The sequence below is a fragment of the uncultured Caulobacter sp. genome (assembly GCF_947036865.1).
Classification (GTDB): Bacteria; Pseudomonadota; Alphaproteobacteria; order Caulobacterales; family Caulobacteraceae; genus Caulobacter.
In genome coordinates, this window is record NZ_CAMQSF010000017.1 from 1 (window position 1) to 54,563 (window position 54,563).

The 54,563-nt window shown below is 70.0% G+C and carries 55 protein-coding genes and 4 pseudogenes (1 of these 59 running past the window's edge); 22 read left to right on the plus strand and 37 right to left on the minus strand.

The features are described 5' to 3' along the window. From Q0V34_RS11155 to prmC, 6 genes and pseudogenes are all read right to left on the minus strand, one after another. Nucleotides 1-222: pseudogene (locus Q0V34_RS11155) on the minus strand (hypothetical protein); the annotation flags it as partial. Nucleotides 223-313: 91 nt separating this feature from the next. Then, complete coding sequence (locus Q0V34_RS11160; protein ID WP_297511850.1) at nt 314-655, minus strand: response regulator; 342 nt, start codon at nt 653-655, stop codon at nt 314-316. Nucleotides 656-665: 10 nt separating this feature from the next. Beyond that, a complete protein-coding gene (locus Q0V34_RS11165) occupies nt 666-1,715 on the minus strand; it encodes a sensor histidine kinase (protein WP_297511726.1) in 1,050 nt (349 codons plus the stop codon). 173 nt (nt 1,716-1,888) lie between these two features. Next, nucleotides 1,889-2,965 carry a DUF4167 domain-containing protein gene (locus Q0V34_RS11170; protein ID WP_297511727.1) on the minus strand — a complete coding sequence of 359 codons (1,077 nt, stop codon included), beginning with the start codon at nt 2,963-2,965 and terminating at the stop codon, nt 1,889-1,891. Then, nucleotides 2,962-3,184, minus strand: a pseudogene (locus tag Q0V34_RS11175) (hypothetical protein). Before Q0V34_RS11175 ends, Q0V34_RS11170 begins: the two are co-directional and overlap by 4 nt. 37 nt (nt 3,185-3,221) lie before the next feature. After that, a complete protein-coding gene (gene prmC / locus Q0V34_RS11180; protein ID WP_297511728.1) occupies nt 3,222-4,091 on the minus strand; it encodes a peptide chain release factor N(5)-glutamine methyltransferase in 870 nt (289 codons plus the stop codon). An 86-nt stretch (nt 4,092-4,177) separates the two neighbouring features. On the opposite strand from prmC, the gene Q0V34_RS11185 reads away from it, so the two are divergent. The 4 genes from Q0V34_RS11185 (at nt 4,178) to Q0V34_RS11200 (ending at nt 6,618) form a co-directional block, all read left to right on the plus strand. Further along, nucleotides 4,178-4,429, plus strand: coding sequence for a type II toxin-antitoxin system ParD family antitoxin (locus Q0V34_RS11185; protein ID WP_297511729.1), 252 nt, complete (start codon nt 4,178-4,180; stop codon nt 4,427-4,429). Further along, nucleotides 4,426-4,719, plus strand: coding sequence for a type II toxin-antitoxin system RelE/ParE family toxin (locus Q0V34_RS11190; protein WP_297511730.1), 294 nt, complete (start codon nt 4,426-4,428; stop codon nt 4,717-4,719). The genes Q0V34_RS11185 and Q0V34_RS11190 overlap by 4 nt, the downstream gene beginning before the upstream one ends. Before the next feature lie 70 nt (nt 4,720-4,789). Continuing rightward, complete coding sequence (locus Q0V34_RS11195) at nt 4,790-6,004, plus strand: YihY/virulence factor BrkB family protein (protein WP_297511731.1); 1,215 nt, start codon at nt 4,790-4,792, stop codon at nt 6,002-6,004. 86 nt (nt 6,005-6,090) lie between these two features. Then, nucleotides 6,091-6,618 carry a GNAT family N-acetyltransferase gene (locus tag Q0V34_RS11200; RefSeq protein ID WP_297511732.1) on the plus strand — a complete coding sequence of 176 codons (528 nt, stop codon included), beginning with the start codon at nt 6,091-6,093 and terminating at the stop codon, nt 6,616-6,618. A gap of 35 nt (nt 6,619-6,653) precedes the next feature. Here Q0V34_RS11200 and Q0V34_RS11205 read toward each other — a convergent pair whose 3' ends face one another. The 3 genes from Q0V34_RS11205 to Q0V34_RS11215 all read right to left on the minus strand — a co-directional run bounded on the left by Q0V34_RS11205 (nt 6,654) and on the right by Q0V34_RS11215 (nt 8,678). Beyond that, nucleotides 6,654-7,004: a type II toxin-antitoxin system PemK/MazF family toxin gene (locus Q0V34_RS11205; RefSeq protein ID WP_297511733.1), complete on the minus strand. Its 351-nt coding sequence runs from the start codon at nt 7,002-7,004 to the stop codon at nt 6,654-6,656. Further along, nucleotides 6,994-7,191, minus strand: a complete 198-nt coding sequence (locus Q0V34_RS11210) for a hypothetical protein (protein WP_297511734.1) — start codon at nt 7,189-7,191, stop codon at nt 6,994-6,996. Before Q0V34_RS11210 ends, Q0V34_RS11205 begins: the two co-directional genes overlap by 11 nt. A 104-nt stretch (nt 7,192-7,295) precedes the next feature. Then, a complete protein-coding gene (locus Q0V34_RS11215; RefSeq protein ID WP_297511735.1) occupies nt 7,296-8,678 on the minus strand; it encodes a PLP-dependent aminotransferase family protein in 1,383 nt (460 codons plus the stop codon). Between the two features lie 96 nt (nt 8,679-8,774). Here Q0V34_RS11215 and Q0V34_RS11220 point away from each other — a divergent pair, with 96 nt between their 5' ends. Continuing rightward, complete coding sequence (locus Q0V34_RS11220) at nt 8,775-9,440, plus strand: LysE family translocator (protein WP_297511736.1); 666 nt, start codon at nt 8,775-8,777, stop codon at nt 9,438-9,440. Between the two features lie 59 nt (nt 9,441-9,499). After that, on the plus strand, nt 9,500-10,345 hold the full coding sequence (locus Q0V34_RS11225; RefSeq protein WP_297511738.1) for an alpha/beta hydrolase: 846 nt from the start codon (nt 9,500-9,502) through the stop codon (nt 10,343-10,345). Here Q0V34_RS11225 and Q0V34_RS11230 read toward each other — a convergent pair. Next, nucleotides 10,332-10,871 (minus strand): DUF1993 family protein, encoded by a 540-nt coding sequence (locus Q0V34_RS11230; protein ID WP_297511740.1) that lies wholly within the window; start codon nt 10,869-10,871, stop codon nt 10,332-10,334. The two genes, Q0V34_RS11225 and Q0V34_RS11230, sit on opposite strands and share 14 nt — an antisense overlap. 123 nt (nt 10,872-10,994) lie before the next feature. Continuing rightward, on the minus strand, nt 10,995-13,202 hold the full coding sequence (locus Q0V34_RS11235) for an EAL domain-containing protein (RefSeq protein WP_297511742.1): 2,208 nt from the start codon (nt 13,200-13,202) through the stop codon (nt 10,995-10,997). A 211-nt stretch (nt 13,203-13,413) separates the two neighbouring features. On the opposite strand from Q0V34_RS11235, the gene prfA reads away from it, so the two are divergent. Both prfA and Q0V34_RS11245 read left to right on the plus strand, forming a co-directional pair. Further along, the gene (gene prfA, locus Q0V34_RS11240) at nt 13,414-14,484 is read left to right on the plus strand and encodes a peptide chain release factor 1 (protein WP_297511744.1); all 1,071 of its coding nucleotides are present in this window, start codon (nt 13,414-13,416) and stop codon (nt 14,482-14,484) included. Between the two features lie 3 nt (nt 14,485-14,487). Further along, entirely contained in the window at nt 14,488-15,255 is a 768-nt protein-coding gene (locus Q0V34_RS11245; protein ID WP_297511746.1) for a pseudouridine synthase, read from the plus strand. On the opposite strand, the gene Q0V34_RS11250 is transcribed toward Q0V34_RS11245, so the two are convergent. The 7 genes from Q0V34_RS11250 to Q0V34_RS11280 all read right to left on the minus strand — a co-directional run bounded on the left by Q0V34_RS11250 (nt 15,252) and on the right by Q0V34_RS11280 (nt 22,055). Continuing rightward, a complete protein-coding gene (locus Q0V34_RS11250) occupies nt 15,252-15,416 on the minus strand; it encodes a hypothetical protein (RefSeq protein ID WP_297511748.1) in 165 nt (54 codons plus the stop codon). The two genes, Q0V34_RS11245 and Q0V34_RS11250, sit on opposite strands and share 4 nt — an antisense overlap. A gap of 203 nt (nt 15,417-15,619) precedes the next feature. Next, nucleotides 15,620-16,027, minus strand: coding sequence for a hypothetical protein (locus tag Q0V34_RS11255; protein ID WP_297511750.1), 408 nt, complete (start codon nt 16,025-16,027; stop codon nt 15,620-15,622). A gap of 13 nt (nt 16,028-16,040) precedes the next feature. Continuing rightward, nucleotides 16,041-17,180 carry a flavodoxin-dependent (E)-4-hydroxy-3-methylbut-2-enyl-diphosphate synthase gene (gene ispG / locus Q0V34_RS11260; protein WP_297511753.1) on the minus strand — a complete coding sequence of 380 codons (1,140 nt, stop codon included), beginning with the start codon at nt 17,178-17,180 and terminating at the stop codon, nt 16,041-16,043. A 90-nt stretch (nt 17,181-17,270) separates the two neighbouring features. After that, nucleotides 17,271-18,326 (minus strand): helix-turn-helix domain-containing protein, encoded by a 1,056-nt coding sequence (locus tag Q0V34_RS11265; RefSeq protein WP_297511755.1) that lies wholly within the window; start codon nt 18,324-18,326, stop codon nt 17,271-17,273. A gap of 159 nt (nt 18,327-18,485) precedes the next feature. Continuing rightward, complete coding sequence (gene ptsP, locus Q0V34_RS11270; RefSeq protein WP_297511757.1) at nt 18,486-20,750, minus strand: phosphoenolpyruvate--protein phosphotransferase; 2,265 nt, start codon at nt 20,748-20,750, stop codon at nt 18,486-18,488. 225 nt (nt 20,751-20,975) lie between these two features. Beyond that, a complete protein-coding gene (locus Q0V34_RS11275; RefSeq protein WP_297511759.1) occupies nt 20,976-21,395 on the minus strand; it encodes a hypothetical protein in 420 nt (139 codons plus the stop codon). A gap of 69 nt (nt 21,396-21,464) precedes the next feature. Then, nucleotides 21,465-22,055 (minus strand): TetR/AcrR family transcriptional regulator, encoded by a 591-nt coding sequence (locus Q0V34_RS11280; RefSeq protein WP_297511761.1) that lies wholly within the window; start codon nt 22,053-22,055, stop codon nt 21,465-21,467. Between the two features lie 143 nt (nt 22,056-22,198). Between Q0V34_RS11280 and Q0V34_RS11285 the strand changes: the two genes are divergently transcribed. Then, complete coding sequence (locus tag Q0V34_RS11285; protein WP_297511763.1) at nt 22,199-22,552, plus strand: darcynin family protein; 354 nt, start codon at nt 22,199-22,201, stop codon at nt 22,550-22,552. Between the two features lie 3 nt (nt 22,553-22,555). Here the strand turns inward: Q0V34_RS11285 and Q0V34_RS11290 are convergent, their stop codons facing one another. The 4 genes from Q0V34_RS11290 to Q0V34_RS11305 form a co-directional block, all read right to left on the minus strand. Beyond that, entirely contained in the window at nt 22,556-23,479 is a 924-nt protein-coding gene (locus tag Q0V34_RS11290) for a DMT family transporter (RefSeq protein ID WP_297511766.1), read from the minus strand. Nucleotides 23,480-23,526: 47 nt separating this feature from the next. Further along, nucleotides 23,527-23,991: a hypothetical protein gene (locus Q0V34_RS11295; protein WP_297511768.1), complete on the minus strand. Its 465-nt coding sequence runs from the start codon at nt 23,989-23,991 to the stop codon at nt 23,527-23,529. A 173-nt stretch (nt 23,992-24,164) separates the two neighbouring features. Next, on the minus strand, nt 24,165-25,412 hold the full coding sequence (locus Q0V34_RS11300) for an aspartate kinase (protein ID WP_297511770.1): 1,248 nt from the start codon (nt 25,410-25,412) through the stop codon (nt 24,165-24,167). Between the two features lie 116 nt (nt 25,413-25,528). Further along, a complete protein-coding gene (locus Q0V34_RS11305; RefSeq protein ID WP_297511772.1) occupies nt 25,529-26,353 on the minus strand; it encodes a hypothetical protein in 825 nt (274 codons plus the stop codon). 193 nt (nt 26,354-26,546) lie between these two features. Between Q0V34_RS11305 and Q0V34_RS11310 the strand changes: the two are divergent. The 4 genes and pseudogenes from Q0V34_RS11310 to Q0V34_RS11325 all read left to right on the plus strand — a co-directional run. Continuing rightward, nucleotides 26,547-26,671 (plus strand): annotated as a pseudogene (locus Q0V34_RS11310) (hypothetical protein); the annotation flags it as partial. Nucleotides 26,672-26,795: 124 nt separating this feature from the next. Continuing rightward, entirely contained in the window at nt 26,796-27,548 is a 753-nt protein-coding gene (gene ubiG, locus Q0V34_RS11315) for a bifunctional 2-polyprenyl-6-hydroxyphenol methylase/3-demethylubiquinol 3-O-methyltransferase UbiG (protein ID WP_297511774.1), read from the plus strand. A 128-nt stretch (nt 27,549-27,676) separates the two neighbouring features. After that, on the plus strand, nt 27,677-28,696 hold the full coding sequence (locus Q0V34_RS11320) for a glycine zipper domain-containing protein (RefSeq protein WP_297511776.1): 1,020 nt from the start codon (nt 27,677-27,679) through the stop codon (nt 28,694-28,696). Between the two features lie 114 nt (nt 28,697-28,810). Beyond that, the gene (locus Q0V34_RS11325) at nt 28,811-29,110 is read left to right on the plus strand and encodes a glycine zipper 2TM domain-containing protein (RefSeq protein ID WP_297511778.1); all 300 of its coding nucleotides are present in this window, start codon (nt 28,811-28,813) and stop codon (nt 29,108-29,110) included. A 209-nt stretch (nt 29,111-29,319) separates the two neighbouring features. Here the strand turns inward: Q0V34_RS11325 and Q0V34_RS11330 are convergent, their stop codons facing one another. Next, a complete protein-coding gene (locus Q0V34_RS11330; RefSeq protein WP_297511780.1) occupies nt 29,320-30,804 on the minus strand; it encodes a globin-coupled sensor protein in 1,485 nt (494 codons plus the stop codon). 192 nt (nt 30,805-30,996) lie between these two features. Here Q0V34_RS11330 and Q0V34_RS11335 point away from each other — a divergent pair, with 192 nt between their 5' ends. Then, entirely contained in the window at nt 30,997-31,386 is a 390-nt protein-coding gene (locus tag Q0V34_RS11335) for a PAS domain-containing protein (protein WP_297511782.1), read from the plus strand. Nucleotides 31,387-31,393: 7 nt separating this feature from the next. On the opposite strand, the gene Q0V34_RS11340 is transcribed toward Q0V34_RS11335, so the two are convergent. Genes Q0V34_RS11340 through Q0V34_RS11355 form a run of 4 tightly spaced genes read right to left on the minus strand, consistent with a single transcriptional unit; the run spans nt 31,394 to nt 33,756 of the window. After that, the gene (locus Q0V34_RS11340) at nt 31,394-31,828 is read right to left on the minus strand and encodes a DUF1178 family protein (protein WP_297511784.1); all 435 of its coding nucleotides are present in this window, start codon (nt 31,826-31,828) and stop codon (nt 31,394-31,396) included. A 12-nt stretch (nt 31,829-31,840) separates the two neighbouring features. Then, nucleotides 31,841-32,695 (minus strand): carbon-nitrogen hydrolase family protein, encoded by an 855-nt coding sequence (locus Q0V34_RS11345; protein WP_297511786.1) that lies wholly within the window; start codon nt 32,693-32,695, stop codon nt 31,841-31,843. Next, nucleotides 32,692-32,946 carry a glutaredoxin 3 gene (grxC, locus tag Q0V34_RS11350; RefSeq protein WP_297511788.1) on the minus strand — a complete coding sequence of 85 codons (255 nt, stop codon included), beginning with the start codon at nt 32,944-32,946 and terminating at the stop codon, nt 32,692-32,694. The genes Q0V34_RS11345 and grxC overlap by 4 nt, the downstream gene beginning before the upstream one ends. Before the next feature lie 27 nt (nt 32,947-32,973). After that, complete coding sequence (locus Q0V34_RS11355) at nt 32,974-33,756, minus strand: ComF family protein (protein WP_297511790.1); 783 nt, start codon at nt 33,754-33,756, stop codon at nt 32,974-32,976. On the opposite strand from Q0V34_RS11355, the gene Q0V34_RS11360 reads away from it, so the two are divergent. Further along, nucleotides 33,755-34,666 carry a methyltransferase domain-containing protein gene (locus Q0V34_RS11360; RefSeq protein ID WP_297511791.1) on the plus strand — a complete coding sequence of 304 codons (912 nt, stop codon included), beginning with the start codon at nt 33,755-33,757 and terminating at the stop codon, nt 34,664-34,666. The two genes, Q0V34_RS11355 and Q0V34_RS11360, sit on opposite strands and share 2 nt — an antisense overlap. On the opposite strand, the gene Q0V34_RS11365 is transcribed toward Q0V34_RS11360, so the two are convergent. Further along, nucleotides 34,663-34,839, minus strand: coding sequence for a Flp family type IVb pilin (locus Q0V34_RS11365; protein WP_297511852.1), 177 nt, complete (start codon nt 34,837-34,839; stop codon nt 34,663-34,665). The two genes, Q0V34_RS11360 and Q0V34_RS11365, sit on opposite strands and share 4 nt — an antisense overlap. Continuing rightward, nucleotides 34,818-35,222, minus strand: a complete 405-nt coding sequence (mutT, locus tag Q0V34_RS11370) for an 8-oxo-dGTP diphosphatase MutT (protein WP_297511793.1) — start codon at nt 35,220-35,222, stop codon at nt 34,818-34,820. Before mutT ends, Q0V34_RS11365 begins: the two co-directional genes overlap by 22 nt. Nucleotides 35,223-35,646: 424 nt before the next feature. Here mutT and Q0V34_RS11375 point away from each other — a divergent pair, with 424 nt between their 5' ends. Further along, on the plus strand, nt 35,647-37,038 hold the full coding sequence (locus Q0V34_RS11375) for a DEAD/DEAH box helicase (RefSeq protein ID WP_297511795.1): 1,392 nt from the start codon (nt 35,647-35,649) through the stop codon (nt 37,036-37,038). A 151-nt stretch (nt 37,039-37,189) separates the two neighbouring features. Beyond that, nucleotides 37,190-39,454: a PAS domain-containing protein gene (locus Q0V34_RS11380; protein WP_297511797.1), complete on the plus strand. Its 2,265-nt coding sequence runs from the start codon at nt 37,190-37,192 to the stop codon at nt 39,452-39,454. Here the strand turns inward: Q0V34_RS11380 and Q0V34_RS11385 are convergent. Together Q0V34_RS11385 and Q0V34_RS11390 are read right to left on the minus strand one after the other, a co-directional pair. Beyond that, nucleotides 39,451-41,001, minus strand: a complete 1,551-nt coding sequence (locus Q0V34_RS11385; protein ID WP_297511799.1) for a hypothetical protein — start codon at nt 40,999-41,001, stop codon at nt 39,451-39,453. The genes Q0V34_RS11380 and Q0V34_RS11385 overlap by 4 nt on opposite strands. Further along, nucleotides 40,998-41,753 (minus strand): ABC transporter ATP-binding protein, encoded by a 756-nt coding sequence (locus Q0V34_RS11390; protein ID WP_297511801.1) that lies wholly within the window; start codon nt 41,751-41,753, stop codon nt 40,998-41,000. Before Q0V34_RS11390 ends, Q0V34_RS11385 begins: the two co-directional genes overlap by 4 nt. 247 nt (nt 41,754-42,000) lie before the next feature. Here Q0V34_RS11390 and Q0V34_RS11395 point away from each other — a divergent pair, with 247 nt between their 5' ends. From Q0V34_RS11395 to Q0V34_RS11405, 3 genes are all read left to right on the plus strand, one after another. Then, on the plus strand, nt 42,001-44,145 hold the full coding sequence (locus tag Q0V34_RS11395) for a methyl-accepting chemotaxis protein (RefSeq protein WP_297511803.1): 2,145 nt from the start codon (nt 42,001-42,003) through the stop codon (nt 44,143-44,145). 55 nt (nt 44,146-44,200) lie between these two features. After that, on the plus strand, nt 44,201-44,596 hold the full coding sequence (locus tag Q0V34_RS11400) for a glyoxalase superfamily protein (RefSeq protein WP_297511806.1): 396 nt from the start codon (nt 44,201-44,203) through the stop codon (nt 44,594-44,596). 141 nt (nt 44,597-44,737) lie between these two features. Further along, complete coding sequence (locus Q0V34_RS11405) at nt 44,738-45,781, plus strand: NAD(P)-dependent alcohol dehydrogenase (RefSeq protein ID WP_297511808.1); 1,044 nt, start codon at nt 44,738-44,740, stop codon at nt 45,779-45,781. Nucleotides 45,782-45,829: 48 nt separating this feature from the next. Here Q0V34_RS11405 and Q0V34_RS11410 read toward each other — a convergent pair. The 5 genes and pseudogenes from Q0V34_RS11410 to Q0V34_RS11430 all read right to left on the minus strand — a co-directional run. Then, a pseudogene (locus Q0V34_RS11410) lies at nt 45,830-45,905 on the minus strand (hypothetical protein); the annotation flags it as partial. A 37-nt stretch (nt 45,906-45,942) separates the two neighbouring features. Then, nucleotides 45,943-46,467, minus strand: coding sequence for a hypothetical protein (locus tag Q0V34_RS11415; RefSeq protein WP_297511810.1), 525 nt, complete (start codon nt 46,465-46,467; stop codon nt 45,943-45,945). 68 nt (nt 46,468-46,535) lie between these two features. Beyond that, nucleotides 46,536-47,051: a hypothetical protein gene (locus Q0V34_RS11420; protein WP_297511811.1), complete on the minus strand. Its 516-nt coding sequence runs from the start codon at nt 47,049-47,051 to the stop codon at nt 46,536-46,538. Nucleotides 47,052-47,185: 134 nt separating this feature from the next. After that, the gene (gene argJ, locus Q0V34_RS11425; protein WP_297511813.1) at nt 47,186-48,652 is read right to left on the minus strand and encodes a bifunctional glutamate N-acetyltransferase/amino-acid acetyltransferase ArgJ; all 1,467 of its coding nucleotides are present in this window, start codon (nt 48,650-48,652) and stop codon (nt 47,186-47,188) included. Between the two features lie 19 nt (nt 48,653-48,671). After that, on the minus strand, nt 48,672-49,682 hold the full coding sequence (locus tag Q0V34_RS11430) for a peptidyl-prolyl cis-trans isomerase (RefSeq protein ID WP_297511815.1): 1,011 nt from the start codon (nt 49,680-49,682) through the stop codon (nt 48,672-48,674). Nucleotides 49,683-49,883: 201 nt separating this feature from the next. Between Q0V34_RS11430 and secA the strand changes: the two genes are divergently transcribed. After that, nucleotides 49,884-52,655: a preprotein translocase subunit SecA gene (gene secA, locus Q0V34_RS11435; RefSeq protein WP_297511818.1), complete on the plus strand. Its 2,772-nt coding sequence runs from the start codon at nt 49,884-49,886 to the stop codon at nt 52,653-52,655. A gap of 148 nt (nt 52,656-52,803) precedes the next feature. Here secA and Q0V34_RS11440 read toward each other — a convergent pair whose 3' ends face one another. Further along, nucleotides 52,804-54,168: an MFS transporter gene (locus tag Q0V34_RS11440; protein ID WP_297511820.1), complete on the minus strand. Its 1,365-nt coding sequence runs from the start codon at nt 54,166-54,168 to the stop codon at nt 52,804-52,806. 83 nt (nt 54,169-54,251) lie between these two features. Between Q0V34_RS11440 and Q0V34_RS11445 the strand changes: the two genes are divergently transcribed. Next, nucleotides 54,252-54,563, plus strand: the 5' portion of a protein-coding gene (locus Q0V34_RS11445; RefSeq protein WP_297511822.1) for a helix-turn-helix transcriptional regulator. 393 nt of this gene lie beyond the right edge of the window; the window shows 312 of its 705 coding nt (coding positions 1-312); the start codon lies at nt 54,252-54,254; the stop codon falls past the right edge of the window.

Below are 54,563 nucleotides of genomic sequence, written 5' to 3' on the forward strand. Positions count from 1 at the left end.
GGCGCGTTCAGCCGGGGCGGCGCTCGGGGGCCTGGCGATCGCGGCCGGCGGCGGCCGGCGGCGCTCGGGATCGGGCGACGCCTCCGGGCGCTCCAGAGACACGATGATGGCCGGCGGCGGGGTCGGCGGGGGTCCCGGATCCAGGTCCAACACGAGCAGCACGACGAGCAGCGCGTGGACCGCCACCGAGCCCAGCACGACTCCCCAACGCGATCGCCGCACCGCCCGCCCCTCTAAACCCCCGGTCGCGGCACTAGCGCGGAGGTCGATGGCGGAAGTCGGACCGAAACGTGGCCTTTAGCGGCGCCGCGCGTCAGGCCTGGCCCAATTGCTTGATCACCCGGGCCAGCTGGCGCGGGTCGATCGGCTTGGACAGGATGGGCGCGTCTCGCAGGTCCGGCCGCACGCCCTGGTCGCCATAGCCGGTGACGAAAGCGAAGGGCACGCCGCGCGCGCGCAGGACCTCGGCGGTCTCGAACGAGGTCTCGCCGTCGCCGAGATTGACGTCCAACAGGGCGATATCGAACTGCTCGGCCTTGGCGGCGGCCAAGGCCTCGCCCGCCGACGCGGCCGGCCCGACGATCTCGCAGCCCATATCGAACAGCAGGTCCTCGACCAGCATGGCCACGAACAGCTCGTCCTCGACGACGAGGATCCGCCTTATTTCAGGCCGCGCCTCGGATGAACCGGTTCGACTCCCCGGTTCGTCCCAACTGCGCGTTGATCTCGCAGACGAGGCCGGAAGCCAGGTAGTCGAGCGTGACGGCGCCGCCAAGCTCTCGGGCCAGGCCTCCGGTAATGAGACGGCTGCCAAAGCCCTGGCGACTGGGGGGCGAAACAACAGGCCCATCGGTTTCTTCCCACTTCAGATGCAGCACCTCGCCCGTCTCGCCCTTGATCCGCCGCCAGGTGAGCAGCACCCGGCCGACCTCGTTGGAGAGCGCGCCATATTTCGCCGCGTTCGTCATCAATTCGTGCAGCGCCATCGACAAGGCCAGCGTCGCCTTCGGCGCCAGGCGCACCGCGGGACCGTCGAGCACGAAGCGCCCGGGCTCGCCGTGCGCCGAGACCACCGCGTCGACGATGTCGACAAGCTCCGCGCCGTCCCAGCTCTCGCGCGTCAGAATGTCGTGGCCTCGCGCCAGGGCCAGCAGGCGGATGGTCAGGTTCTCGCGCGCATCCTCCAGCCCTTCCGCGTTGCGGAGGGTCTGTCCGGCGACCGACTGGACCGTGGCCAGGGTGTTCTTCACCCGGTGATTCAGCTCGTTGATCATCAGGCGCTGCAACTCGTCGGCCCGCTTGCGCGCGGTGACGTCGCGCATCACGCCGGTGAAGAAGCGCTTGCCGTTCTCGCGCCACTCGGCGATCGAGAGCTCCAGCGGAAAGGTGGAGCCGTCGCTACGGCGGCCATTGACCTCGCGACCGATCCCGATGATCCGGCGCTCGCCCGTCTGGCGATAGCGCTCGAGATAGGCGTCATGCTCGCCGTGATAGGGCTCGGGCATCAGCCGGTTGACGTTTTGGCCGACCATCTCGGCGGCCGCATAGCCAAACAATCGCTCGGCGGCGGGGTTGAAGGCCGCGATACGGCCCGACTCGTCGATGACCACGATAGCGTCGACGGCGGTATCGACGATGGCCCTGTACCGGGCGTCCGACGCGGCCGACTTGGACGCGCCTCGCCCGCCTTCGGTCGTCTTACGCGCTCCCGCCATCAACGACTCCGGCCTTCCCTGACTCGGACCGTATCGCCGAACCCACGCGTTGGCCACTCATTCCGGCCCACTCCGCCTATCGGGAGTTGAGTCCGCTTCCCCACCTTGGGGACACAACGAAAAAGGGAGCCGCGAGCACGGCTCCCCTTCGCTGATCGACCGATGTCGGACGATCAGGCCTCTTCGGATTCCGAACCGGCCGGAGCGCCCTCGCCCGCCTCGAAGCTGCGCGGCGCGCGGCGGCGACGGGGCTTCTTGACCTCTTCGGCTTCCGGCGGGGCGGACGGCGCCTCGGCGGCCGGCGCGGCTTCGGCGGCGCGTTCGGTCTTGCGGCCCAGGAAGGCGGGGGCATGGCTGACGGCGCCGTCCTGGCCGCGCAGCATCGGCGAGCTCTCGGCCGGCGCCTCGGCGGTCAGGGGCGAGGCTTCCGGCTCGATCACGGCCAGCGGGTCGCGGTCGCCGCGCGGTTGCCAGTCACGGTCCCGGTCGCGGTTGCGGTCGCGATTGCGGCGGCGGCCCTCGCGGAACTCGCCGCCTTCGCCCTGGAAGCCGCCCTGCGGCTGATCGCCTTCGGCGGCCGGGCGGTCGTCGCGCGGACGCTCCTCGCGCGGACGATCGTCGCGGTCGCGGAAACGATCTTCGCGGGGCCGGTCGTCGCGCGGGCGATCGTCCCGGGGGCGATCGTCGCGATTGCGGTCGCGGTCGTCGCGGTCGCGCCAGCGGTCGCGGCGGCCTTCGCCGTCGCGGTTGTCGCGGTTGCGATCACGGTCGCGGTTCTCGAAGTTGCGGTCGCGATCGCGATCGCGGTTGCGGTCGCGGGTCTCGAAGCGGTCGCGGCGCGGTTCGCCGCCCTCGCCCTCGCCGCCCTCGCCCTGGCTCTCGGCCGGCGTCTCGGCGACTTCGGGCTCCTCCGGCGGCTCGGCCTCGAAGTCGATCTCGTAGGCCGCGTAGGCGTCCTTGCCGATGATGTCGGCCACCGGCCGATTCGGCTGGATGGCCCGCAGGACGCGGAAATAGTGCTCGGCGTGCTGCAGATAGTTCTCGGCCAGAACCCGGTCGCCCGACGAGGCGGCGTCGCGCGCCAGCTGCTGGTACTTCTCGTAGACGCTCTGGGCCGCGCCGCGAACCTTGACGCCCTCGGGGCCGTTCGAGTCGAACGCGCGGTTGGCGTTGTGCTGCTGAGGCTTGCCGCCATTGCCGCCGCGATTGTTGCGACCGCGCTGGCGCTTCATGCCTTTGAAATCTCTCATGTTCTCTTCTGAACCTGTCCGGAGGTCAGTCTTGCGCTGGCGCGTCCGGCCTTGCTGGTCTCTGGGCGGGTCCAACCCTGGGTGCGTTTCAGAGACACTGGTTTCCGTAGAGCCCCCGCCCTGCTCTTGCGGCGCGGCCATCGGCGAACCGAGCGCGCCTGCCAGGGGAGCCTCGCCAGCGCCCGACGCCTTCGCGTCAAAGCTGGCTTTTCCCGTCACCCGGCGATCTGGAAGGAGACAGGACTCGTCTAGCGGTTCACGCCCCGGTTTCCAAGGGATTTTTCACCCCGGTCACCACGCGGTCGTGCGTCGACAGGTCCTTGACCGTCCGAACCCCCTGCGCGCCCGCCTCGCGGAACAGCGCCTCGACGGCCTGGGACTGGTCGTAGCCGATCTCGACGGCGAACATGCCGCCGGCCTTCAGCACGCGCAGGATCTCCGGCGCCAGCAGCCTATAGGCGTCCAGCCCGTCGGGGCCGCCGTCCAGGGCGAAGCGCGGCTCGTGGTCGCGAACCTCGGGCTCCAGGGTATCGATCACCGCCGTCGGGATGTAGGGCGGGTTGGAGACCACCAGATCGAAGCTCGCGTCGGCCAGGCCCGCCGTCCAGTCGCCGTGCAGGAAGGCGGCGCGATTGTTCAGGTCGAGATTGGCGGCGTTGTCGCGCGCCACGGCCAGGGCCTCGGACGAGGCGTCGACGCCCAGCCCCTTGGCCGCCGGCCGCTCGGCCAGCACCGCCAGGAGGATCGTGCCCGAGCCGACGCCCAGGTCCAGCATCGAGAAGGCCATGTTTTCCGGATAGGCCTTCAGCACCTCGTCGACGATGACCTCGGTCTCGGGGCGCGGGGTCAGGACGTTCTTGTTCACCTGCAGCAGGATCTTCCAGAAGCCCTTGCGGCCGATGATGTGGCTGACCGGCTCGCGGCGCTCGCGGCGCGTCAGGAACTGGTCGAGCGTCGCCTCCTGCTCGGCGGTCAGGTCGCGATAGGGATCGGTGACGATCTCGGTGCGGGTGACATTGGCGGCCACCTCCAACAGCAGCCGGGCGTCGATCGAGGGCTGATCGATGCCGACGGCCTTCAGGCGATCCTTGGCGGCGGTCCAGGCTTTGACGAGGGTCAGGGTCATGGGCCGGCATTTAGCGCGTCGCGCGCCGGGAGGCGAGATTGAATGAGGTACCAGATTTTGGTAAATCGGATCATTCGGAGCGCGTCATGAGTAAGAACACCTCGATCGTGCTCAGCGAGCACTTTCAGGCCTTCATCGCCGAGCAGGTCGAGAAGGGCCGCTACGGCTCCGCGAGCGAGGTGGTTCGGGCGGGCTTGCGATTGCTGGAAGACCGCGAAGCGCGGCTGGCCCGGCTGCGCGCGGCGCTCATCGAGGGCGAACAAAGCGGTGTCGCCGAGGCCTTCGATATCGGCGCCTTTATTGCTGAACGCGCAAAGGAAGAAGGCATTGAGGAGTGAGCGCTTATCGGCTCAAGCCAAGGGCTAAGCGCGACCTCGATGAAATCTGGATCTACTCCAAGGCCAAGTGGGGGCCGCGACGCGCGCTCGCTTATCTGCGGGATATCGAAGCCACGATCATGATGATCGCAAGAAACCCGGACCTTGGCCCCATCAACGACGCTCTACCAGACGGTTACCGACAACGCAGCGCCGGGTCGCATCTTGTTTTCTATCGACGGCGGGACGGCTTCATAGAGGTCGTTCGGATACTGCATCGGAATGTGGACTTCGACAGCCACCTGCCCTGACGACCTTTGCGTCGAACGCTCCGGGAACGCCGCCCGCCTGACCGGGTTTCCTGGCCAGGAGGGCGTAACCATGGCCGACGCGAAGAGGCGTCCGATCCTGACTTGGCTGAAGTCCCGGCCCTATCACCTGGCGCCGTGGATCGTGCTGCTGGCGGCCGCGCCGCTGGTGCTGCCGCGCAAGAAGACGGCCGAGACCCGCATCGTCGATCCGCCGGGTCTTTCCGAGGACCGCCGCATGCCGCCGGCGGAATTCGACACCGCCGAGCCCCTGCGCGGCCGGGCGGCGCGTCATCCCGTGGCCATCCCGCCGCTGGGCTGGCGCGACATCGCCTGGCGCACGGCGCGGGAGATCAGCGTCGATCGCCTGCCCGCCGTCGCCGGGGGCGTCACCTTCTACACCCTGCTGGCCCTGATCCCGGCCATCGGCGCCTTCGTCTCGCTCTACGGTCTGGTCGCCGATGTCGGCGAGGTCGAAAAGCAGCTGCGTGGCATGGCGCTGGTCTTTCCGCCCAGCGTCATCCAGATCGTCGGCGAACAGATGACCCGGCTGGCCGAGCAGAAGAGCGGCAAGCTGGGCGTGGCGTTCCTGATCAGCCTGCTGCTCTCGGTGTGGAGCGCCAACGCCAGCATGCGCGCCCTCTTCGACGGGCTGAACGTGGCCTATGACGAGACGGAAAAGCGGCCGCTGGCCCCGCGCATCCTGCTGACCTACGGCTTTACCCTGTGCGCGTTGATCTACGCCGCCGCGGTGGCGGGCGTGCTGATCGCCACGCCCGTCCTGCTGAAGCTCGCGCGGCTGTCGGCGCTGGAGCCGCTGCTCGCGCCGGTGCGCTGGCTGACCGTGATGGCCATGACCGCGTTCGCCTTCGCCGTGCTCTATCGCTTCGGCCCCAGCCGCGCCCGCGCCCGCTGGCGCTGGGTCTGGATGGGGGCGGTGTTCGGCGCGGCGGCCTGGCTTCTGGGGTCGCTGGGCTTTTCGGTCTATGTCAATAACATCGCCCATTACGACGTTGCCTATGGCCCGCTGGGCGCGGTGATCGCCTTCATGGTCTGGGTCTGGTTCTCGATCATGGCCATCCTGGTCGGCGCCGAGCTGAACGCCGAGATCGAGCACCAGACCGCCGTCGACTCCACCACCGGCCCGGAGCAGCCGATGGGCGCGCGCGGCGCGGCCATGGCCGACACGGTGGGGCTCGCCTTCGATCCCTGGGAAATGCTGCGACGCGAGGCCAAGGGCGTGCGACGCCTGGCCGGCGCGGCCTGGCGGCGGGCGCGCGGCCGGTGAACATTGTTCGGCTTGACGGCCGGAATCGGCTTGTCGGCGCCGACCACCGTTCCTAGCTTCCGGCCGCCCGCCCGCGAGGAAGCCTCATGCCGCTGCCGACCGCCTACAAGGACGACGAACTCGCCGACATCGCGGCCCTGGTGAACTCGGCCTATCGCGGCGAACTGGCGACCAAGGGCTGGACCAGCGAAAGCTATCTGCTCGGCGGTCAGCGCACGGACGAGGAGACCCTTCGCGCCGACCTCGCCGCCGCGCCCGGCGCGACCATCCTGACCTTCCGCGACGCCCCCGGCGAAAAACCCCATGCCTGCGCCTGGCTGGAGCCGGCGGGCGACGACGCCTGGTACGTCGGCATGGTCACGGTCTCGCCGCTGCGCCAGGACGGCGGCCTGGGCCGCGCCATGCTCGAAGCCTGCGAGGCCCACGCCAAGGCGCGCGGCGGCAAGACGATGCGCATGACCGTCATCTCGGTCCGCGACACCCTGATCGCCTGGTACCAGCGTCGCGGCTATCGCCTGACCGGCGAGACCCAGCCCTTCCCCTATGGCGACGAGCGCTTCGGCGTGCCCCAGCGCGACGACCTGACCTTCGTGGTGATGGAAAAGGCGCTTTAGGCGGGTACAATCAACAACGGACGCGCCGCTCCCCGTCAGCCTATGATTTGCTCAAGGGCCTGACGCAAAGCTTGCTGATCCTCGGCTTTAAGGACGCCTAGGCTACGGATCAACAAGCGTTGTTCGAGGGTGGCTATAACGGGCTTCACCGCGGAGGGCTTAAGAAGACCTGCCGCTTGCCAGTGTCTCAGCCACACCTCCCCAACAAGCGGTGTAGGTCTGAGCTGGCTCGTGATCGCCATCATGATCACATCGGGCCGCTCGATGTTGTAGGCGCGACTAGAGACGACCACCGCCGGTCGCTGCTTGGAAGCCGCCTGACTGGTAAAGGGGAACGGGACGAGGACGACGTGTGCGAAGTCGAGGGAAGCGACCTCAGAGATCATCGTAGACGTCATCCTCGGGGTTGCTCCACACCTCGGCGAAGGCGGGACCGCTGGCCGCCATCGCCGCGCGCGTGATCGCGCGATCCTGATCGCGCTGGTGGATGAAATCCACGAAGTCCTCCACTTCGGACAGGCGTTCCGAAGGCAGGGCGTTAATCTTCTCTATCAGGGCCCGGTTAGCGGCCATGGGGACTCCTATTGGCGTCACCCGGACAGCATAGCGCCGATTGCGTCGACCGTCTTGCCTCGAGCCGGGGTGCGCACCTTGACGCCTGGGGGCCGGAAATTCCCCTAGATCACCGCCCGCGAACGCTCGCCGACCTCGCTGGAGAGCGCGGCGGCGACGATCTCCAGGCCCCGCCGCAGGGTCTGCTGGTCGGCGACGGCGCCCAGGCAGACGCGCACGCCGGACTCCAGGCCGGGCTCGACGCCGGGAGCGTCCGGCGGCGTGACCTCGGCCCCGCCGCGCAGGGCCCGGCCGGACAAGCGCTCGGCCGCCAGTTCGCCCATCGGCAGCCAGACGTGCGGGGCCGTGTCGGAGCGCGGCGTCTCGATGGCCTCGCCCAGGACCTCGCGGGCGATGGCCAGGCGCGCGGCCGCCTCGGCGCGGACCTCGGCGACGATGGTCTCGGCCGCGCCGTCCTCGATCCACTGGGTGGCGACCAGCCCGCCGAAGCCGGAAGGGGCGTAGGTGGTGGCGCCGACCGCGCTCAGCACGCGTTCGAAAGCCTCCGCCGTGGGCGCGACCAGAAAGCCGGCCCGCAGACCGGGCCCGAGGGTCTTGGAGACGCTGGTCACATGGAAGGTCCGCTCCGGGGCCAGCAAGGCGAGCGGCGGCGGGGCGTTCGGCACATAAACGCCATAGACGTCGTCCTCGACGATGGTCAGGTCATGCCGGCGGGCGATGACCACGATCGCCTGGCGACGGGCCAGACTCATGATCCGGCCCGTGGGGTTCTGCAGGGTGGGAATGGTCGACAGCACGCGCGCCCCGGTCGCGCGGATGGCGGCCTCCAGCGCGTCGGGATCCAAGCCCTCGGCGTCCATGGCCACGCCCTTCAGTCGCCAGCCCGCGTGCGCCGCCAGCGCCTTGACCCCGCCATAGGTCGAGGCCTCGCACAGCACGGTGTCGCCGGCCCGCGCGACGGCGGCCGTGGCGAAGGCCAGGCCCTGCTGGGCGCCGCCGCAACAGACGATCCGCCGCCAGTCCGCGCCCGCGAAGCCGCCGGTCATGGCCAGCCACTTGGCCCCGGCCCGCCGCTGGGCCTCGTGGCCCGCCGCCGGGGCGTAGGCCAGATGCTCCAGGAGGTCCGGCCGCCGCCGCAGCCGCGCCAGGGCCTCGGCGATCCGGGTGGCCGCGGGGCCGGCCGGCGCGATGTTCTGAGCTAGGTTGATCGGCCCTTCGCGCCCGTACGGCCGATGCTCGGCCGGCGCGTTGACGAAGCTGCCGCGCCCGACATGGGCGCTGACCAGCCCCGCCTTCTCGGCCTCGACATAGGCGCGGGTCACCGTGCCAAGGCCGACGCCCAGGCGATAGGCCAGGTCGCGCTGCGGCGGCAGGCGCGTTCCCGCCGCCAGCGCTCCGGACGCGATATCGGCGCGCAGGGCCGCCACCAGCCGCTCGTACAGCGGCGCGGAGCCTTCGGGCACGACAGGGGTCCAGGGGCTGGACACGCGACATCTCCAATATTGTCATCATGACAATATGCGGCTTTGACTCTCGATACAATCGAAATCATCACGGTGACATTCCGGTCGAAGGAGCCCGAGATGACCTCCCAGCTGCTGCTCGCCTACGTGCTGTTCTGCTTCGCCACCGCCGGCACGCCGGGCCCGAACAACATGATGCTGCTGGCTTCGGGCGCGAACTTCGGCTTCCGCCGCACGATCCTGCACATCCTGGGGATCAGCGCGGGCCTGGGCTTCATGGTGCTGGCGATGGGACTTGGGCTGGGCGGGGTGTTTCGCGCCTATCCGGTGCTGCACGAGATCCTGCGCTGGGTTGGCGGGGCCTACATGCTGTGGCTGGCGTGGAAGATCGGGACCTCGACCTCGATCAGCGACAGGGCCGTGGGCGCCAAGCCGATGACCTTCGCCCAGGCCGCGGCCTTCCAGTGGGTCAATCCCAAGGCCTGGGCCATGGCGCTGGGCGCGGCGACCACCTACGCGCCGGAAGGGGGCGGCTGGACGGTCGTGCCGCTGCTGGCGGGAACCTTCATGCTGGTCGGCGCGCCGTGCAGCGCCGCCTGGGCCGGCTTTGGCCAGGGCCTGCGGCCGTTCCTCGACCGGCCGGCGATCCTGCGGACCTTCAACATCGTCATGGCGCTGCTGCTGGTCGCCTCGCTCTATCCGCTGGTGGTCGAGCGGCCGAACGCCTCGACGCCGAACCTGGCCGTCGCGGGGCACGGCGCCCCGACGCCGCGCTCGCGCGGATAACCAGGCTGGACAGTCGCCGCGATCCGGGAAACCGTGAGTGACCCGAAATCGAGGCCGCCATGACTGACCTTTCGATGAACCGCCGCGGCGTGCTGGCCGCTGGCCTGGCCTTCGCCGCGACGCCCGCCCTGGCGCGCGCCGCCCTGACGACCACGACGATCAAGGTCGGCGACCGCGACGTCGAGCTGACCGTCGCCAGGCCGGACGCGCCCAAGGGCGTGATCGTCTTCTCCCATGGCGCGGGCAGCGCGCCGGACGCCTATCCGGGCCTGTTCGAGGCCTGGGCCAAGGCGGGTTTCCTGGTGGTCGAGCCGATGCACGTCGACTCGCTGAAGCATCCCAAGCACGCCGACTATGATCTGCGGGCGGCCTTCCCGCTGCGGATCGCCGACCTGGCCGCGACGCGGGCCTGGGCCGCCCAGGCGGCGCCGGGCCTGCCGATGGCGGCCGCCGGCCATTCCTACGGCTCGCTGATGTCGATGATCGAGGGCGGCGCCCTCGACGCCATGCTGCACGCCCGGGACCCGAACCTGAAGGCGGTGGTGAGCTTCTCGAGCGCGGGGCTGATCCCCGGCCTGATCGGCCCCTCGGCCTACGCCACCCTGACGCCGCCGTTCCTGATGATCACCGGCGACAGGGACGTCCTGCAGGGCAATTTCGACGACTGGCACGACCATCTTCGGCCGTTCGAGACCAGTCCGGCCGGCGACAAGTACGCCTGGATCGGCAAGGACGTCGATCACGGCCTGGCCCACGGCCGCGACGCCACGAAGGCCAGCGCCTTCGCCGACGCCGCGGCGCTCAGCGTCACCTTCCTGAAGGCGACGATGCTGGCCGACGCCGAGGCCAAGGCCGCCCTGGCGGCCCGGACCTCGACGCCGATCGCCGAGTTCAGGCGGCGCTAGGCGCGGCCCGCACCCGTTCGGCCGGGATGTTCAGGAAGTCGCGCTTGCCCAGCGGCACGCCCTTGTGGCGCAGGATGTCGTAGGCGGTCACGACGTGGAACTGGAAGTTCGGCAGGGCGAACTCCAGCAGGAACTGACCGCCGTCAAAGCCGAGACTGAAGGTCGGCAGGGTCATCACGATCTCGCGGCCCTCGGCGCCGTCATAGGCCGAGGCCGGCACGCTCTGGACGAAGTCCAGGGTCTTGGCGACGCGCGCTTGCAGCTCGGCGAAGGTCTTCTCCTCGTCGGGCATGGCCGGGGCGGCCACGCCGGTCAGCCGGGCGACCGCGCCCTTGGCCGCGTCCGAGGCCCGCTGGATCTGGCCCGACAGCGGCAGCATGTCGTCGAACAGACGCGCCTCGACATAGGCGTCGGGGTCGACCCCGGTCGCCTCGGCGTGGGCCTTGGCCTTTTCGAGCAGGGACGACAGCGTCGCGAGGCCGCGCGAGATCGACGTGACGGCCACGTGTTGAACGGAGAAGGACATGGGAAGCTTCCTGGCTGAGCCCGACCCCTCCGGTCGAGCTCCCGGGAAGTTGGGCGGCCGCCGAAGCGTTTTCAATCGCTACGGATGACGATGAGTGTCAGCAGCGACGCGCACCGGCCGTGTTCAGGCCTCGGCGGTGAGGCGGACACGGCCGCCTTCGGCGACCAGCGCGTCGATCGCGTCGGCGGCCACCGGCGCGCTGAACAGGAAGCCCTGGGCCTGGGCGCAGCCGATGTCCTTCAGCCGCTGACGCTGCTCGTCGGTCTCGACGCCCTCGGCGATCACCGACAAGTGCAGGGCCTTGGCCAGGCGCACGATCGCCGCGACCACCGCGCCGGCCTCCTTGTCGTCGCCCAGCGGCGTGATGAAGCTGCGGTCGATCTTGATCTTGTCGATCGGATAGCGCCGCAGATAGCTCAGCGAGCTGTAGCCGGTGCCGAAGTCGTCGAGCGCCAGGGAGAAACCCATCTTGCGCAGGCGGCTGATGGCGTCGTGCGTGGCCTCGTCGTCGCCCAGCAGGGCGCCTTCGGTGATCTCCAGTTCGATGGCGTGGGCGTGGGCGCCGGTCTCGCGCAGGATCTCCGCCACCTGTTCGGGGAAGTCCGGTTGCCGCATCTGCAACACCGAGACATTGACAGCCACCTTCAGGTCCTTCCAGCGACGGCTGTCGGCGAAGGCGCGGCGCATGATCAGGCGGCCCAGGTCGTCGATCAGGCCGCAGTCCTCGGCCAGCGGCACGAAGGCGGCCGGCGAGATGGCGCCCTTGGTCGGGTGGGTCCAGCGAGCCAGGGCCTCGACCGCGACGACCCGACCGATCGCGTCCACCTGCGGCTGATAGGCCACCCAGACGCCGCCGTCGCGCAAGGCCGCGCGCAGGTCCGCCTCGAGGCCGCGCCGGGCCTTCAGCGCCGAGTCCATCTCGGCCTCGAAGAAGCAGTAGCGCCCGCGCCCCTCTTCCTTGGCCCGGTACATGGCCACGTCCGCCCGGCGCGCGGCTTCGACGGCGCCGACATGGGCCTCGGCATGGTCGATCAGCGCGATGCCGATCGAGCCGCCGACGAAGACGGTGCCGCAGGACAGATCGACCGGAGCGCTCAAGGCCGCCACCAGGCGATCGGCCGCGGCCGCCGCGCCGCGCGGATCGAGATCGACGGCCACGACGCCGAATTCGTCGCCGCCCAGGCGCGCCACCGTCTCGCCGGCGCGACAAAGGGCGGCCAGACGCTTGGCCACGATCTGGATCAGCTCGTCGCCGGCGGCGTGTCCGTGGGTGTCGTTGACCGCCTTGAAGCGATCCAGGTCGATGGCCAGCACGGCGACCGCGCCGCGACGCCGCGAGAGGCCGTCTATGGCCTGACGCAGGCGCTCCTCGAACAGGACGCGGTTGGCGAGCCCGGTGAGGGCGTCGTGAAGCGCCATGTGCTTGGCCCGCGCCTCGCTCGCGATCAGGCCCTCGGCGATCTTGCGGCTGCGGCGCGCGAGGATGCCCACGGCCACGACCAGGCCGCCGACCACCAGCAGGATCGGCAGCACGGCCTTGCGCAGCAGGCGCTGGCCGGGATGCACCGGCGCCCAGTCCAGCGTCGCGATGATCCGGCCGGACAGGTCGCGCAGCGGCACATGGGCGTCGTTCGGTTGGTTGGTGGCGTCGCCCCGGTGCAGGTGGATGCCCTTCAGCAGGAAGCGGCTGGCCAGATTGTCCAGGAACAGGGCGTCGATCTTCAGCGCGGTGACCACCACCGGCGCACGGGGATTTCGGATCAAGGCCTTGCCGAAGTCGGGCTGCACCAGGCTGGCGGTGATCAGATAGGTGGCGCCGTTGATATCTTCGAGCGCGCTCACCTGAACGGGGCGCGACACGAGGCCGCCGTCGGCGCGCGGACCGGTGGGACGCGCCAGCCCGCGCTCGGCGGCCCGCAGCTGGGCCAGCACCGGGCCGAGGTCGGCGGCGTAAGGCTGATACTCGTCCGGCGAGGTCTCCAGGCCCGCCTTCTCGGCGTACAAGGGCCGATCGTGCTGGTCGACGATGAAGATCAGGTCGAAGCCCGCCTGGCCCAGCAGATAGGCGCCGATGTTCTCGCGCGCCCAGGCCGGATCGAACCGGTTGTCCAGATGCTCGACCGCCTCGTCCCAGGTCGTCTGCGGCGAGATGACACGCTGGATGTCGCCGGTGCGCGCCTGCAGGCCGCGCGCGACCAGCGCCTCGTCGTGCTTCAGCGCGCCTTCGTCAACGCGCCCGGCGATCATGAACAGCATGAGCAGCAGGGCGGCGACGGTCAGCAGCCCCATGCCGATCAGCGGGGCGGAAAGCCGGGTCTCGATGCGCTTCATCTCTCGCGAAGGTCCAGGCGCGGGGGCAGCTAAGGCCAAGAGATTGAAAGGCAATGGCTAAGCTGGGCCTAACGCCGCCCCCGCCTCGTCCCCGACTTGGGTTCGCCTCGACCGACGGTATCGCGTCATTTATCCCGCGCCGACGATTTCATCCGAAGCCGAAAGGTTCTACAGAGACCGACCGTTCTTCCCAGCCTTGCGACGACTTCCCTTGCGACTGCCCCAGGCCCGACTCGACCAGGTTCTCGACCGTTTCCGCGAAGTGGAGGCCCGCATGGGCGCGGCCACCGACGGGAGCGAGATCGTCAAGCTCTCCAAGGAGCACGCCGAGCTGAAGCCGGTGGCCGAGGCCGTCGAGCGCCTGGCCAAGCTGACCGCCGAGCGCGCCGAGCTCGACGCCCTGGCCGCCGATCCCGAAATGGCCGACATGGTCCGCGACGAGATGGACGCGCTCGACGAGAAGCTGCCCGTCCTGGAGCGCGAGCTGGCCCTGATGCTGGCGCCCAAGGACAAGGACGAGAACGCCTCGGCCATTCTGGAAGTGCGCGCGGGCACCGGCGGCGACGAGGCGGCGCTGTTCGCGGGCGACCTCTTCCGCATGTACCAGCGCTACGCCCAGCTGCACGGCTGGCGGGTCGAGGTCGACAGCGTCTCGGAAGGCGAAATGGGCGGCTTCAAGGAAATCGTCGCCTCGATCACCGGCGACGGCGTGTTCGGCCGGCTGAAGTTCGAGAGCGGCGTGCACCGGGTGCAGCGCGTGCCGGCCACCGAGGCGCAAGGCCGCATCCACACCTCGGCCGCCACGGTCGCGGTGCTGCCCGAGGCCGAGGACGTCGAGATCGAGATCAAGGAAAGCGACCTGCGGATCGACACCTACCGCTCGTCGGGCGCGGGCGGTCAGCACGTCAACAAGACCGACTCGGCCGTGCGCATCACCCACTTGCCGACCGGCGTGGTGGTGACCAGCTCGGAAAAGTCGCAGCACCAGAACCGCGCCCGGGCGATGAAGAACCTGAAGGCGCGCCTCTACGACATGCAGCGCGAGGCGCTGGACAGCGCCCGCTCCGAGGCCCGCAAGAGCCAGGTCGGCAGCGGCGATCGCTCCGAACGCATCCGCACCTACAACTTCCCGCAAGGCCGGGTGACCGATCACCGGATCAACCTGACCCTCTACAACCTGTCGCGGATCATGGAGGGCGACGCCCTGGACGACGTGATCAACCCGCTGATCGCCGAGGACCAGGCCGAGCGTCTGGCCAGCCTGGAAGAAAGCTTTAGCTAGGCCATGGCTTGGACCCGCACCTATGACGAGGCCGAGCCCCAGCGGGTCAATAAATGGCTGGCCCAGAGCGGCGTGTGCTCGCGCCGCGAGGCCGAGCAGCTGATCGCCGACGGCCTGGTGTCGATCGACGGCGCGGTGGTCGAGGACGTCGGCCGCAAGATCCAGCTGGGCCAGACCCTGACGCTGGCCGACCGCGCCACCGCCAAGCTCGACGGCACGCCGACCTATCTGATCCACAAGCCGCGCGGCGTGGTCTCGGCGCAGCCCGATCCTGGCCAGACGCCGGCGGCGCGCCTGCTGACCCGCGCGAACCTATGGGGCGACGCGGCGGGCGTGGCGATCCCGCAATCGGGCGACCTGATCCCGCCGGTCGGACGGCTGGACAAGGACTCGCGCGGCCTGCTCCTGCTGTCGCAGGACGGCGTGGTGGCCAAGGCCGTGATCGGGCCTCAGTCGGACCTGGAAAAGGAATATCGCGTCGCCGTGATGGGCGAGCTGACCGAAGAGAAGCTGGAGCTCCTGCGCTTCGGTCTGGAATTGGATGGCCGCGAGCTCAGGCCGGCGGACGTCGAGGTGATCTCCGACCAGCGCCTGAAGTTCGTCCTGCGCGAGGGCCGCAACCGGCAGATCCGCCGAATGTGCGAGCTCGTGGATCTGAAGGTGGTGGACCTGTTCCGCGTGCGGATCGGTCCGCTGGACCTGGGCGACATGCCCGAAGGCCGCTGGCGGCCGCTGACGGCCGCCGAGCGGGCGGCGCTGATCGGGGGTTAGCCGATCTGGTCGATGACCTCGGCGCGCAACTCGGCGCGGGTCATGCCGGGCCAGGCCCAGTCGGTCTGGGCCGGACGAACCGCCGACAGCGCGACGCGACGCGGCGTTTGGGTGCGAGGCTCGGGCCGGACGGCGGCCTCGCGGTGGGTAACGGTTTTCATGAAGTTCCAAACAGGGGCCGGCGAATTGGCGGGCCCAAAACAATAGAAAGATGGGAAATCGCCCCGGGCGGTCATTGACGGCGCGGGCCGAGCGAAGCGCGGCCTTGCGTCAGGGGACGCTTGAGCGGCGAGCGCGCATGGATGACAGATGGGGCGCCGCGTGTCCAGTTCAAGAGGCGCGACCGAGACGCCAAGCCGCGGCCTCAGCGCTTGACCTTGGAATACGGCACGAACGGGCCCAGGCTGACGAAGCCGCGCGGGAAGTGCGAGATCGAGTCGAGCAGCTGAACCGTCTCGGGCGCGCAGAGCTGGTTGCCGTAGGTCTTGGTCAGCAGCACGTCGTCCTCGCGCAACGAGGAAGCGCCGCCGCGCGGGCGGTTCACCAGGAGCTGGTTGCCCGGCAAGTGGTAGACGATCGCCACGCCCTCGATGATCTCGCTGCCCTGGATGTCGCTGAGGCTGACGCAGGCGACCGGCTTGCCGGCCACGCGGCCTTCCAGGCGCTGGGCCAGCTCGGCCTCGCCGGAGAGCCGTTCGCGCGGCGCGGCCGACGCGCTCGCCGCCGCCGCCAGGATCGCCGCCAGCGTCAAGCTTCTCGCCAAGCCTCGCATCACGTGTCTCTCCCTATTCGGCCGCCAGGGTCTCCGCGGCCTTCGCGGCCTGGATCTCGGCCGCCTTCTTCTCAACGAGTTCGACGATGTGATCGATCATCCCGTCGTTGGATTGTTTGTGGTCGGGCTTGCCGGCCATGTAGACCATGCCCGCCCCGGCCCCGCCGCCGGTGAAGCCGATGTCGGTCATCAGCGCCTCGCCGGGGCCGTTGACCACGCAGCCGATGATCGACAGCGACATCGGCGTGGCGATGTGGGCTAGGCGCTCTTCCAGCGCCTCGACGGTCTTGATGACGTTGAAGCCCTGCCGCGCGCAGGACGGGCAGGCGATGATGTTGACGCCCCGGTGGCGCAGGCCCAGCGACTTCAGGATGTCGAAGCCGACCTTGACCTCCTCGACCGGATCGGCGGCCAGCGACACGCGGATGGTGTCGCCGATGCCGGCCCACAGCATCGAGCCGATGCCGATCGCGCTCTTCACCGTGCCCGTGCGCGTGGCCCCGGCCTCGGTGACGCCCAGGTGCAGCGGGCAGTCGATGGCCTCGGCCAGCTGGTAGTAGGCGGCGACGGTCAGGAACGGGTCGGAGGCCTTCACCGAGATCTTGAACTCGTGGAAGTCGTGGTCCTGCAGGATGCGGGCGTGGTTCAGCGCGCTCTCGACCATCGCCTCGGGGCACGGCTCGCCGTACTTTTCCAGGAGTTCCCGTTCGAGCGAGCCGGCGTTGACGCCGATCCGCATCGAGCAGCCGTGGTCGCGGGCGGCCTGGATGACCTCGCGGACGCGGTCGGGCGAGCCGATATTGCCCGGATTGATCCGCAGGCAGGCCGCGCCGGCCTGCGCCGCCTCGACGCCGCGCTTGTAGTGGAAGTGGATGTCGGCCACGAGCGGGACCTTGGCCTCCCGCGCGATGGTCTTGAACGCCGCCGTGCTCTCGACGTCGGGACAGCTGACGCGGACGATATCGGCGCCGGCCTCCTCCAACTGACGGATCTGCTCCAGCGTCGCCTTGGCGTCGCTGGTGGGCGTGTTGGTCATCGACTGCACCGAGATCGGCGCGTCGCCGCCGACCTCGACGGAGCCGACGCGGATCTTGCGCGACGGGCGGCGCGTGATCTGGCGCCAGGGACGGACGTGGGTGTGGTCAGCGGCCATGCCGCTAATTTAGAGCCTACCGGCGCGGAACTGAAGGGTCCTTCCCGCTGATCGCCCGCGATTTCGCGGGCGAAGGCCGGGTCGATCGGCCTAGGGGCGGGGCGGCGCGACGGCGGGCGAGGCCGGCGCGGCGGCCTTGGGCGGCGGGATCAGCTTGGCGACCACCTGCACGCCGCCCGGCAGGCGGCTGCTCAGGGCGCCGCCGACATAGACGTCGAACGCGCCGGCGTCCGCCGCCTCGACCGACAGGCCGGGCGTGCGCGGCGCGCGATAGGCCTCGCCGGCCGAGAACCAGCGGGACAGATAGATCGCGCCGTCGGCGCCGCGCACCGTCAGGGCGGTGGCCTTTCGGGCCTGCAGCAGGACGCCGGAAGCCTCGGCCGGGGTCGCGCCCAGCACGGCGCCGCGCGCCTTGAACGGCGCGCCGAGCTTGAAGTCGTCGGCGGCGGCGCCGGCCTTGGCCTCGGCCTCCTCACGCGCCTTGGCCGCGACGTTCGCCGCGTCCACCGAACCGCCGTTGGCGGCGGCGTCATCGAGACCGGGAGTCTTGTAGGGCTCGGGCGTCGTCGACTCGACCGGCGCCGGCAGGGGCGCGCCCAGGGCGACGGAGCTGTTGTTGGCGTGCGCCTGGACCTGGGTCGAGGCGGCCGGCGGGGCGATCTGCGGCGGCGGCGCGTCCTTGGCGATGGCGCGCTGGGCCACGTTCCACAGCAGGATGGCGCCGACCACCAAGAGGCCGCCGGCCAGGATCAGGGCCAGGCGCGGGTCGCGCTCGCGACGCACGCCGACCGGCGCGCGCAGCTCGGCGCCCTCGTCGGGCGCGTCGTTCTTGAAGCGGGTGACGGCCGCCTCGGCGTCCAGGCCCAGCAGCGCCGCATAGGCGCGGACATAGCCGATGGTGAACGGACGCGACGGCAGGTCCTCGAGCCGCATGTCCTCCAGGGCCTCGATATAGCCCTGACGGATCCGCGTGCCGTCGGCGATGTCCTGGGTGGTCAAGCCGCGGAATTCACGGGCGGCCTTCAGGGCCATGCCGATGTCGGCGCCCTCGTCCAGCGAGGGTTGGGAGACGGCGACCGGCGCTTCGTCACGATCGGCGTCGGCGACGAGATGCAAACGCCTCACGTTGCCCGTATCCAGCGGCATGTCGACTTAACGCCCCCACAATTCGCGCGGCGCGCGAAGCGCGACGCTCCCCCCACTCCGCGTCCGCGCGGAGTTCTTAACAACTCTTGTTGAATATCAAACTAAGTAGCGGGATTCAATGTACTAAACGGTGACGCTTGGTTAACGGCGAAGCTCTGGTCACACGGCGACGTAAAGCTTGCGCGCCAAGGTCTCGATCTCGCCGCGCAGCGAGCCGCCGGAGCCCTTCAGCAGCGCCTCGACGTTGCGTCGGGCGGCCTCGCGATCCAGCGACAGCACCATCTGCTTGACGGGACCGATGCCGGCCGGCGGCATCGACAGGCCCTCGAACCCCAAGGCCACCAGGGCGAAGGCCTCCAGGGGACGGCCGGCCATCTCGCCGCACACGGACACCGGCGTGCCGGTGTCGGCGCAGGCCTGCTGGATGGTCTTAAGGGCCCGCAGCGCGGCCGGCGACAACGGGTCGTAGCGGTCGGAGACGCGCGGATTGCCCCGGTCCGCCGCGAACAGATACTGCATCAGGTCGTTGGTGCCGACCGAGACGAAGTCGGTCATCGGCAGAAGCGCGTCGAGATGCCACAGCAGCGACGGCGCCTCGACCATGGCCCCGACGTCCAGGCGGGCCGGCGCGGGACGCCCGCGCTTCAGGGCCCAGGCCACCTCCTGGTCGACGAACGCGCGGGCGGCGCGGAACTCGTCCACATTGGCCACCAGCGGGAACATGATCCGCAGCGGCCGGCCGGCGGCGGCCTTGACCAGGGCGCGGATCTGCATGCGCAGCAGGGCCGGGCGGTCCAGGCCCATGCGCACCGCGCGCCAGCCCAGGGCCGGATTGTCCTCGCGCTCCAGCTCCATGTACGGCAGCAGCTTGTCGCCGCCGAGATCCAGCGTGCGGAAGGTGACCGGCATGCCGTTGGCGGCCTCCAGCACCTTCTCGTAGAGCGCGGTCTGGGCCTCCAGACGCGGCAGCTCCTCGGCCACCATGAACTGGAACTCGGTGCGGAACAGGCCGATGCCCTCCGCGCCGGTCTCGGCCAGGATGTCGAGATCGACGGCCAGGCCCGCGTTCATCAGGAGCGTGATCTTGGCCCCGTCCTTGGTGATCGGCGGGGTGTCGCGCAGGCGGGCGAACTCGGCCTTGCGCTGGGCGCGGACCTCCATCCGGGCCTTCAGCGCCTTGACCACGTCGGGCCGCGGCCGCAGCCAAGCCTCCTGCGTCTCGGCGTCGACGACCACGGGGTCGCCCTCGTTGACCCGGTCGCGCAGGCCGGCCAGGCGGCCGACGCAGGGGATGTCCAGCGCGCGGGCCACGATGCCGGCGTGGCTGGCGGCGCTGCCCTCCTCCAGGAGGATGCCCTTCAGCTTGGTGCGGTCGTATTCCAGCAGGTCGGCGGGACCCAGGTTCCGGGCGATCAGGATCGCGTCGTCGGGCAGCACCCGCACGGCATGCACGTCGCCCGACAGGTGGCGCAGCAGGCGGTCGTTCAGGTCTTCCAGATCGTGCAGCCGCTCGCGCAGATAGGGGTCCCGCGCCTGGCCCAGCCGCGCGCGGTGCTCGGAGCGGACCCGCTCGACCGCCGCCTCGGCGGTCAGGCCCGAGCGCACGGCCTCCTGCAGGCCCCGGTTCCAGCCCCGGTCGTGGGCGAACAGCCGATAGGTCTCCAGCACCTCGTAGGAGGCGCCGACCAGGCCGTGCTGGCCCTCCAGCATCTCGTCGATCTGGGTCTGCAGCTGCTCGATGGCGTAGTTCAGCCGCGCTTCCTCGGCCAGGGCGTCGTCGGACAGCAGGGTCTCGGGCGCGACCGGCGCCTCGTGCAGCACCGCCACGCCATAGGCCAGACCCTCGGCGAAGCGCGAGCCCTTCAGACGCTCGGGCTTGTGCGGCGCCAGCTCGACGTCCTTCAGCTCGTCGGCGCCCAGAAGCTCGCTGGAGCTGACCATCTCGGCCAGCACCATGGCGATGATCTGGAGGTCCTCGACCTCCTCCTCGTCATAGATCCGCTCGGTGCGGTTCTGGACAACCAGCACGCCGATCGCCCGCCCGCCGCGCAGCAGCGGCACGGCCAGGAAGGCGTGATAGGGATCTTCGCCGGTTTCCGGACGGTACGAGAACGAGGGGTGGCTGGCGGCGTCCGACAGGTTCAGCGGCCGGCCCAGGCGCATGGTCTCGCCGACCAGGCCCTCGCCTGGCTTCAGCCGGGTGACGTGCACCGCCTCGCGCGCCAGGCCCTCGGTGGCGAACAGCTCGAGATCGCCCGAAGCGCGGCGCAGATAGATCGAGCAGACCTCGGCCACCATCGAGATGGCGATGGTGCGCACCACCATGTCGAGCTTGGCCTGGGCGGGTCCGCCGCCAGCCATGGCCTCGCGGATCTGCCGCAGCAGACTGCGTGGTCCTCGAACGGCGATGCCGGATGCGGCCATGACGCCCTTACGCGCTCCCTCTCCCGAAACCGACTTAGCCCAGCTTCAAGCGCGAGGGGTTAAGACGGCGTCGTCCTCTAGATGGGGGCTAGCGCAGATTCCGCTCGCGGGATAGCCGCTGGCGTCAACCGAACGGCGATTAGGTGTGAAGGCGCGGAAAAGCGCCGCCCCGGGGTCGGGGCGGCGCAGGTCGCGCTAGAGGAGGGATCAGGACTCCAGCGGCGTTTAGCGGCGATAGCCGTAGGCGTAGCGGTTGTCGTAACGGGCGTCATAGCGGTTGTCGTACCGGTCATAGCGCGCGTCGTAGCGATCGTAGCGGCGGCCGTAGGCGTCGTAGGCGTAGCGCCCGTTGTCGTAGCGCCCGTTGTCGTAGCGCGGCGCGTAGCGGTGCTCGTAGCCGTAGCGGCGGTCGTCATACTTGTCCCGGGCCGTGGTGGCGCCGAGGGCGGCGCCGGCGACGGCGCCGATGGCGACCGCGTCGCCCTTGCCGTGGCCCAGGGCCGCGCCGGCGACGCCGCCGAGCACCGCGCCGATGATGGCGCGATCGGTCTTCTCGCCAGCGAAGGCGGCGGTGGCGGGGGCGACCAGCGCGCCGGTGACGGCGACGGCCAGGACGGTCTTGGTGATCTTGCCGAAGGTGTTCATGGCGGGGCTCCTATCTCCGTTGATAGGGGTTGTAGGCCCCCGCGTCTGAATGGGGTCGGGACCGGTCGTTCAGGTGGCGTTTAGGTTCGGACACGCGCTCTCCGCGCCCGCGTCCCAGGTCAGATAGCCGAACACCGCCCGTTCCAGCCGCCGCGACAGGCTTTCGCGATCGGGCGCGCGCTCGCGGCCCTCGGCGTCGACCAAGGCGCGGGTCAGGCGCAGGAGATCGGCCGCCGCTTGGCTCAGGTCCAGATGGGCGAGCGCGCCGCCGCCGCGGCGCAGGACGCCGACGATCGCCGACAGAATCGACCGCTCGGCGGCCTCGGTCTCGTCGTCCAGCGGCAGGCGCGCCTCCTCGAAGTCCAGGATGCGCGCCAGATTGGGGAAATCCAGCTGATGGCCCACGGCCACGGCGATCAGCCGCGACACCGCCGCGCGCCAGTCCTCGCCGGGCCGCTCGACCACCGCGGCGGCGACCTCGGCGGAAAAGCGGCCGGCGTCGCGGCGCACCAGGGCGGCCATCAGCGCGTCCTTGCCCGGGAAGTACTGGTACAGCGAACCGACACTGACACCGGCGACGGCGGCCACGGCGTTGGTGTTGAAACGCTCCAGCCCCTCGCGCTCCAGAATGCGAGCCGCCCCGTCCAGGATCACCTCCACCGTGGCGCTCGAACGCTTCTGGCGCGGGCGTTTGCGCGGGCTCAGAGGGTCCCGCCCCCGCCCCTCCGGATGCGAGTAGGCCATATGTGATGGAAAGCTCACATTCGTGGCGCGGTCAATGACGGCCGCGACCGGAGACGAACATGAGCACCGATCCTCAAACCATGACGCTCTTCATGCTGGTGCGGACCTCGCCCGCCTGGCTGGCCCTGCCGCCGCCGGAGCGCTTCGCCTTCTTCCACGCCCATGTCGAGCCGTTGCTGACGGCCCAGCCCGCCGTCAAGCTGCGGTTCTACGACGCCGAGTTCTACGACGCCCGCGTCTCGGACGTGCTGGTCTGGGAGACCGCCGACCAGGCCGCCTATCGCGCGATCGTCGAGGGCCTGCGCGAGACGCCGTTCTGGGATCACTACTTCCACATCGTCGACATCATCCCGGCGATCGAGAACGCCTACGCCGACCACTACGACGCCAAGGTGATCGGCGCGGCGGCTTGACGATCAGGCCCTATGCAGCCGCGCCGACCAAGATACGCCAGCCAGCATCAGCACCATGGCCGCGCTCTCCAGGGGGCGCGGCCAGCGGGCCTCGTGCAGGAAGCCGTACAGCAGGGCGAACACCGTCTCGAACACGATCAGTTGGCCCGAGAGGCTGAGCGGCAGCAGCCGGCTGGCGGCGTTCCACAGACCGTTGCCGATCACCGAGGCCCCGATCGCCACCGCGAAGCTGACGCCCCAGAACAGGCCCCAGGCGCCGGCGGCGTGCGCCTTGCCGGCGACCGCGAAGGCCGGAACCACCAGGACCAGCGACAACAGGCCCGTGGCGACGCCGGTGAGCAGCGACCACTCGTGGCTGGTGAACTTCGGCGTGGCGGCCAGGCGCCGGGCGTTCCAGACGGCGTAGGCGGTCCAGACGGCCAGGGCCAGCAGCGCGCCCAGCAGCCCGACCAGCGTCCGCCCCGCGCCCGCGCGACCGGCGGCGGCGAAGGCGTCGAGATTGATGCATACCCCGCCGGCGACGATTAGGGCCAGCGGCCAGATCAGCCGGCGCAACGGCGTCCCCTCTCCCGGCCGCGCCCCGACCAGCGTGATGGTGACGGGCAGCAGCCCGATGACCAGCGAGGCCAGGGCGACCCCGGCGGTCTGCACCGCCACCGCAAGGCCGACATAGTAGACGAGGTTGCCCAGCAGGCTGAGCAGCAGGAGATCGCGCCAGTCGCGCCCGTCCATCCGGGCCATGACGCCCTTCCAGCTCGGGACCAGCAGCACGCCCGCCGCCAGCCCGTAGGCCAGGTACCGCCCGGCCGTCGCCTGCAGCGGCGTGAAATCGGCCAGCAGCCTCGGCGCCAGGAACACCCCGCCCCAGAACGCGCCGGCGATCACACCGCACAGCAGGCCGAGCAAGAGGTTGCGGGAGGGGGTCATGAAGACGTGTTAGCAAATCCTCTCGCCATCGGGGGAGGATCTAGGCGTCAACCATGCCCCGGCATCGCCAGCGGCTGGCTCGCGTCGGCCACCAGGCGGCGGGCCTGTTCCAGGGCCGCGTCGATGTCGTTCTCGATGAACTCGACCTCCAGGTCGGTCAGCGGATGCGGCGCCGCGATGGTGCCCCGCAGGTATTCGCGGCGCTCGGCCTCGGTCATCGACCACCAGCCGACGGTGTGGCCCTCCTCGATCACCGCGTCGCCCATGGCCAAGAGGTCGTCGGTGTCGAAGATCGGCTGGCCGATCTTTTCCGGAAAGCGCGGCTCGGCGTCGTTGACCACCCGGTCGAGGCGCTTGAGCAGGGCCGCCAGCCACGGGCTGATCAGCAGCGGCTTCTCGTAGCCGTCGCCGAACTTGGCGCGCAGCAGGAGGTCGAACAGGACCTTCAGCCCCTCGTCGCCCTGGAAGGTGACGGTCTTGGCCTCGGGATCGAACTTGAAGACGTCGGGCATGAGGGCTCCGTGGGCTCCGGCCCTGATAACGTCCGAACGCGACGTTTTCTTGCGGAAGACGGGTGCGTCCTTCGAGGCACGCTCAGGAGCGCGCACCTCAGGATGAGGACGTCTGTACTGAATTCCTCATCCTGAGGCGTGAGCCGAAGGCGAGCCTCGAAGGACGCAGCGAACTACAGCTGGTCCAGCCCGTACGCCGCGTGCAGCGCCCGCACGGCGAGCTCGGTATAGGCCGCGTCGATCAGCACCGAGATCTTGATCTCCGAGGTCGAGATGACCTGGATGTTGATGTTCTTCTCGGCCAGGGCGGCGAACATCGACTGGGCGACGCCGGCGTGGCTGCGCATGCCGACCCCGATCACCGAGACCTTGGCGACGTCCTCGTTGACCGCGACGGCCTCGAAGCCGATCTCCTTCTGGGCGGCCTGGACGATCTCGACCGCGCGGGCGGCGTCGCGCTTGCCGACCGTGAACTCCATGTTGGCGGTGTCGGCGCTGCGGGCGCGCGACTGCACGATCATGTCCACGTTCACATTGGCGTCAGCCAGGCGGCCGAAGATCTGCGAGGACACGCCCGGATGGTCGGGCAGCCCCAGCAGGGTGATCTTGGCTTCGTCGCGGCTGTAGGCGACGCCCGAGACGATGCGCTTTTCCATGATTTCTTCCTCGTCGCAGACGATCGTACCTTGGCCCGGCGCTTCACCGGGTTCGACGAAACTCGACAGCACCCGCACCGGCACGCGATGGGCCATGGCCATCTCGACCGAGCGGGTCTGCAGCACCTTGGCCCCCAGCGAGGCCATTTCAAGCATCTCTTCGTAGCTGATCTTGGCCAGGCGCTTGGCCTTGCTCTCGATCCGCGGGTCGGTCGTGTAGACGCCGTCCACGTCGGTATAGATGTCGCAGTCGCCCTTGACCGCCGCGGCGATCGCCACCGCCGAGGTGTCCGAGCCGCCCCGGCCCAGGGTGGTGATGCGGCGGTCGGGGGTCACGCCCTGGAAGCCGGCGATCACGGCGATCTCGCCGCTGGCGAAGCAGGCCTCGAGGTTCTCCGGCGGGATCTCCTCGATCCGCGCGCGGCCGTGGGCGGCGTCGGTCAGGATCGGCACCTGCCAGCCCAGGAACGAGCGGGCCTTGTGGCCCATGTTGCGCAGGGTCATGGCCAGGAGGCCGGCGGTCACCTGCTCGCCCGAGGCGACGACGGCGTCGTACTCGTCGTCCGACTCCGGCAGGCCTTGGGCCGCGCGGCCGGCGCCGTCGGTCCAGGCGACGAGCTCGTTGGTCTTGCCCGACATGGCCGAGACGACCACGGCCACCTGTTTGCCGGTGGCGACCTCGGCGGCGACCAGGCGCGCCACGCGGCGAATGCGCTCCAGGTCGGCGACCGACGTGCCGCCGAACTTCATCACCAACCGAGACACGTGCCTGCCACCTCGAAAACCGGTCAATTCTTGCGCGGAAGCCGGCTCATCGCCCCCGCCCGCGCAAGCCGCCGCCTTCTAGCGGCGTTGTCCAGGCGCCGCAATGCGTCATCGCATCATTTTCGCGCCGCGTGATCGTCCAGGACCGGCGGAAGCTTGAAGGCCACCACCTGACGGGTGGCGCGGTTGACGCCCCAGACCACGCGCGGCTGATAGGGGTCCCACGCGATCGCCTGGCCCTCGACCGGGATCGCCAGGGTCGCGACGAGGTCCAGCGTCGCCCCGCCCTCGGTCGGGACCCGCAGCGCGTACATCTCGGGCCGGTCGTGGCCGGTGACATAGAGCAGGCCGTCGTCGCCGAACGCCCCGCCCGAGCTGCTGTAGGGGGCCATGCGCTCTAGCACCGGCGCGGGCAGCAGCCACGCCCCGACCCGCCGCCACTGGTCGTCGAACTTGACCAGCGTCGTCCATCGATGGTCGCGCCCGGGCTCGCCGCCCTTGGCGTCGTAATTGGCGAACATCCCCCACCAGAAGCCGTCGTGGCGATCGACCCAGGTCAGCGACCCGGTCCCCGGCCCCAGCGGCACGACGCGCTTGTGGGTCATTTTCACCGGGTCGAAGATCTCGACCGAGCTGGTCTGGGGCACGCTGGGATAGTTGGAGCCGGCGCAGACCAGATCCTTGCCGACGATCAGGCAGGCGTTCAGGTGCTTGAAGCGGACGGGGTCGCCCTTCCACTCGGCCTGCTTGACGGCGGTCGCCTTGTCGTAGCGGGCGATGGTCCCGTTATCGATCGCGAAGAGGTGGGTCTTGTCGACCGCCACGCCCTGATTGGCCTCGGGCGCTTCCAGGCGGCGCGCCTCGGTCGTCTTCAGGCTCGGCTCCTGGGCCAGGGCCGGAGCGGCGGCCAGCAGCGCGGCCAGGATCGAAAGACGCTTCATGCGCGGAACCATCAGCCCGGACTCGGACGAAGTCGCAACTTGGACCAGGATTGTGACGATCAAACCTACTCCGGTCTTCCCCGCGCAAGCGGGATCCAAGCCGAGTTTGCGGCATAGTCCCCCGCGCGCGCCGCGACGTCGGACTCAGCCTGGGTCCCCGCTTTCGCGGGGAAAACGGCAGGCGGGTTTAGCCTTGAGTGTTGATAGCCTCTTCAGTGCCGTCCTCGCCCTTCGACAGGCTCAGGGTGAGGACGACTATAGGCCCCGCGGGCACAAAATCCTCATCCTGAGCCTGTCGAAGGACGAGGATTTCCATCCGGACCAACCTCCACACGCAACGTGAACTCAGCCCAACGGAGTAGGTGTTTTCGCGGTGAAGACGACGTAGGCGTGGGGGACGAGGATGATGCGCCGGCGGCCAAATCCCTCTAAACAAGCGCGCATGACAGACGCCGCCTCGCCCTCCTGGAGCATCGACCCCGCCGACGTGGCGCGGTTCTCGGCCATCGCCGCCGAATGGTGGGATCCCAAGGGCAAGTTCGCGCCGCTGCACGTGTTCAATCCCTGCCGCCTGGCCTTCATCCGCGAGCAGGCCCTGACGCGCTTCGGCCGCGACGGCGCCGCCCGCGCGCCGTTCGAGGACCTGTCCCTGCTCGACATCGGCTGCGGCGGCGGCCTGCTGTCCGAGCCGATGGCCCGGCTGGGCTTCTCGGTCACGGGCATCGACGCCTCGGAGAAGAACATCAAGACCGCCGCCACCCACGCGGCCGAGCAGGGCCTGGAGATCGCCTACCGCCCCGCCACCGCCGAACAGCTGCTGGCCGAGGGCGCGGGGCCGTTCGACGTCGTGCTGACCATGGAGGTCATCGAGCATGTCGCCGATCCGGGCGAATTCCTGCGGACCTGCTCCAAGCTGCTCAAGCCCGGCGGCCTGATGGTCGTGGCCACCCTGAACCGCACGCTGAAGGCCCTGGCCCTGGCCAAGATCGGCGCCGAGTACGTGCTGCGCTGGGTGCCGGCGGGCACGCACGACTGGCGCCAGTTCCTGAAACCCGAGGAGCTGCGCGCCTTCCTGGCCGGCGAGCCGGTCGAGATGCAGGGCCCGTTCGGCGTCAGCTACAGCCCTCTGACCGGCCGCTGGAGCCGCTCGACCGACACCGACATCAACTACATGATGACCGTCACCAAGGCCTGAAACGCGGGCCTTCGGGGAACTTCGCCGCGCCGGGAGCTTTTCCCATCCCAGGGACAAGAACCCGGATTGGCGACCCACCGTCGGGGGGTCGGACGTCGATCCGTTCGCGTGGGAACGGAGACCATCTCATGACTTGCAAGACCTTGGCCGCGATGCTGGCCGCGACGGTGGCGTGCGGCGCGATCGCCCCCGCCTTCGCCCAGGACTCGGCCTATCAGCGGAACCTGAGCGCCTACGACCAGCAGCGCTCGAACTATTACGATCGCGTCGCCGAGTATCAGGACCGCCAGGACGCCTACGAGCGCGATCGCGCCAACTACCTGCGGGCCCGCGACGAATACGACCGCCGCTACGGCCGCGGGGCCTATGACCGCCGCTATCCCAGCTACGCCGACCGCTACCGCGTGGCCCAGTATCGCGACAGCAACGCCTATTACGGCGAGCAGGCCGATTTCGAGCGCGCCCGCGCCAGCTACGAGCGCGCCCGCTACGACTATGACCGCCGCTATGGCGAGGGCGCCTATGACCGCCGCCATCCCGGCGAGGCCGACCGCTTCCGGGTCAGCGGCGTCAGCCAGGCCTCGGGCTACGACACGCGCTATGACACCGGCCGCGCCCAATGGGAGCGGGACCGCGATCGCTACTTCGCCGCCCGCGACGACTATGACCGCCGCTACGGCGCCGGCGCCTATGACCGTCGCAATCCGGGCGAGAGCGCCCGTTACGCCACGCCCTATGCCGGCGGCGCCTACAGCATCGACACCAACGCCAATGTCGGCGTCGACACCTGCCGTCAGGACGCCAAGCGCAACGCCACGGTCGGCGGCGTGATCGGCGCCCTGGCCGGCGCGGCCCTGGGCTCGAACGTCGCGGCCCGCAACGCGCGCCCCGAGGGCACCGTGCTGGGCGCCCTGGTCGGCGCGGGCGTCGGCGCGGCGGTCGGCAACGCCTCGGCCAAGTGCGACACGCGCGGCGCCTACTACACCTACGACCAGACCCAGCCCTATCGCTACAGCGACGGCCGCTACGCCAGCGCGGGCGAACGCTGCCGCCTGGCCCCGGCCCCGACCGAGTACAACGGCCGCGTCGAGCAGCGCTATGTCCGCGTCTGCCCCGACGCCGACGGCCGCTATCGCGTCGAGAGCTGATCCCGGCTCGCGCCCAGGCTCGAGCGTCGGGGATCCGACCAGCGGGAAACCCGTCGCCAGCTTGGGCGTTAAGACGCCGAGGGATTTCAACAGGGTAAGAACGGAGAGCTCGCCATGCGCGCCCATCTGAAAGCCGCCATCCTGGCCACCGTCGTCGGATTCACCGTCAGCAGCGTGGCCGTCACCGCCGCCGACGCCCAAGGCCGCCGCTATCGCGTGATGGTCTGCGACAAGTCCAAGGCCAAGAACGGCGCCATCATCGGCGGCCTGTCGGGCGCCCTGCTGGGCAACGTCGTCGCCGGCCACGGCGCCCGCACCGAAGGCACGCTGCTGGGCGGCGCGGTCGGCGCCGTCGCCGGTCACGAGATCGGCAAGGGCAAGCGCAAGTGTCACTACGAGTACCGGTATCGGTAAGGCGTAGAGCTTCTTGAGACGAACGAGGGCGGCGGATCGAAAGATCCGCCGCCCTTTTTCATGCGGTCTCCGCCGAACGCCCGAAGGCGACGCGCGGCCAGAGCGTGATAGCCGAAAGTGTGAGCGGTTTTCGCGGCTAGCACGTTCTAAAGGTTTGAAATCGAGCCTGTTTATCCGTTTCGAATGAGTCCATTCGAGACAGGCAGGCTCTAAGCGGCGGCCCTTCGCGCCGTCTCGCCCGCGCCGCCGCCGGTGTCGAAGCCCGCCACCAGAGCGGCCAGTTCGCCCGCGCCGCGCCGAAGGCTGGCGGCCTCGCTCGTCGCCTGGGAGACGCGCTGCGCGTTCTGCTGCGTGGTGGCGTCCATCTGCGTCATCGCGCCATTGACGTCGCCGAGATTGGCGGCCTGGCCGGAGGCGGCGTCGGCGATCCCCTGGATCAGCGTGTCGATCTCGGAGATTTGGCCGGTGATGTCGATCAGCGCTTCTCCCGTGCGCCCCACCAGCTCGACGCCGCGGGTCACCTGCATCGTGCTCTGGGCGATCACCGACTTGATCTCCTTGGCGGCCTCGGCGCTGCGCTGGGCCAAGGCGCGAACCTCGGACGCCACCACCGCGAAGCCGCGTCCCGCGTCCCCGGCCCGCGCGGCCTCCACGCCCGCGTTCAGGGCCAGAAGATTGGTCTGGAACGCGATCTCGTCGATGACGCCGATGATCTGGGCGATCTGGCCCGCGCCCTTCTCGATCTCGTCCATCGCCGAGACCGCGTCGCGGACCAGGTCGCTGGATAGCTCGGCCTTGCCCCGCGCGGCCGAGGCCGAAGCGGCGACCTGCTTGGCGCCTTGAGCGCTGGTCTTCACCGCCTTGGTGATCTCGTCGATGGCGGTGGCGGCCTTGACGATGTCGGCGGCCTGGCGCTCGGTGCGATGGGTCAGATCCTCGCAGGCCTGGGCGATCGCGACCGACCCGCGCTCGACATTGGTCGAGGCCCCGGCGATGCCCTTGATCGTGGACTCGAGCGTCTGGATCGCGGCGTTGAAGTCTTCGCGCAGCTGGGCGTATTCGGCGGGCAGGTCGTCGTTCAGGCGGTAGTTCAGCAGCCCCTCGCTGAGCGCGGCCAGCGCATGGCCCACGCTCTTGACGATCGCCTCCCGCTCCGTGCGGATCGCCTCGATCTCGGCCTTTCGCCGCGCCTCCTCGGCCGCGTGCAGATAGACCGACAGCGCGTAGTCGATGTCGAGCATCGCGGCCTTCACCAGGGCGCCCAGCTCGGCGGAGACCTCGGCGGGGCTAGCCCCCTTGCTCATGAAGCCCCGCGACCAGCGCGCCTCGACCAGCGCGTCGATCAGGCTCTCGACCACCACGGCGTAGCCGCCGATGTACCAGCGCGGTTCCAGACCGATCCGGGCGTGGACCTCGCCGATCGCGGTGACCGCGTTGACATAGCCCTGATCGAAGTCGCCCGTCAGGATGCGCTCCCAGTGGGCGACCTGCTTCTGCTTGGCGTGTTCGATCGCCGCCTGGTTCGGGAAGAACCGGATCGTCTCCGGGTTGTTTCGGACCTTGGCATAGAAACCGTCCATAGCCTGGCTCAAGCGCGCTCGGATCGTCGGTCCGATGGCCTTGATGCGGGCGCGAGCCTGGGCGTTCAGCCCCATGAAGCCCAGGCGCTCTTCGATCGTCTTGACGTCCGCCACGTCGGGATCTCGCTGTTATGGAGTGGAGCCTCCACTGGAGCGCCTGGAGCGTAAAGAAAGGCCTAATTGACACGTAGAGGGCGCTACATTTCGCGGGCTTTTACGACCTAAAGCCTTGTTTTGTGCGCATTCCGGGGAAGTTAATCAGACATTAATTAGCGATGCGGCACCATGGACTCTCGGGAGACCTCGATGCTGGACCACCTCGTTAAGATCTATGCCGATAGCGACATCGCTGTCATCGTGACGGACGCCAACTTCTCCGACGAGGGGCCGACGATCCTGTTCGCCAACGCGGCGGCTCAGCGCATGACCGGCTATGCGCGCGCGGAGATGGTGGGGCGCTCGCCCCGGATGCTGCAGGGCGCGGAGACCAGCCTTGCCTCGCGCAAGGCCTTGGCCAGGGCGATCCGCCAGAACGATCATTCGGCGGTAGTGCTGCGGAACTATCGCAAGAACGGAGAGCCCTACGACTGCGCGATCTCGGTGGAGGTGCTGCGCAACCGGGCCGGCGCGCCGGAACTGGCGATCGCCTTCGAACAGGAACGCCCCATCCGAGCGGGCCGCCGCCGGGCCGTCTGAGCCCCCCTCAGTTCACCTGCGTCTTCTTCGGCGCGGCCGGCGGCAGCGGGGCCACGCGCACGCCGTCCTCGATCAGCGCCTTGACCTCGGTCGGCGAGGCCTCGCCATAGATGCCGCGCTCCTCGGACTTGCCCTCGTGGATGGCGCGGGCCTCCTTGGCGAAGGCGTCGCCGACATAGTCGAAATTGTCCTCGACGTGGCGGCGGACCTCGGTCATGGCGGTCATCATCATCTCGCGCGTCTTGGCGTCGACGGCGGGGGCGGCGCGCTGAGCCTTGGTGCCGGTGACGGCCGGGGCCATGATCTGCTTGGACACCCCGTGCGAGCCGCATACCGGGCATTCGACGAGGCCCCGAGCGGCCTGGTCGTCATAGTCCGCCGACGAGCCGAACCAGCCCTCGAATTGATGAGCCTGATCGCACTGGAGCGCGTACTTGATCATGGTTGGTCGTGGTCAGGGTCCGACGAAAGACCGGGCGTTCTGGAGCGCCGGGATCGCCGCCCGCGCCGACAAAGCAGCGGGCAGGTCGAGGTCGGCCATCAACACGCCCGGCGCGTCGTGGTCAAGCCTGGCGATCACCTCGCCCCAGGGACCGACCACGATCGAGCGGCCCCAGGTGCCGCGACCGTCCTCGTGGACGCCGCCCTGGGCGGGCGCCAGCACGAAGGAGCCGGTCTCGATGGCGCGGGCGCGCAGCAGCACTTCCCAATGGGCCTCGCCGGTCGGCCGGGTGAAGGCGGCCGGAACCGTCAGCACCGTGGCGCCGGCCAGGGCCAGGGCGCGGTGCAGGGCCGGAAAGCGCACATCGTAGCAGATGGTCAGGCCGAGCCTGGCCCAGGGCGTGTCGACCGTCACCGCCCGCTCGCCCGGCGCGTAGGCCGACGACTCGCGCGCCGTCTCGCCCGGCTTGCCGTCCTTGGGGGGCAGGTCGACGTCGAACATGTGCAGCTTGTCGTAGGTCGCGACGATCGCGCCGGTGGGGTCGATGACCACCTGGCGGTTGGCGGCCTTGCCTTCGCCGTCCTCGCGCCGCACCAGAGCCGAGCCGATGTCGATCCAGGTCCCGGTCTCGGCGGCGATGGCGCGCAGGCCCTGGACGACGGGGTCGTCCTCCAGCGCCGTCAGGGCCGGCAGCAGCTTGGCGCGGTCCCTCTGCACGACATTTGTGCATTCGGGGGTCAGCACTAGTTGGGCCCCCTGCCCGATCGCCTCGCGCACCGGCGGCGCGACATGGTCCAGCGCCGCGGCGTGGGTCGCCGGCGTGCGGGTCTGGACGAGACCGACTCTCAAGCCCCCCTTGGTCGTCATGCGGCGAGCAGGCCGTCCAGCTTGCCCTCGCGCTCCAGAGCCATCATGTCGTCGCAGCCGCCGATGTGCCGGTCGCCGACGAAGATCTGCGGGAAGGTCGAGCGGCCCGACCGCTCCATCATCTCCTGGCGCAGCTTGGGATCCATGCCGGCCTCGATCTCGGTGAAGTCGGCGCCCTTTTCGCTCAAGAGAGCCAGGGCGCGGGCGCAGTAGCCGCAGAAGGGGCGGGTGTAGATGGTGACGTGGGCCATGCTCGAACTCGGAATCCTTGGTGAAGCTTATATAGGGCGCGCCTGGGTTTCTGTAACGCGCGCGACGACAGATAGGCTCACGGCCGCCGCGCCGGCCGCCAGAAGCGCCCGCGCGCAGCCCTCGGCCGTGGCGCCGGTGGTCAGAACGTCATCGATCAGGACGAGCCGCCGACCTTCGATCTGGCGCCGCCGGGACGGGGGCACGGCGAAGGCCGCGGCCACGTTGCGCCGCCGGCCCGAGGCGGACTTGCCGCCCTGGCTGTCGGTGTCGCGCCGGCGGACCAGGGCGTCGGGCAGATACTCGAGCCCCGCCATGCGGGCCAGCGGCCTCGCGATCTCGGCGGCCTGGTTGTAGCGACGGCGCAGCAGGCGGGCGCGGTGGACCGGCACGGGAACCACCGCCTCGGCTTCGGCCAGCAGGTCGGCGGCCGAGCGCGACAGCCAGCGGGCGAACAGGCCGGCCAGGTCGGCGCGGTCGGCATGCTTCAGCTTCAAAACGAGCTCGCGCGAGTGCTCGTCATAGACGCAGGCGGCGCGGGCCCGCTGGAAGGCCTTGGGCTTGGCCTGGCAGCCGGGACAACGGTCCAGCGCCGCCTCGGCATAGGGCATGGCCAGGCCGCAGCCGTCGCAGACCGGATCGTCCAGGAAGGTGATCTTCGAGAAGGCGCGAGGGGACAGGCCGCGGCTCAGCGCCGCCTCGCCGTCCAGGGTCGCCGGCGGCAGGATCAGGTCCAGCAGATCCCGCCCGAGGCTCATAAGACGCGGGCCGCCTTTCCAGATCGGTCCGGAATCGCCATGTTCCGCGCGCATGACCGCCTCGCCCCTGCTCTTCGACCGCGCCCTGCATCGCCAGCGCCTGGACCGCGCTGCGCCCGACTACGCGTCCGCCGACTTTCTGAAGGCGCGGGCGGCGCAGGACGTGGTCATGCGGCTGGAGACCATCCTGCGACGCTTTCCGGTCGCCGTCGACCTCGGCGCCAGAAACGGACATTTTTTCAATGCCTTGAGCGACAGCGACGCCCGCGCCAATCTCGACATCCTGATCGAGGCCGACCTGTCGGGACGGATGCTGGCCGGACGCGAGGGCCCGCGCGTGGTCGCCGACGAGGAGCGCCTGCCGTTCGGCGACGCGACGCTGGATCTGGTGGTCTCGACCCTGTCGCTGCACTGGACCAATGACCTGGTCGGCGCGCTGATCCAGATCCGCCGCGCCCTGCGGCCCGACGGCCTGTTCGTCGGCGCGCTGTTCGGCGGCGCGACGCTGACCGAGCTGCGCCAGTGCCTGCTGGCGGCCGAGGCCGAGCTGTCGGACGGGGCCTCGATGCGGGTCTCGCCGTTCGCCGACGCCATCGACGCCGCGGGCCTGCTGCAGCGCGCCGGCTTCGCCCTGCCGGTGGCCGATGTCGATCGGGTCAAGGTGCGCTACGCCCACCCGCTGAAGCTGCTCCAGGACCTGCGGGCCATGGGCGAGACCAGCGTGCTGCTGGACCGCTCGCGCAAGCCGCTGACGCGGCGCGTGCTGTTCCGGGCGATGGAGCTCTATGTCGAGCGCTTCGCCGAGCCGGACGGCCGCGTGCCCGCGACGTTCGAGATCGTCGCCGTCACCGGCTGGGCCCCGCACGAGAGCCAGCAGAAGCCGCTGCGGCCGGGCTCGGCCAAGATGCGGCTGGCCGACGCCCTGGGGGTCCAGGAGCAGCCGGCGGGGGATAAGGCCGGTTAGGTGCCGCTCAGCGTCGTGGCGGTCTTGGTGAAGGCGGTCTTGATGCCGCCGCTGACCAGGTTCAGGGCGCTGATGATGGCGATCGAGATCAGGACCACGAACAGGCCGACCTCGACGGCCGTGGCGCCCGATTGATCAGCCCAGAAGGCCTTCAGAGCACGTCGCGCAGCCAGGCGACCAGGGGCTCGTCCGCGGGCGGCATCGGATAGTCCGCGAGCTTGTCCGGTTTCACCCATGCCAGCGCCTCGTGCTCCCTGCGCGTCACCTGGCCCTCCCAGCGACGGAGCAGATAGAGTGGCATCAGGAGGTGAAAAGACTCGTAAGAGTGGGACGCGAAAACGAACGGCGCGAGACAGGCCTGGGCGACCTTGATCCCCAGCTCCTCGTCGAGCTCGCGGATCAGGCAGGCCTCGGGCGTCTCGCCGGCCTCGACCTTGCCGCCGGGAAACTCCCACAGGCCTGCCAGCTGCTTGCCCCTCGGCCGCTGGCAGATCAGCACCCGGCCGTCGACATCGATCAAGGCGGCGGCGGCGACGAGGACGATGGGCTTGGTCATGGGGCGGGTTTGGCCTCTGTCGCCGCGGACCGCAAGGGCGGATCGCCTCTCCTCCCCCGCCTGGGGGAGGTGTCGCGGCCGCGAAGCGCGCCGTGACGGAGGGGGTTGGTCATGAGTCAGCAGCGCCGGCGCTGAACCCCCTCCACCGGCTTCGCCGGTCCCCCTCCCCCAAGAGGGGGAGGAGAGCATCGCCTTGCCCCTTCCTTGACTTTCGCACCGCAACAAGCGATATCGGCGTTGCGCCACTTCGGCGCTATTGGCGCTCCAGCCGCGTGAGGGTCCGTTTTCGGGCCAGCCTGTCGAGCGCCTTGAGAGCTTTTCTCACCCGATCGCCCGTGCACGCGGGGCGCTCCCCTAACGATAGCCGAGGGGCCGCCGTGCGAGAACGCATGGGCCGCGTCGGCGCACGAAAGAACCAACACACGTGACTCAATTTTCCGACCTTGGCCTGGCCAAGCCGCTGCTGAAGGCGCTGGCCGAGAAGGGCTACAAGGAACCGACCCCGATCCAGGCCCAGGCGATCCCGGTGGTGCTGCAGGGCAAGGACCTCCTGGGCATCGCCCAGACGGGCACCGGCAAGACCGCCGCCTTCGCCCTGCCGATCCTGCAGCGCCTGGCCGAGGACCGCAAACCCGCGCCGCGCCGCGGCTTCCGCTGCCTGGTGCTGTCGCCCACCCGCGAACTGGCGACCCAGATCGCCGAGAACTTCAAGGCCTACGCCGTCCACATGGGCCTGTCGGTCCACACCATCTATGGCGGCGTGAAGTACGGCCCGCAGATGAAGGCCCTGGCCGGCGGCATCGACGTGCTGGTCGCCACGCCCGGCCGCCTGATGGACCACATGGCCGAGAAGTCGGCTACGGTCTCGGGCACGGAGATCTTCGTCCTCGACGAAGCCGACCAGATGCTGGACCTGGGCTTCGTGGTGCCGATCCGCAAGATCGCCGCCCAGCTGACCAAGAACCGCCAGAACCTGTTCTTCTCGGCCACCATGCCCAGCGAGATCGGCAAGCTGGCCGGCGAGCTGCTGAAGGATCCGGTGCAGGTCTCGGTGGCCCCGCAGGCCACCACGGTCGAGCGCATCGACCAGCGCGTGCTTTTCATCGAGGCCCAGCGCAAGCGTCCGCTGCTGGCCGAGCTGTTCGCCGATAGCAGCTTCTCGCGCACCATCGTCTTCACCCGCACCAAGCGCGGCGCCGACCGGGTGGCCAAGTACCTGAACGCCGCCGGCGTCGAGGCCGCCTCGATCCACGGCGACAAGACGCAAGGCCAGCGCGAGCGGGCCCTGGCCGCCTTCAAGGCCGGCGAGATGCGGGCCCTGGTGGCGACGGACATCGCCGCGCGCGGCATCGACGTCAACGACGTCAGCCACGTGATCAATTACGAGCTGCCCAACGTGCCGGAGGCCTATGTCCACCGGATCGGCCGCACCGCCCGCAAGGGCAAGGACGGCATCGCCATCAGCTTCTGCGCCGACGACGAACGCAGCCTGCTGAAGGACATCCAGAAGGCCACCCGCCAGACGATCCCGTCCTTCGACCGCCGCAACGACAAGCAGCTGGCGGCGGCCGCCGCGGTGGCCGACAAGCTGGTCCCGGCCGATCGTCATGTGGATCCGCGCAAGGCCGATCCGCGCAACGACGTGCCGTCCGAGCTGCGCCGCAAGCGCAACCGCAACCGGTCCGGCGGTCAGGCCGCCCAGGGTCAGAATCAGGGTCGCGGCCAGGCCAAGAAGGCCGCGCCCGCCCAAAACCAGTTCCGCGGCCCCAAGCGCCAAGCCGCCCCCGCGGCCAAGAGCTGGACCCCGCTGGACTAGCTGTCCGATCAAGACCGCGGTCGCGGACGCCGGAGCGGCGCCCGCGACACCGCGCCGTACCCAATCTTCAAGGCGGCGCTTGAATCCTCGCCATTGATGCGCTCACCTGAGGTCAGGGCCGGTCCTCTGACCGGACGGGGGACCGGAGGACATGGGCGAGGGCAAGCCGCGCGCCGCGCCTGCGCTGACCAGGATCGCCGGCGGCGAAATGGCCGAGCGCGTGCGCGCGTTCGACTGGTCGACGACGCCCATCGGCCCGCGAGACGCCTGGTCGCCCGCCCTGCGCATGGCCGTGGACATGATCCTGGCCACGAACTTCCCGATGGCCCTGCGCTGGGGTCCCGACCTGGTGCTGATCTATAACGACGCCTACGCGCCGGCCCTGCACGCGCTGCACCCCGCCGCCCTGGGCATGAGGCTGGACCAGGCCTCGCCCGACTTCCAGGCCTCGATCCGGTCCTTCCACCAGGACATTCTGAGCGGGGCCAGCGGCGGGCTGGCCTTCGCCGAACTGCCGTTGAAGGTCACGCGCGGCGGCGGCCAGGAGACCGGCTACTTCCGGATCAGCTACAGCCCGGTCCCCGACGACACCGCCGAGAACGGCATCGGCGGCGTCCTGGTCACGGCGGTCGAGATCTCCGAGACCGTCGCGACCGAGAGAACGCTGCGCGCCACCCAGGAACGCTACGACATGGCCCGCCAGGCCGCCGGCGTGGTCGGCGCGTGGGAGTGGGACATCAAGACCAACAAGGTCTATGCCGACGCCCGGTACGCCGAGCTGCACAACGTCCCCCCGGAATTGGCCGAGGCCGGCCTGCCGGTCCAGGCCTATACGCCGGCCTTGCATCCCGACGACCGGGACCGCGTTCGCGACCTCGCCCTGGAGGCGGCGGCGGCGGGGACCGAGTTCTCGGCCGAGTATCGTCTGGTCCAGGCGAACGGCGCCGAGCGCTGGATCTACACCCGGGGCCGCGCCTATCTGGACGACGACGGCCAGCCGCTGCGCAACACCGGCGTGGTCGTCGACATCACCGAGCGCAAGCAGGTCGAGGTGGAGTTGGCCCAGGCGCGGCTGGGCCTGGATTTGGCCGCCCAGGCCGCTGGCCTCGGCCGCTGGGATCACAGCCCCACCGCCGGCGCGCGGTTCTGGGACCAGCGGGCGCGCGACATCTTCGGGCTGCGGCCCGACGACGAGCCGACCTGGGAGCTGCTCGACCAACTGATCCATCCGGACGATCGCGGCATGGTCACGGGGGCCGTGGCGATGGTTCTGGATCCGGCCGGCCCCGGCACGATCAATCTGGAATACCGCATCCATCGCCGCACCGACGGCGCCTTGCGCTGGGTCGAGGCGTTCGGGCGAACCTTCTTCGAGGACGGCCAGCCCTTGCGCTTCGTCGGCGTGATCTCCGACGTCACCGACCGCCGCGAAGCGGTCAATCACCTGCTGCGGCAGGAAGAGACCCTGCGCCAGGCCGTCGACGCCGCCGATGTCGGCACCTGGGATCTGGACGTCGACACCGGCGCCCTGACCTGGTCCGAGCGCTGCTACCCGATGTTCGGTCTGCCGGCCGGCGAACCGGTGGACATCGAGACGGCCTTCTCGCTGATCCATCCCGGCGACGAGGCCCGGGTGCGCGAGGCCACGCGCCAGGCCATGGATCCCGCCGTCAGGGCCGACTACGCGGTGGAGTTCCGGGCCACGGGCCGCGACGATCATGTCGAACGCTGGCTGGCCGTGAAGGGCAAGGTGTTCTTCGGCGACGACGGCCGCGCGCACCGCTTCGTCGGCGCCGTGGTCAACATCACCGACCGCAAGCGGGCCGAGCTGCACTTGCGCCTGCTGGTCAACGAGCTGAACCACCGCGTGAAGAACAGCCTGGCCACGATCCAGGCCATCGCGTCGCAGAGCTTCAACGGCCAGCGCTCGATGGACGAGGCGCGCGAGGCGTTCTCCAACCGCGTCGTCGCCCTGGCCGAGGCGCACGACCTGCTGACCCGCGAGAACTGGGAAGGCGCCGACCTGCAGGACGTGGTCGACCGCGTCGCGACACTGCACGGGGGCGTCGATCGTTTCACCCTGTCGGGCCCGTCGGTGCGTCTGTCCCCCAAGACGGCCCTGTCCCTGTCGATGGCCCTGCACGAACTGGCCACCAACGCCATGAAATACGGCGCCCTCTCGACCCCGGAGGGCGAGGTCGCCATCGCCTGGGCTCTGGCCCCCGACGCGGGGCCGGTCCGGCTGGACCTGACCTGGACCGAAAGGGGCGGCCCCCCTGTCGCCGCGCCCAGCGACCGCGGCTTCGGCTCGCGCCTGATCGAGCGCGGCTTGGCCGCCGAGCTCTCCGGCTCGGCGACGATCGACTTCCAGCCCGAGGGCGTGGTCTGCCGAATCCGGGCGCTGCTGGAGGCCTAAACCGACGCCGCCCGCAGGGCCTGGGCGATCTGCTCGTCCGTGCGGCGCAGAGCCATCATCAGCGCGCCCGCGACGATCAACGGCAGCGGCGCCCAGGCCAGCAGGCCGGCCACCGCCAGGCCCGTGGCGACGCCGATCAGCAGGGTGATCATCGTCTCGGCGAGCGCCGTCAGCACCGACCCGCCGCGCCGGCGGCGGAAGTCGGCGCGCTTGCCGGGCTTCTGGCGCCAAACATTGATCAGGCCCGCGCTCCAGGCGGCCAGACCCGCGCCCAGCGCGGCCCAGAACGCGGCCAGGGGCGCGAACCACGCCATCACGGCGATCGGAATGGCCAGCAACAACGCCACCGGAACGAGGGCCGCCGTCAGCTTGGCGCGATTCAGCACGCCGATCGGGGTCGGCGAGATGGCCAGGAGGTCGGGCGTGTCCTCGGCCGAGATGGTGATCCAGGCCAGGCTTCCGGCCACCTGGCCCGCCAGGAAGGTGACGGCCGCGGCCGGACCGGCCAGGGCCCAGGCCGGCATGTGCGCGGCGTTGCGGGCCAGCACGAAGGCCAGGGGCAGCATGTAGAGCACCCTCAGCAGCACTTGCGACAGCAGCGCCGCGTCGCGCGCGACCAGGCGCAGCTCCTTGCGCACCGTCGCCTGGAACGCGCCGGCGGCGAAGGCGCGGGTCGGGCCCTTGGCCGCCTTGCGGGTCTCGGCCCCGGCGGTGGCGGCGGCCGCGTCCGCGAAGCGGCGGCCCAGGGTCTGGGCGGCGAAGAGGAAGAGGCCCAGGCCGATCGCGGCCACGATCAGCAGCGGCAGCGGCTGGCCCAGGGCCGCGCGCAGGGGAATGTCGGCGAAGGGCGGCGGCTTGAACGCCCCGTGGCTGGCCTCCTTGGCGACCCGGGCGAACAGGGTCTCGCTGGCCTGGCGGCCCATCAGGTTGCGATACTGGCTGGCCAGGAAGAAGGCCGCGCCGATCAGCGCCGCCATCACCTGGGCCACGGTCCGCGTGCGACGCGGGCCGATCAGCGCGAACAGCGCCATGGCCAGCAGCAGGCCCACGCCCGAGGCCGCCAGCGACGCGGCGGCCAGCAGCACGAACAGACCGGCCCAGGCGGGATGCCCCAGAACGATCGACGGCGTCACCAGCAGCACCGCCGGGACCATGAAGAAGAGACCCGCGTTGACCGCCATGGCCAGGGCGCGCACGAACAGCACCTTGCGCGGCGTCAGGGGCGACGAAAACAGCAAGTCGAGGTCCCCGCGCTCGTAGAGCGCGTCGGCCGAGGCGGCCAGGGTCGTCGACAGCATCAGGGTCATGATCACCGCCAGGACCAGATCGCTGATCGCGACCGACAGCGGGATGACCGGAATCTGGTGGCCGCGCAGACCCAGGCCGGCGGCGATCCCGCCGATCAGCATCATACCGCCCAGGATCGCGAAGGCGATGAGCGAGCCGACCCCGCGCGAGGCGCGCTTCGACCAGACGCCGCGCCAAGCCAGGCGCAGCTCGTGGGCCAGCAGCCACGGCGTGCTGGCGGGCTTGAACGGCAGGCTCACGCCCGCGCCCCCTCGGACGAGGCGTCCGACGTCAGTTGCAGGAAGACGTCTTCCAGCGTCCGGCCGCTGGCCTCGCCGGCGCGGTTGCGCAGCTCCTCCAGCGTGCCCTCGGCCAGCAGGCGACCGCCGGCGATGATGCCGATCCGGTCGGCCATCCGCTCGGCGACCTCGAGGATGTGGGTGGTCAGGATCACCGTGCCGCCGGCGTCGACCCGGGCTTGCAGCATGTCCTTGACCAGGCGGGCGGCGGCGGCGTCGAGGCCTGTCAGCGGCTCGTCCAGGATCAGGAGCTTGGGGTCGTGGATCAGCGCGCCGGCCAGGGCGACCTTCTGCTTCATGCCGCGCGAGAAGCCCTCGCAGCGGCGCCGCGCCTCGCTGATCAGGCCCAGGGTGGCCAGCAACTCCTCGGCCCGGGTCTTGGCGGCCTTGGGCTCGACGTTCCAGAGGCCGGCGACGAACTCCAGGTATTCGAGCGGCGTCAGCTTGTCGTAGATCATCGCCTCGTCGGGCGCCCAGGCCAGCAGGGCCTTGGCCGCCGCCGGATCCTTGCGGGCGTCGACGCCGAAGATCGACACCTCGCCCTTGTCCGGCTGGGTCAGCCCCGCCACCATCCGCAAGGTCGTGGTCTTGCCGGCTCCGTTGGGGCCCAGCAGCGCGTAGAGCTCCCCCGCGTGAACCGTCAGGTCCAGGTCCGTCACCGCGGGCTTGGCGAACGTCTTGTTCAGCCCACGCACAATCAACGCTTCCGTCACGCCATCTCCCCTTACTCAACCCTACTCAACGTGATTGGAGCCGCTCGCGCAATCCCTGCTCGCCGATCGCGAGCGACGCGCGCGGGATGGATGCGACAGTCGGTCGCGGCCGCTCCCCAGGGCGGGTTAGTCTTCGTTCACCAGTCCATTGAATCCTTTAACCTCAACTTCGAGGACCATGACCGTGACTGGCGCGCGACCTAAGTCTCTTCGCATCACCTTGGTCATTGCTGTCGGCGTACTCTTGATGGCGATGGGGCTGGGCATCACGGTGTCCGGCTGGGCGGTGATCCAGGCCGACGCGCATCGGCAGGCGACGGCCCAGGCTCGCGCCCTGCTGGACGCTTATGGTCAACGGGTGGGCCGGGAAGTCGGCCTGGCCATCAAGAACGCCCAGTCCGGCGCGTCGGCGGTGGAGTCCCTGGCGCGGGATCCGGCGCGGGTGGACCGCGATCAGGTCGGCGAGTTGGTCAAGCACATGATCCAGGCCAACCCCCAGTTCGTCGGCATGACGCCGGTGTTTGACGCCAACGCCCTGGACGGCCGGGACGCGGCCTTCACCAATCACCCGATGTCGGACGCCGCCGGACGGTTCGTGCCGTACTACTCGTGGACGCCGCAGCGGACGATCGGCCTCGACAAGCTGGTGATGACCGCCGACGCCGGGATCGACGCCTGGTACACCAAGCCGATGCGCGAGAACCGCGACCAGGTCACGCCCGCCTATCTCTATCCCGTCAACGGCGAGAAGATCCTGATGACCTCGGCGGTGTCGATCGTCCGCCGGGCGGGACGGCCGATCGGGGTCGTGACCACCGACGTGGCCCTCACCGATCTGGTCAAGCGCACCGAGACCCTGCGTCCGTTCGGCACGGGCCGAGCCTCGATCATCGGCGGCGGCGGCGTCTGGGTGGCCAACGCCGACAAGACCAAGCTCGGCGCGGCCGTCGACGACAAGGCCCTGCTGCGCCTGATCGCCGAGGCCGACAAGACCGGCTTCGCCGAGGCGGTCGTGGACGGCCCCCAGGGCAAGATGCTTCGCGCCGTCGCGCCGGCGGCCCTGCCGGGCGTCGCCGACACCTGGCACGTCGTCATCGAAGCGCCGATGTCGGCGGTGCTGGCGGGGGCCAACAGCGCCCTGGCGATCATGCTGGCGGCCGGCGTCGCCGTCATGGCCGCCACGCTCGCCGCCCTGTGGTACGGATCGCGCTTGCTGATCGACCCCGTCCGCAAGATGACGACCTATATGGACGGCCTGGCCGCCGGCGACTACGCGGCCGAGCCGCCGTTCCGCGCGCGGGGCGACGAGATCGGCGCCATGGCGCGTTCGGTCGGGGTCTTCCGCGACGCCCTCGTCGATCGCCAGAACGCCCGCCGGCGCGAGGAAGAGGAGCGCCAGCGCGCCGAAGGCGAGCGCGGCGAGCGCGAGGCCGCCCGCCGCCAGGACGCCGCCGAGCGCGAGCGCGTGATGAGCGCCCTGGCCGACGGCCTCTCGCGGCTGTCCGCCGGTGACCTGACCTGGCGGATCAACGACAGCTTCCCGCCGACCTTCGAGGCCCTGCGCCACGATTTCAACACCGCGATCGGCGGCCTCGAGCGCACGGTCGGCGTGCTGGCCCACTGCGCTCAGGCCGTGCGCGCCGGCTCCGGCGAGATCACGGCCGCCGCCGACGACCTGTCCCGCCGGACCGAACAGCAAGCCGCCCGGATCGAGGAGACGGCCGCCGCCCTGGACGAGATCACGGCCACGGTGCGCCAGACCGCTCAAGGGGCCGAGGAGGCGCGCCGCGCGGTGGCCTCCAGCCGCGAGTCGACGGAACAATCGCGCCAGGTCGTCGCCAACGCCATCGACGCGATGCGCAAGATCGAGGCCTCGTCCCAAGAGATCGGCCAGATCGTCGGGGTGATCGACGAGATCGCCTTCCAGACCAATCTGCTGGCGCTGAACGCCGGCGTCGAGGCGGCTCGCGCCGGCGAGGCCGGCAGGGGCTTCGCGGTCGTGGCCCAGGAGGTCCGGGCCCTGGCCCAGCGCTCGGCCGAGGCGGCCAAGGAGATCAAGACCCTGATCAGCGACTCGTCGCGCAATGTCGAAGACGGCGTCGAGCTCATCGACCGCGCCGGCGGCGCCCTGGAGACGGTGACGCGCCAGGCGGCCCACATCGACGAGCTGGTGGCGACGATCTCGTCCTCGGCGCGCGAGCAGGCCACCGGCCTGGCCGAGGTCAATACGGCCGTCAATCAGATGGACCAGGTGACCCAGCAGAACGCCGCCATGGTGGAGCAGACCAACGCCGCCAGCCACAACCTGGCGAGCGAGGCCCAGCAATTGGGCGAACTGGTCGCGCGGTTCCGTCACGGCCGGGTCGAACAGGCCGCCGCTCGGGCCGCCTGACCACGAAGTCGGGCCGCGCATTGACAGCGGCCCGGCCCCGAGGCCTGCTCGCGCCATGTCCGAGCCCGTCGCCGCCCGCCTCGCCAGCGCCACGCCGATCCTCTTCGTGCGCGACGTCACGCGCGCGGCCCATTTCTGGCGCGACGTCCTGGGGTTCGCCGTCGACTTTCTGCATGGCGAGCCGCCGTTCTACGGCGCGGTGTCGCGCGACGGGGCCTGCCTGCATCTGCGCCACGTCCATGCGCCGAACTTCGCCGCCCTGGCCGCGCGAGAGCCGTCGCTGATCCTGGCGACGATCGAGACCACCGCGGTCGAGGCTCTGTTCGCCGAGTTCGAGACGCGCGGGGCGGACTTCCCCCAGCGCCTGGTCCGTCAGCCCTGGGGCGGCCTGGACTTCCACGTCCGCGATCCCGACGGCAACGTCGTGTCGTTCGTCGCGTTCGATCGCTGAGGCGTCCTTTCGCGCCGCGCTCTGGAGGATCGTGCAAGAGCTTCGCAGGATCCGCCTAACGCGAAGCGGCCGTGACGTGGCAGAACCCGGAGCGTTCGATCCTCCCCGAACGCACCTCCCCGAACTCAAGGATTTCTCCGCATGGCTGCCGCCAAAGGTTATGCCGCGCCCGCCGCCGGCGCCCCCCTCGCCCCGTTCAGCTTCGAGCGCCGCGAGCCCAACGACGACGACGTCGTCATCGCCATCAAGTACTGCGGCGTCTGCCACTCCGACATCCACATGGTCGACAACGGCTGGGGTCAGAGCGTCTATCCGATCGTCCCCGGCCACGAGATCGCCGGCGTGGTCACCGCCGTCGGGTCGAAGGTCACCCGCTTCAAGGAAGGCGACCATGTGGGCGTCGGCTGCTTCGTCGACAGCTGCGTCAACTGCAAGGCCGCCCGCGATCTGGATCGCGAGCAGTACCAGCCGGGCCTCGTCCTGACCTACAGCGGCTTCGAGCCGGGCTCGGACGTCCCGACCTACGGTGGCTATTCCGATCACATCGTGGTCAAGGACGACTACGTCCTGTCGATCCCCGAGAACCTGCCGCTGGACGCCGCCGCGCCGCTGCTGTGCGCCGGCATCACGCTCTATTCGCCGCTGCGCCACTGGAACGCGGGTCCCGGCAAGAAGGTCGCGATCCTGGGCATGGGCGGCCTCGGCCACATGGGCGTCAAGCTGGCCCACGCGATGGGCGCCGAGGTGACGGTGCTGAGCCAGACCCTGTCCAAGCAGGCCGACGGCCTGCGCCTGGGCGCCGACCACTACCACGCCACCAACGACCCCAGGACCTTCGAGACCCTGGCCGACACCTTCGACCTGATCATCTGCACCGTCTCGGCCGGCATCGACTGGGGCGCTTACCTGGCGCTGCTGAAGGTGGACGGAACCATGGTCCTGGTGGGCGCGCCGGAGGAGCCGGTGCCGCTGAACGCCTTCGCCCTGATCCCCGGCCGCCGCACCCTGGCCGGCTCGATGATCGGCTCGATCAAGGAGACCCAGGAGATGCTCGACTTCTGCGGCGAGAACAACATCGTCGCCGAGATCGAGACCATCGCGATCGACCAGATCAACGAGGCCTACCAGCGCATGCACAGGAGCGACGTGCGGTATCGCTTCGTGATCGACATGAGCACGCTGTAGGGCGTCCGCACACCTCTCCGTGTCATCCCGGAAGCCTCGCGGAGGCTATCCGGGACCCAGGGGCCGACGCACCGCCCTTGGCTCCTGGGTCCCGGCTCTCCGCTACGCTGCGGCCGGGATGACAAGGCTAAGGGAGTGAAAACGCTTTTGAGGCCAGCCCCCTAAAACCGCGTCTTGCAGCCCTGTTTCAGGTGCACGCCGCGCAGGAAGCCGCGGCGGGCCAGGCCCGCGTCGACGGCGGCGTTCATCCGGCGATCGGCCGGCGCCGCGCCGGTGACCTCGCGGACCAGGCCGCGGAACGGGATGATGCTGTTGACCAGCGCCGAGCCGCCGGCCTCTGCCAGCTTGCCGGCGCGGCTTTCCTCGTACGCGTTGACGGTCCCGTAGTCGGGACCCAGCACGGCGTTGAGGCCCGTGACCTCGGCGGCCAGGGCCTTGCAGGTCTTCAGACCCTTCAGGCTGTAGGGGTCCTCGAAGGCCTTCTCCAGGATCGGCGGGATCTCGCGCTTGGCGATGCCCACGTCGCGCGCCGGCTGCGAACCGATGTCGACCGCCTTCTTGCGCGCCTCGCTCCAGCGGCCCGCGGGCTCGTCCGGCTTCTCGGGCGGCTTGACCTGGGCCCGCGCCGACCCGGCCGCCAGCAGCAGCAGCGCCGCGCCGACCGCCATCCGAAGCCTACGACCCATCGTGACACCCTCCGTGGAATACGCAGCAGGAACGAGAAGCTTGGCCGTCGGTTCCGACCGATAACCCGTCAGTTCGGCGGCGTCGCCGCCTCCAGGTCAAAGGCCGCGTCGAAGGCGTCCTCGCCGGGGACGGTTCCCGACAGCGCGGTTTCGAACAGGTCCTCCAGCGCGTCCCAGACGAACGACAGCTGCTCCAGCACCGCCGGAACCTTGCCGGCCTCGAAGCCGGGATAGAGATCCTCGATCAGCCACAGGCCCGACCCCGGGTCGAAGCCGAAGCGGCAGCCGATCAGGCGGAACTGCGCGCGGGCCACGGTCTCGAACAGGGCGGTCAGGTCGCGCGCCTCGTCCAGGTCCTCGGGGTCCAGCACCAGGCAGCGCGCCTGCAGCCAGCCGTGATCCGGCAGCAGATAGAAGGCCCCCTCCTCCTCGCCGCCGGAGACCTCCAGGCCCCGGTCGATCGCCTCGACGACATAGCCGGCCTCGCGGCAGGCGGCGGCGAGCTCGGCCAGCAGGGCGGCTTCCTGGTCGGGGGTCAGGGTGGTCATGGGTCCAGTCCGGCTAAAGCATTTCCGCGTCGTCATCCCGCGCGTCATGCGCGGGACCCATGGGTCAGCTTACACGTGAGCGCGTTATTCCGCCCGCCCTTGCGGCGGAAAAATGGGTCCCGCGCATGAAGCGCGGGATGACGACGTGTAGAGCGGCAGCCGCCCGCCCCCTAGCTCCGGTAATCCCCGTTGATCGCCACGTACTGCTTGGTCAGGTCGCAGGTCCACACCGTGGCCGAGCCCTTGCCGACGCCGACGTCCACCGAGACCTCGAACTCCTGGTTCTTGACGTAGGCGCTCATCTTGGCCTCGTCGTATTCGGGCGAGATCAGGCCGTCGCGGGCGGCGTAGAGGTCGCCGAACTTGACGCTGATCTTCTCGCGCGCGACCGGCTCGTCGGCGCGGCCGACGGCCATGACGATGCGGCCCCAGTTGGCGTCCTCGCCGGCGAAGGCGGTCTTGACCAGCGGGCTCTCGGCGATGGTGCGGGCGATCTTGCGGGCGCTGGCCGGGCTCTCGGCGCCGTTGACGGTGATCTTGACGAACTTGGTCGCCCCCTCGCCGTCGCGGACCAGCTGCAAGGCCAGATCCAGCAGCACGTGCTCCAGCTTGTCGCGGAAGTCGGCCAGACGCTTGTCGCCGGCGCGGTGGATCTTCGGCGCGCCCGACTGGCCGGTGGCGAACAGCAGCAGGGTGTCGTTGGTCGAGCGGTCGCCGTCCACGGTCACGCAGTTGAAGGTCGTGCGCGTGTAGAGGCTGACCAGGGTCTGCAGCGCGGCCGGGGCGATCGCCGCGTCGGTGGCCACGAAGGCCAGCATCGTCGCCATGTCGGGCGCGATCATCCCCGAGCCCTTGCAGATGCCGGCGATCTTGACCTCGACGCCGTCGATCATGGCGGTGGCGTAAGCGCCCTTCGGGAAGGTGTCGGTGGTCATGATCGCCCGGCCGGCCTCGGCCCAGGCGTCGGCCTTCAGGCGGCTTTCGACCTCGGGCAGGCGGGCGGTGATCTTGCTGTCGTCCAGGATCACGCCGATGACGCCGGTCGAGGCCATCATCACGTCGCGCTGGCGGCAGTCCAGGCGCTTGCCGACGGCGGTGGCGACCCGGCGAACCGCGTCCGCGCCGGGCTTGCCGGTGAAGCTGTTGGCGCAGCCGGCGTTGACCACCAGGGCCCGCACGTCCGCGCCGCCGGTGGCGGCCAGCTGCCGCTTGCACCAGTCCACCGGCGCCGAGCCGACGCCGTGCCGGGTGAAGACGCCCGCCGCCGAGGTGCCCTCGGCGAAGCTCATCAGGAGCAGGTCCTCGCGCTCGTGCTTGTAGAAACCGGCGCGGCCGGTGGCGATCTCGACGCCGGGGATCGGCGGAATGGTCGGGAACGGCACGGCCAGGGGCGAGACGGCCAGGCCGGGCTTGCCCGGCGCGGCCGAGGGGGCCTTGGCCGGCGGGGCGGGCGCGGTCGGCGCGCCCTCGCCGGCGGACTTCTGGGCGCGGCGCAGGCCGGCGCGCTTCAGGGCCGAGGCCAGCGGATCGACCAGGGCGCGCTCGATCGCGGCGCCGGCGGCCGCCACCGGGTTCGGCGCGGCGTCTTGCGCCTTCGCGGCGGGAGTCTGGCCGGAAGTCTTGGAGGTCTTGGTCATGACGGCCGCTCTTGCTGGTCTATTTTTTCGCGGGTGGGGCGGGTTGGGCGGACGGCGGTTGAGGCGGGGCCGAGGCCGGCGCGCCGCCCTGCAGCTCGGGCGGCGCGGAAGCCGGCTCCTGGGCGCCGGTCGCGCCGGTCGCCTCCTGAGGCTTGCCGATCAGCATCTCGACCTTGGCCGAGCCGCGCAGCTTCTCGAGAATGTCGCGCACCTGGTCATAGGTCAGGAAGCGCACGATCTGGGGACGCGCGGCCTCCAGCGTGATCGGCTCCTCGGTGCGCTTGTCCTCGACCTTGACGAGGACCCAGCCGCCCTCGGCCGCGAACGGTCCGACCAGCTGGCCCTTCTGGGCGTCCTTCAACGCCGCGCCATAGGGCTCGGGCATCACGTCCAGGGTGAAATAGCCGAGATCCCCGCCGTTGAACTTGGTGGCTTGGTCGGTCGAGCGCTCCATGGCCAGGGCGTCGAACGAGGCGCCGGTGGCCAGCAGCTTCTTGAGGCTCTCGGCCTCGGCCTGGTTGCCGACGATGATCTGGCGGGCGCGGATCTCCTCCGAGCGCTTGGAGAGCTTCTGCTGCTCGGCGTAGAGCTTGCGGATGGCGTCCTCGGTGACGGCCTTCTCGACCACGCCCTCGACCAGCATGTCGCCCAGGATCCGCTCGCGCGCGGCGGCGAGGCGGCGCTGGGCGATCGGATCCTTGTCCAGCTTGCGCTTGGCGGCCTCGGCGGCCAGCAGCTTCTGGTCGATCACCTCGTCCAGGCGCTGGCGGAACACCTCGCTGGAGATGTCCAGCGGCTCGCCCTCGCTGATCAGGCCCTGGGCCACGGCCTCGCGCTTGACGTCGCTGGCCCAGATCACCTGGCCATTGACGCGGGCCACGGCGGTGTCGCCGGGCTCGGGCGGCTTCTCGGCGACCTTATTCTGGCCGCACGCCGCCAGCAGAAGCGCGACCGCCACCGCCAGACCGACGCCGCCGAGGGAGAAGAACCCGCCTTGCCCGCCCCGTGCCCGGCCTTGCGAACCCGCCATGCGCGTTACCCGTTTTCCGTCCAGCGTTGTGGGAATAGAAAAACCCATCGCGTTGACAGGTCTTTGACCGGTGCTTAAGTCTCGCGCGCGTGCAAGTCGAGCGGTTTTTCCGTCGCTCCGCGCGCCCCGAAAAACCCCGTAGTCAAGGCCGCCAAAGCCTTTGCGCCGGCCTCATAAATAAACGCTCCGGATTTCCTCTTCATGCTTGGTCTCGCCAAAAAGCTCTTCGGCTCTTCCAACGAACGCAAGGTCAAGACTCTGGCCGCGCGCGTGGCGAAGATCAACGCCTACGAGTCCGAATACGCCGCGCTGTCGGACGAGGCCCTGAAAGGCAAGACGGCCGAGTTCAAGGCGCGCCTCGAAAAGGGCGAGACTCTCGACGACATCCTGAACGAAGCCTTCGCCACGGTGCGCGAGGCCTCCAAGCGCGTGCTGGGCATGCGCCACTTCGACGTCCAGATGGTCGGCGGCATGGTGCTGCACTTCTCGGGCATCTCGGAAATGCGGACCGGCGAGGGCAAGACCCTGGTCGCCACCCTGCCGACCTATCTGAACGCCCTGGAAGGCAAGGGCGTCCACGTCATCACGGTCAACGACTACCTGGCCCGCCGCGACGCCGACTGGATGGGCCAGATCTACAACTTCCTGGGCCTCAGCTACGGCGTGATCGTCAACGGCCTGTCGCAGGGCGAGCGCCAGCGCGCCTATCGCGCCGACATCACCTACGGCACCAACAACGAGTTCGGCTTCGACTATCTGCGCGACAACCTGGTCTACAGCGTCGACGAGATGGTCCAGCGCGGCCACAACTTCGCGATCGTCGACGAGGTGGACTCGATCCTGATCGACGAGGCCCGCACCCCGCTGATCATCTCGGGCCCGACCGAGGACCGCAGCGAGTTCTACAAGACCATCGATCTGCTCGTGAAGGAGCTGATCAAGGACAAGGGGACCTACGACCACGACGAGAAGCAGCGTCAGGTCATCCTGACCGAGGACGGCCAGGAGCGGATCGAGGAGATCCTGATCGCCGGCGGCCACCTGGCCGAGGACTCGGCGGGCCTCTATGACGCGGCCAACGTCTCGGTGGTGCACCACGTCAACCAGGCCCTGCGGGCCAACGTGCTCTACACGCGCGACAAGGACTACATCGTCAAGGGCGGCGAGGTGATCCTGATCGACGAGTTCACCGGCCGCATGATGACCGGCCGCCGCCTGTCGGAAGGCCTGCACCAGGCCATCGAGGCCAAGGAAGGCGCCGACATCCAGCCCGAGAACCAGACCCTGGCCTCGGTGACCATCCAGAACTACTTCCGCCTCTACAAGAAGCTGTCGGGCATGACCGGCACGGCCTCGACCGAGGCGCAGGAATTCGACGACATCTACAAGATGAGCGTGTCGGAGATCCCGACCAACCGGCCGATCCAGCGCATCGACGACGACGACGAGGTCTATCGCACCGAGCGCGAGAAAAACGAGGCCATCCTCAAGCAGATCGCCGACTGCCACGTGCGCGGCCAGCCGATCCTGGTCGGCACCGTGTCGATCGAGAAGTCCGAGGAGCTATCCAAGCTCTTGTCGAGCTACACGTTCGAGAACGGCGGCAAGAAGCAGAAGGGCATCCCGCACCAGGTGCTGAACGCCCGCTTCCACGAGCAGGAAGCCGTGATCGTCGCCGACGCCGGCGTGCCCGGCGCGGTGACCATCGCCACCAACATGGCCGGCCGCGGCACCGACATCCAGCTGGGCGGCAGCATCGACATGCGCCTCTCCAACTGGCGCCAGCAACAGCGCGGCATGGGCCTGGAGATCACCGCCGAGGACGAGGCCGAGGAGCGCGCCCGCATCGAGGCCGAGATCGCCGACCGCAAGAAGCAGGCCCTGGAAGCCGGCGGCCTGTTCGTGCTGGGCACCGAGCGCCACGAAAGCCGCCGCATCGACAACCAACTGCGCGGCCGCACCGGCCGTCAGGGCGACCCGGGCCGGTCCAAGTTCTTCCTGTCGTGCGAGGACGATCTGCTGCGCATCTTCGCCGGCGAGCGCCTGGACGCGATCATGCGCACCTTCGGCGTCCAGGAAGGCGAGGCCATCACCCACAAGTGGCTGAATAACGCCATCGCCACGGCCCAGAAGCGCGTCGAGCAGCGCAACTACGAAATCCGCAAGAACCTCCTGAAGTACGACGACGTCGTCAACGACCAGCGCAAGGCCGTGTTCGAGCAGCGCCAGGAGTTCATGGAGAGCGACGACCTCTCCGAGATCATCGTCGAGATGCGTCACGACACGATCGACGACCTGGTCGCCCGCCACCTGCCGCCCAAGGCCTATGCCGAGCAGTGGGACGTCGAGGGCCTGACCGAGCGGGTCAAGTCGATCCTGGGCCTGGACCTGCCGATCGCCGAGTGGGCCGCCGAGGAGGGCATCGCCGACGAGGAGATCAAGGACCGCATCGTCAAGGCGGCCGACGCCTACGCCGCCCAGCGCGAGGAGATCATCACGCCCGAGCAGATGCGCTCGGTCGAGAAGAACTTCCTGCTGCAGATGATCGATCTGCAGTGGCGCGAGCACCTGATGCACCTGGACCACCTGCGCAACGTCATCGGCCTGCGGGGCTATGGCCAGCGCGATCCGCTGAACGAGTACAAGACCGAGGCCTTCTCGCTGTTCGAGAAGCTCTTGGGCGATCTGCGCAGCAACACCACCCGCTGGCTGATGACGGTCGAGATCGCCTATGCCGAGCCGGAAATGCCGACCCAGTCGCTGGACAACCTGGTCGAGGTGCACCTCGACCCGCTGACCGGCGAGAACGTCGCCGTGGCCGGCGCCATCCCGGACGGCCTGTCGCCGGAACAGCGCGAGGCTCTGCCGGTCACCGCCCTGCCGCACGACTGGGAACGCACCAGCCGCAACGCCCCCTGCCCCTGCGGCTCGGGCAAGAAGTTCAAGCAGTGCCACGGCTCGCTGGTGCGTTGAGCCTGGATTGAGATTTGAAATTGAAGCGCCCGTCCCGGGAGATCGGGGCGGGCGTTTTCGTCTTCCCCTCTCCCCTTGCGGGTGGCCCCGGCCAAAGCCGGGGGGCGGGTGAGGGGTCGCGCCGTCGCCGGAAAAGCCTTTCAACCCCTCATCCGGCGCTGCGCGCCACCTTCTCCCGCAAGGGGAGAAGGAGAATGACCGCCGCCGCGACCAGCATGACGGCCGCGACCAAGCCCGACGCGCGCAACCCCGTCACCAGGTCCGCCCCCGCCAGCGCCCCGAAGATCGCCACCCCCGCCGCGCCGCCGACCTGGCGGCAGGCGTTGAGCGTCCCCGACGCCGCGCCGGCCTCGGACCGGTCGACGCTGGCCAGCAGGCCGCTGGTCAGGGCGGGGATGGCCAGGCCCATGCCGCCGGGGATCAAGGCGAAGCCCGGCAGCATGTCGAGAAAGCCGCTCGCCGCGCCCAGCCGCGCGGTCAGGGCGTAGCCGCAGGCCGCGATCAGCACCCCGCCGGCGGTGACCGCCCCCGCGCCCAGCCGCGCGACCAGAGCGCCGCTCAAGAGGTTCGAGACGACGAAGGTCGCCGTCAGCGGCAGGAAGGCCAGGCGCGCCCGCGATGGGCTCCAGCCCAGCGCTCGCGACAGATAGAGTCCCAGCACGAAGATCAGGCCGTAATAGGTGAAGTTCAGGGTCGAGCCGACGACCACCGCCGTCCAGGCCGGACGCCGGCGGAACACGGCCGGCGGCATGGCCGGGTGCGGGGCTTGGCGCTCGTACAGCCCGAAGACCAAGGCCAGGGCCACGCCCGCGATCAGGCAGGCGGTCGGCGCGCCGCTCCAGCCCCGATGGCCGCCCTCGATCAGCCCACCGACCAGCAGGGTGACGGCGGCGACGGCCAGGGCCTGGCCGGGCGCATCGAACGGGACCTTGGGCCTGGGCGGCGTCGTGGGCGCGACGATGGCCGTCAGGGCGGCGCCGATCGCGCAGAGCGGCAGGTTGACGAAGAACACCCAGCGCCAGCCGAGACTCTCCACCAGCAGGCCGCCCAGCACCGGTCCGGCGGCGATCGACACCCCGCCGGCGGCGGTCCACCAGCCCACGGCGGCGGCGCGCTTCTTGTCGTCGCCATGGGCGGCGTGGGCGATCAGGGCCAGGGACGGCGGGATCAACAACGCGCCGGCCGCGCCCTGGGCCACCCGCCCGCCGATCAGGGCCGCCGGGCTCGTCGCGAGGCCGCAGGCCGCCGAGGCCAGGCCGAACAGCACGAGCCCCGCGATGAACGCCCGCTTGGGCCCGACCCGATCGCCGATCGCGCCCGCCGACAGCAGCATCGCCGCCAGCGCCAGCACATAGGCGTCCACCACCCATTGCAGCGCCGCCGTCCGCGCGCCCAGCGCTCGGCCCAGGGCGTCGAGCGCGACATTGACGATGGTCACGTCCAGCTGGGTGACCAGGAAGCCGAAGCTGGCGGCGGCCGTGATCCAGGCCAGGCGGGAAGACGCGGTGCTCATGCCCCGGTTTGACCCGCCGCGCGGCCCGATTGCTACACGCGTCGATGAACCATTCCGAGCGCGATGGGTCTAGGATGCCGTCGATGGACGCCAATATCGCCTCCCCCGCCGCCCTGATCGGCGAGCCGACCCGCGCCGCCATGCTGCAGGCGCTGATGGACGGCCGCGCCCAGCCGGCCAGCGCCCTGGCCTGGGCCGCCGGCGTCACCGCCCAGGCCGCCAGCAACCACCTGGCCAGGCTGGTCGACGGCGGACTGCTGGCCGTCGAGCGCGAGGGGCGTCACCGCTATTATCGCCTGGCCTCGTCCGAGGTGGCGCACGCGCTGGAGGCGCTGGCGGTGCTGGCCGCCCCCGTCCGCTCCCTGGCGGTTCCCCGCTCGCCCAAGGCCCGCGCC

What these genes read in the sequence shown, in the direction of transcription:
- Q0V34_RS11185 (WP_297511729.1), top strand. Translation starts at nt 4,178, where the DNA reads ATGAGTAAGAACACCTCGATCGTGCTCAGCGAGCACTTTCAGGCCTTC.
- Q0V34_RS11255 (WP_297511750.1), bottom strand. Translation starts at nt 16,027, where the DNA reads ATGCGAGGCTTGGCGAGAAGCTTGACGCTGGCGGCGATCCTGGCGGCG.
- Q0V34_RS11205 (WP_297511733.1), bottom strand. Translation starts at nt 7,004, where the DNA reads ATGATCTCTGAGGTCGCTTCCCTCGACTTCGCACACGTCGTCCTCGTC.
- Q0V34_RS11420 (WP_297511811.1), bottom strand. Translation starts at nt 47,051, where the DNA reads ATGACGACGCGGAAATGCTTTAGCCGGACTGGACCCATGACCACCCTG.
- Q0V34_RS11250 (WP_297511748.1), bottom strand. Translation starts at nt 15,416, where the DNA reads ATGAAAACCGTTACCCACCGCGAGGCCGCCGTCCGGCCCGAGCCTCGC.
- Q0V34_RS11265 (WP_297511755.1), bottom strand. Translation starts at nt 18,326, where the DNA reads ATGCCGCTGGATACGGGCAACGTGAGGCGTTTGCATCTCGTCGCCGAC.
- Q0V34_RS11165 (WP_297511726.1), bottom strand. Translation starts at nt 1,715, where the DNA reads ATGGCGGGAGCGCGTAAGACGACCGAAGGCGGGCGAGGCGCGTCCAAG.
- ubiG (WP_297511774.1), top strand. Translation starts at nt 26,796, where the DNA reads ATGACAGACGCCGCCTCGCCCTCCTGGAGCATCGACCCCGCCGACGTG.
- ispG (WP_297511753.1), bottom strand. Translation starts at nt 17,180, where the DNA reads ATGGCCGCTGACCACACCCACGTCCGTCCCTGGCGCCAGATCACGCGC.
- Q0V34_RS11430 (WP_297511815.1), bottom strand. Translation starts at nt 49,682, where the DNA reads ATGGCGGGTTCGCAAGGCCGGGCACGGGGCGGGCAAGGCGGGTTCTTC.
- Q0V34_RS11305 (WP_297511772.1), bottom strand. Translation starts at nt 26,353, where the DNA reads ATGAAGCGTCTTTCGATCCTGGCCGCGCTGCTGGCCGCCGCTCCGGCC.
- Q0V34_RS11195 (WP_297511731.1), top strand. Translation starts at nt 4,790, where the DNA reads ATGGCCGACGCGAAGAGGCGTCCGATCCTGACTTGGCTGAAGTCCCGG.
- Q0V34_RS11395 (WP_297511803.1), top strand. Translation starts at nt 42,001, where the DNA reads ATGGCGATGGGGCTGGGCATCACGGTGTCCGGCTGGGCGGTGATCCAG.
- Q0V34_RS11230 (WP_297511740.1), bottom strand. Translation starts at nt 10,871, where the DNA reads ATGTCCTTCTCCGTTCAACACGTGGCCGTCACGTCGATCTCGCGCGGC.
- Q0V34_RS11295 (WP_297511768.1), bottom strand. Translation starts at nt 23,991, where the DNA reads ATGCCCGACGTCTTCAAGTTCGATCCCGAGGCCAAGACCGTCACCTTC.
- Q0V34_RS11285 (WP_297511763.1), top strand. Translation starts at nt 22,199, where the DNA reads ATGAGCACCGATCCTCAAACCATGACGCTCTTCATGCTGGTGCGGACC.
- Q0V34_RS11355 (WP_297511790.1), bottom strand. Translation starts at nt 33,756, where the DNA reads ATGCGCGCGGAACATGGCGATTCCGGACCGATCTGGAAAGGCGGCCCG.
- Q0V34_RS11220 (WP_297511736.1), top strand. Translation starts at nt 8,775, where the DNA reads ATGACCTCCCAGCTGCTGCTCGCCTACGTGCTGTTCTGCTTCGCCACC.
- Q0V34_RS11245 (WP_297511746.1), top strand. Translation starts at nt 14,488, where the DNA reads ATGGCTTGGACCCGCACCTATGACGAGGCCGAGCCCCAGCGGGTCAAT.
- ptsP (WP_297511757.1), bottom strand. Translation starts at nt 20,750, where the DNA reads ATGGCCGCATCCGGCATCGCCGTTCGAGGACCACGCAGTCTGCTGCGG.
- Q0V34_RS11225 (WP_297511738.1), top strand. Translation starts at nt 9,500, where the DNA reads ATGACTGACCTTTCGATGAACCGCCGCGGCGTGCTGGCCGCTGGCCTG.
- Q0V34_RS11400 (WP_297511806.1), top strand. Translation starts at nt 44,201, where the DNA reads ATGTCCGAGCCCGTCGCCGCCCGCCTCGCCAGCGCCACGCCGATCCTC.
- mutT (WP_297511793.1), bottom strand. Translation starts at nt 35,222, where the DNA reads ATGACCAAGCCCATCGTCCTCGTCGCCGCCGCCGCCTTGATCGATGTC.
- grxC (WP_297511788.1), bottom strand. Translation starts at nt 32,946, where the DNA reads ATGGCCCACGTCACCATCTACACCCGCCCCTTCTGCGGCTACTGCGCC.
- Q0V34_RS11210 (WP_297511734.1), bottom strand. Translation starts at nt 7,191, where the DNA reads ATGGCCGCTAACCGGGCCCTGATAGAGAAGATTAACGCCCTGCCTTCG.
- Q0V34_RS11360 (WP_297511791.1), top strand. Translation starts at nt 33,755, where the DNA reads ATGACCGCCTCGCCCCTGCTCTTCGACCGCGCCCTGCATCGCCAGCGC.
- Q0V34_RS11345 (WP_297511786.1), bottom strand. Translation starts at nt 32,695, where the DNA reads ATGACGACCAAGGGGGGCTTGAGAGTCGGTCTCGTCCAGACCCGCACG.
- Q0V34_RS11320 (WP_297511776.1), top strand. Translation starts at nt 27,677, where the DNA reads ATGACTTGCAAGACCTTGGCCGCGATGCTGGCCGCGACGGTGGCGTGC.
- Q0V34_RS11275 (WP_297511759.1), bottom strand. Translation starts at nt 21,395, where the DNA reads ATGAACACCTTCGGCAAGATCACCAAGACCGTCCTGGCCGTCGCCGTC.
- Q0V34_RS11290 (WP_297511766.1), bottom strand. Translation starts at nt 23,479, where the DNA reads ATGACCCCCTCCCGCAACCTCTTGCTCGGCCTGCTGTGCGGTGTGATC.
- Q0V34_RS11200 (WP_297511732.1), top strand. Translation starts at nt 6,091, where the DNA reads ATGCCGCTGCCGACCGCCTACAAGGACGACGAACTCGCCGACATCGCG.
- argJ (WP_297511813.1), bottom strand. Translation starts at nt 48,652, where the DNA reads ATGACCAAGACCTCCAAGACTTCCGGCCAGACTCCCGCCGCGAAGGCG.
- Q0V34_RS11335 (WP_297511782.1), top strand. Translation starts at nt 30,997, where the DNA reads ATGCTGGACCACCTCGTTAAGATCTATGCCGATAGCGACATCGCTGTC.
- Q0V34_RS11440 (WP_297511820.1), bottom strand. Translation starts at nt 54,168, where the DNA reads ATGAGCACCGCGTCTTCCCGCCTGGCCTGGATCACGGCCGCCGCCAGC.
- Q0V34_RS11415 (WP_297511810.1), bottom strand. Translation starts at nt 46,467, where the DNA reads ATGGGTCGTAGGCTTCGGATGGCGGTCGGCGCGGCGCTGCTGCTGCTG.
- Q0V34_RS11340 (WP_297511784.1), bottom strand. Translation starts at nt 31,828, where the DNA reads ATGATCAAGTACGCGCTCCAGTGCGATCAGGCTCATCAATTCGAGGGC.
- Q0V34_RS11235 (WP_297511742.1), bottom strand. Translation starts at nt 13,202, where the DNA reads ATGAAGCGCATCGAGACCCGGCTTTCCGCCCCGCTGATCGGCATGGGG.
- Q0V34_RS11170 (WP_297511727.1), bottom strand. Translation starts at nt 2,965, where the DNA reads ATGAGAGATTTCAAAGGCATGAAGCGCCAGCGCGGTCGCAACAATCGC.
- secA (WP_297511818.1), top strand. Translation starts at nt 49,884, where the DNA reads ATGCTTGGTCTCGCCAAAAAGCTCTTCGGCTCTTCCAACGAACGCAAG.
- Q0V34_RS11380 (WP_297511797.1), top strand. Translation starts at nt 37,190, where the DNA reads ATGGGCGAGGGCAAGCCGCGCGCCGCGCCTGCGCTGACCAGGATCGCC.
- prmC (WP_297511728.1), bottom strand. Translation starts at nt 4,091, where the DNA reads ATGACCCTGACCCTCGTCAAAGCCTGGACCGCCGCCAAGGATCGCCTG.
- Q0V34_RS11325 (WP_297511778.1), top strand. Translation starts at nt 28,811, where the DNA reads ATGCGCGCCCATCTGAAAGCCGCCATCCTGGCCACCGTCGTCGGATTC.
- Q0V34_RS11405 (WP_297511808.1), top strand. Translation starts at nt 44,738, where the DNA reads ATGGCTGCCGCCAAAGGTTATGCCGCGCCCGCCGCCGGCGCCCCCCTC.